Origin of the sequence: Streptosporangium sp. NPDC023615 (assembly GCF_040640155.1) — a bacterium.
GTDB lineage: Bacteria > Actinomycetota > Actinomycetes > Streptosporangiales > Streptosporangiaceae > Streptosporangium.
The window spans coordinates 1-54630 of record NZ_JBFABE010000054.1 but is presented as its reverse complement, the minus strand read 5'-3'; the positions used below and the strand labels follow the sequence as shown (position 1 = coordinate 54630).

The window sequence follows — 54630 nt, the reverse complement described above, 5'->3', positions numbered from 1 at the left end:
CGGCCGGGCCGGGGGTCGAGTCCAGGACGGCCCGCGCGTGGTCCACGTGCGAGGCCGCGACCAGCACGTCGTAGCGACCGGCGACGATCGCGCTGCGCGAGGCGAAGTCCCGCTTGCCACCGGTGAACACGTGGTTGATGAACCCGAACGCGGCGCCCATCACGGCCCCCCACAGGGCCGCCCAGAGCACGAGCACCACGAACGACATCGTGGTCGACGTGAACAGGCCGAGGAACATGCCGACCACGGCGCCGAAGAGCACGCCGCTGCCCGCGCCGGTGAGGGCGGCCCGCCCGTTGGTCATCCGGCCGGTGACGGTCTCCTCGAGCTTGAGATCGCTGCCGACGATCGCCACGTTCTCGACGGGGAACCCCGCGTCGGACAGGGCGTCCACGGTCCGCTGCGCCGCCAGGTAGTTGTCGTATCCCGCGAGGACCCTGCGGTTCACGACGACCTGGTCGTTCAGGCCGGTGGGCGTCTCTTTCATGTCGCTCGCCTTTCGCGTGGGGGATGGAGCCACCGGCCGACTACCCTCCGTCCGCCCGACGATGCGCGCCTTTCGCCCCCTCCGGCCACGACGGCCCGCTCCGGCCACGACGGCCCGCTCCGGCCACGAGGGTCCGCTCCCGCCGGGACGGCACCGGGAAGGGTCACCAGCTCTGGTGCAGCGGCTTGCCCTCGCTGTAGCCGGAGGAGCTCTGCACGCCGACCACCGCGCGCTCGTGGAACTCCTCCAGGGTGGAGGCGCCCGCGTAGGTGCACGAGGAGCGCAGGCCCGCCACGATGGCGTCGATCTGGTCCTCCACACTGGGCATGGCCGGGTCGAGGTACATCCTGGAGGTGGAGATGCCCTCCTCGAACAACGCCTTGCGCGCGCGGTCGAAGGGCGAGTCCTCGGCCGTGCGCAGCCGCACCGCGCGGGCCGAGGCCATGCCGAAGTTCTCCTTGTACCTGCGTCCGTCCGCGGCGGTACGGGTGTCGCCCGGCGACTCGTAGGTGCCGGCGAACCACGAGCCGATCATCACGTTGGCCGCGCCGGCGGCCAGGGCCAGCGCCACGTCGCGGGGGTGGCGGACACCGCCGTCGGCCCAGACGTGGCGGCCCAGCCTGCGGGCCTCGGTCGAGCACTCCAGCACGGCGGAGAACTGCGGGCGGCCCACCCCGGTCATCATCCGGGTCGTGCACATCGCCCCCGGCCCGACGCCCACCTTCACGATGTCGGCCCCGGCCTCGACCAGGTCGCGGACGCCCGCGGCGGTGACGACGTTGCCCGCCGCGACCGGCACGCCCGGGTCCAGCGCGCGGACCGCCCTCAGGGCGGCGATCATCTTCTCCTGGTGACCGTGCGCGGTGTCCACCACCAGGCAGTCCACCCCGGCCTGGAGGATCTCCTTGGCCTTGGCGGCCACGTCCCCGTTGACGCCGACGGCCGCGGCGACGCGGAGCCGGCCCGAGGCGTCGACCGCGGGCCGGTACAGGGTGGCGCGCAGCGCGCCGGTCCTGGTCAGGATGCCCACCAGGCGCCCGTCGCCGTCCACCACCGGGGCCAGCCGGTGGCGGCCCTCGTGCAGGCGGTCGAAGGCCTGGCGCGGGTCGAGCCCGGCGGGCAGCGTGAGCAGGTGGTCGGACATCACCTGGGAGAGCTGCGTGTACATGTCCACGCCGGCGCAGTCGCCCTCGGTGACCACGCCGGCCGGGCGGTTGTCCCAGTCCACGATGATGATCGCGCCGTGCGCCCGCTTGGGCAGCAGGTTGAGGGCCTCGCCGACGGTGTCGTGCGGGGTGAGCGTCAGGGGCGTGTCGTGCACCAGGTCGCGCCGCTTGACCCAGTCGACGACGTCGGCGACGACCTCGATCGGGATGTCCTGCGGGATCACCGCGATCCCGCCCCGCCGCGCCACGGTCTCGGCCATCCGCCGTCCCGCCACCGCCGTCATGTTGGCCACCACGACGGGGATGGTGGTGCCGGTGCCGTCCCGGCCCGAGAGGTCGACGGCGAGCCGTGACCCGACGGAGGAGAGCGACGGCACCATGAACACGTCGCTGTAGGTCAGGTCGTAGGCCGGTGTCATCCCATTGAGAAATCTCACGTTGGTCCACCTTATCCGTGAATTACCGGAGAGAAGTGTTCCCCGTTCCCGCCCTCCCCAAGAGGGCCGAACCGTCGGACCGGAAGGCTAAGATCCCGTTTGCGTGCTTGATGAATGGCCAGGAGGAGGCGCTGTGATCGTCGTTGATCGGCCCGAGATGCTCGTCGTAGGCCATGCCGTACGGACGTCGAACGCCGACGAGATGGAGCCGGGCAGGGGCAGGCTCGGCGCGCTCTGGCGGCGGGCGGGGTCGCCGGGGGCGTTCGCGCACGTGCCGGGGCGGATCGACGAGAACATCTACGCCGTGCTCACCGACTACGAGAGCGACCACCACGGCGCCTACACCCAGATCGTGGGGGTCGCCGTGCGAAGCGCGGCCGCGCTCCCCGAGGGGATGGTGGCCGTCCGGGTGCCCGGCGTGCCGTCGCTGAGGCTGGAGGCCCGCGGGCCGATGCCGGAGGCGCTGCTGGAGTGCTGGCAGCGGTTGTGGAAGCACACCGAGTCGGGCGGCACCCCGCCGCGGGCCTTCACCACCGACGTGGAGATCCACCATCCCGGCGGGGTCGACCTCTACGCGGCGGTGCTGTCCCCGATGCGCTGAACCCGGACGTCCTCGGGCGTCGCCCTCGCGCGTCAGGCGTCGTCGTCGGGCGGCGGGTCGGGCAGCCGCCAGCCGGAGACGATCAGCGGCAGCACGAAGTGGGTCATGAAGAGCGCGATCGTCAGCAGGACCAGCGCCCCGCCCGGCATGAAGAACTCGCGCTTCTGGGGTATGCCCACCACGAGGACCACGACGAGGAGGGTGATCAGGACGCCCGTCATGATCCGGTGGGCGAGGGCGGTGGCCCGCAGGCGCTCGCCGACCTGGCGTTCGTCCAGGTCGCCTTCGGACAGCTCCACGACGCCGCGGGTGGCGACGTTGAGCAGGCTGACGGCCGGCAGGTAGACGATCAGTGAGATCGTCAGCAGCACGATGTTGACCAGGACGGGGCCGTCGCCGGGACCGCTGATCCAGGCCACGGCCGCGTCCACCCAGAACAGCGAGACGCCGAAGGCCGCGGCGGCGGCGAGCAGCCGCCTGCGGCGCCGGGTGGCGTACCAGCCGGGCAGGTAGTCGCCCTGCAGGGCCTCGACGCGGGTCCGGCGCCAGTTCTCTTTCCAACCGTTCACGATCTCATCTGCCTAACCACTGCCCAGCCGCGGGAACGGCCTGAGGGAGAACACGACTTCCAGGGGGACTTCGAAATGCTCGGCGATGCGAAGGGCCAGGAACAGGCTCGGGCTGTACTCGCCGCGCTCAAGGTAGCCGATCGTCTGGTAGTGGACCCCCAGCGCGGCGGCCAGTTCCTTGCGTGAGATGCCACGCTCGGCTCTCAGCACCGAGATCCGGTTGTACACGTCTTCGGCGGACATCCCAGCAGTCTCCCAGCACTCAGGAGGCCTGTGCGGCGAGCCTGCGCTCGGCGAGGCGCGAGCCGGACTCGCGCCGGGTGACCCGGCGGATCAGCGGCGGCGCCAGCAGCGTCCCGGCCACGGCCCAGACCGCCAGCACCGCGCCCACCATGGGCAGGCGCCAGCTCCGGCCGACCTCGGCGGCGAGCATCGTGTCGGGCAGGAAGGCGGCACGCAGGCCGAGCCCCTGCCAGTAGAGCGGGAAGACCTGGGAGACCCACTGGGCCACCTCGGGCAGGAAGGTCATCGGAAGCATCACCCCGGAGGTGACCATCAGCACCATCATCGGCAGCGCCAGGACCCCCGCGGCGGTCTTGGGGCCGGGCAGCATGCAGCCGAGGGCCGCGCCCAGCGGCACCACGGCGGCGGTGCCCAGCAGCATCACCCAGGCCAGGGTGGCCCAGTCACGGGGCGGTGCCACCCCGCCCAGAGCCATGCCGATGGCCAGGATCAGCGCGCTCTGCACGACGATCTGGCCCAGGACGGTCACGCTCCGCCCCACGACGTAGGCGCCGACGCCGCCGGGGACGGTCCGCAGCCGCAGCAGCGTGCCCTCCTCGCGGTCGGCCGCGATGGCCATCGGCAGCGCCATCACGCCGTTGGAGAAGACGGTGAAGGCCAGGAAGCCCACCGTCATGAACGTCTTCATGGAGACCCCGGTCCCCTTGACCTCGTTGTCGCCGATCCACACGAGCAGGCCGGCGAAGATCACGACCGTGCCGAGCAGGGTGTTCAGCATCTCCCTGCGGTCCTTGAGCAGGTGCGTGTGCTCACTCCAGCCGCGTCGCAGCCCGATGCGCAGTGCCTTGACGTTCATGCCGCCCTCCCGATCAGTTCCAGATAGCTCTCCTCCAGCGACGGGCGCCGGATCTCCAGGCCGGGCACCGGTCCCTCGAACCTCCGGTGCAGCTCCCAGGCCACCCGCGAGGGGTCCTCGGTGCGCAGGACCTTCTCCCGGCCGTCCTCGATCCACCGGATGTGCGAGCCGTTCTGCACCTGCGTCGCCAGCTCGGACGGGGTGCCGCAGACGGCGATCTCGCCGTCCACCAGGATCGCGGTGCGGTGCGCCAGCTTCTCGGCCTCGGCCAGGTCGTGGGTGGTCAGCAGCACCGTGATGCCGTCGTCGGCCGCGAGCCGCTCGATCAGCAGGTGGAACTCGCGCCGGGCCTCGGGGTCGAACCCGGTCGTGGGCTCGTCCAGGAAGAGCAGTTCGGGACGGCCGACGATGCCCAGCGCCACGTCCAGCCGGCGGCGCTGCCCGCCGGACAGGCGGCTGACCCGCTGTTCGGCCTGGGCGGTGAGACCGAGATCGGCCAGCAACCGGTCCGGGTCGTGCGGGTCGTCGTAGAAGGATCCGATGTGACCGAGGAGCTCGCGCACGCCCCACCGGCCGTGGTCGCGCCAGCTCTGCAGGACGATGCCCAGCTTCGCCCGCCACGCCTCGGTGGCCTGCTCGGGGTCGGCCCCGAGCACGCTCACCTCGCCGGCCGAGCGGTTCCTGAAGCCCTCGAGGATCTCGATGGTGGTCGTCTTCCCGGCCCCGTTGGGACCGAGCAGGGTGAAGATCTCGCCGCGCCGGATCTGCAGGTCGATGCCTCGCAGGACCTCGGCGGAACCATAGGTCATCCGCAGCTCGCGGACGCTTACCGCAGTACTCATGTTCATGAATGTAGTACATCTACTACACTTGTGCCAACACCTGTGATGGACGGCGGTACACCTCCATTCAGGTGTACCGCCGGTACGACAGGAGGCGGGCGTGGGAACACCGGGGACCACCAGGGGCCGGGCGGCGCGGGCCGCCCGGCCGCCGCCGCCGCGGGGTCACCGGGGGCGCAGGGTCACCGGGAAGGAGGAGACGCCCCGGACGAAGGCGTTGGGAACGACGCGCGGCCCGGCCTCGTCGGCCCGCTCGGCCGAGCCGACCCGGCGGACGAACTCCTCGAAGAAGATCCGCAGCTCCAGCCGGGCCAGCGCGGCCCCCAGGCAGAAGTGGGTGCCCAGCCCGAAGGCGATGTGGCCGCCCGGGGGACGGGTCACGTCGAAGACGCCGGGGTCGGCGAAGACCGCGGGATCGCGGTTGGCGGAGCCGTACATCAGCAGGACCTGCGCGCCGGCCGGGATGCTCCGGCCGGCCAGCGCGGTGTCACGGGTGGCGGTCCGGCACATGTTGAGGATCGGGGTGGTCCAGCGGATGAACTCCTCGACCGCGTTCTCGATCAGCGCCGGGTCCTCGCGCAGCAGCCGCCACTGCTCCGGGTGGCCGATCAGCGCGTCGACGGCGGTGGCGATGACGGTCCTGGTGGTCTCGGCCCCGCCGTCCAGCAGCAGCAGCGCCTCGTTGGCCAGCCGCTCGTCGTCGTAGCGGGGCTCCCGGCTCCAGATCGACGTCAGGTCGTCGCGCGGGCAGCCGCGCCGCTCGGCGGCCAGCTCCAGCACGGCCGTGGCGAACTCCCCGGCCGCCACGGCGGCCTCGTGGGTGACGTAGCGCAGTCCGCCCCCGGCCACGACCGTCGTCTCCGACCAGTGGACCAGCTCCCGCCAGCGCTCGTCGGGGAAGCCCAGCAGCCAGCCGATCATCCTCCCCGGCAGGGGCGCGGCCAGCGCGGGCACCGCGTCCACCGTGCCTCGGTCGAGCGCGTCGTCGAGCAGTTCGGTGACCACCGAGCGCACCCGGCCGGCGTACCTCTCCGTCACGTGGCGGGGGGTGAAGCGCCGGTAGATCAGGCGGCGGCGCTCGGCGTGCTCGGGGTCGTCCACGCCGATCATGGAGGGGTCGCTGGGAAGCTGCGGCCGGTAGCCGGCCGCGTTGGACCAGAGCCTCGCGTCGCGCTCCACCGCGCAGATGTCGGCGTGCCGGGAGACGCCCCACAGGTCGTTGGCCGCGTCGCGGTAGACCGGGGCGTGCTCGCGCAGCCAGGCGTACACCGGCCAGGGGTCGCCCGCGTACAGGTCGCCGTCGAGAAGGTCGATCCCGGCGGTCTCGGGGGATCCGTGCGTCCCGGGCGCCGCCGCCGCGCGGCGCCCGACCTCCCGGTCCACCTCGGAGAACGGGGCGCCCGCCGGGCCGCCCGCCGGACGTTGGACGTGATCATGCATGGTCAGCTCCGGAACATCGGGGTGATCGCACCGAGCCGCCCGATCGGTCGCGCCAACGCGTCCGGGCGAGAGTTGTTCTGCCGTCTCTCGTCGCCGTGCTGCTCAGCCCTCCGGTCTCCACAGGGGCTCGGGGATCTCGAATCCCACGTCCTGGCCCCACCGGTTGCGGTAGCTCACCTCGTGGGCGGGGCGGCGGGGCGCGACGCCCCAGCGCCCGGTCGGGTAGCCGAAGGTGACCGCGCAGGCCATCGTCCAGCCCTTGTCCTCGGGAACGCCGAGGACCCGCATGGTCTCCTCGGCGTGGAAGATGCCGAGCACGCTGGTCAGCGCGCTGCCCACGCCGTGGGCGCGGGCCGCCAGTTGCGCGCTCCACACCGAGGGGAAGATGGAGCCGCCGGACGGGTCGTTACGGACGAACGCGAACAGCAGCAGCGGGTAGTTCTCGAAGTGGTCGGCCAGGTGCTTGGCCGAGTTCAGCACGCTGAGCGTGCGGGTGTCACCCTCGGCCTCGGCCTTCTCGCGCATCGGCCGGTAGTGGCCCTCGAAGAGCTTCCCGAGCGCGTCCCGGTAGAGCGGGCCGAGCCGCTCCTTCACCCCGGGGTCGTCGACGAGCAGGAAGCGCCAGCTCTGCACGTTGCCGCCGCTGGGCGCGCGGACCGCGGCGTCCAGGATGCCGCGCTGGACCTCCTCGGGGATGGGGTCCGGCTTGACCCTGCGCATCGCCCTGGTCGTGTAGAGGGCCTCGAAGACGTCCATCCCCGCCGATCCCGCCGATCCCGCCGATCCCGCCGTGTCCGCCGTCGTGTTCGCCGTGCTCATCGCGCCCGCCGTGCCTTCCCTGTGTTCCGTGTGTTCCGTGTCCTCCGGTTCCGGCGCGCGTTCCGCGCCCCGGACGTCCTGAACGTCCCGCGTGCCCGCCGTGCCCGCCGTGCCCGCCGTGCCCGCCGTGCCCGCCGTGCCCGCCGTGCCCGCCGTGCTCCGCCGGTCGTCCGGGTCGCACGCGCCCGTCACGCCAGCACCCCCGCCGCGCGCAGCCGGGCCGCGGTCTCCTCCGGCAGGCCCCAGGAGGTCAGGTCCGCCAGCCGGGTCGCGGGGGAGAGGTCCTGCTCGGCCACGCCCAGCAGGCGCGGCGCCGGGGCGGGCTGCCGGACCCCGCCGACCTCCACGAACGTGCCCCGGGCCTTGTTGTGCGGGTGGTCGGCGGCCTCGCCCATCTCCAGCACCGGGGAGACGCAGGCGTCCGAGCCGTCGAACACCGCCTCCCACTCGGCGCGGGTCCTGGACCTGAACGTCTCGGCCAGCCGTTCGCGCAGCGCCGGCCACTGCGACCGGTCCTCGCGGTCGGGCAGCTCGGCGGCGGACAGCCCCATCCGGGTGAGCATCTCCGTCCAGAACTGCGGCTCCAGCGGGCCGACGGCCAGGTACCCGCCGTCCGAGGTCTCGTAGGTGTCGTACATCGGCGCGCCGGTGTCGAGCAGGTTCGTGCCGCGAGGTCCCCAGAAGCCGCTCTGCACGCCGTGGTAGAACATCGCGAACAGCGTCGCCGCGCCGTCCACCATGGCCGCGTCGATCACCCGCCCCTCGCCGGTCCGCTCCCGCTCGATCAGTGCGAGCAGCACGCCGTACGCGAGCATGAGGCCGCCCCCGGCGAAGTCGCCGAGGATGTTGATCGGCGGCGTGGGGCGCTCGCCCGCGCGGCCCAGCATCGACAGCACGCCGGAGACGGCGATGTAGTCGATGTCGTGCCCGGCGGTCGCCGCGAGCGGGCCGTCCTGGCCCCAGCCGGTCATCCGTCCGTAGATCAGGCGCGGGTTGACCGCGTGCAGGTCGGCCGGGCCGATGCCGAGACGCTCGGCGACCCCGGGCCGGAACACCTCGACGACCACGTCGGCGTGCCGGGCGAGCTCCTTGAAGGCGGCCACGCCCTCGGGGGACTTCAGGTCCACGCCGACGGTCCGCTTGCCGCGGTCCATCACGTCGGCGCGCGGCCGGTCGCCGGCCTTGGCGACCGTGCTCGCCCGCTCGACGCGCAACACCTCGGCCCCGTGGTCGGCCAGCATCATCCCGGCGAACGGGCCGGGGGCCAGTCCCGCCAGTTCGAGCACGCGGACTCCGGCCAGGGGGCCCTTTCTGGTCACGCGCTCCATCGACATTCTCCTCGGCTGCGACATCGACTCTAGTCCGGCACGGCTCGCACAAGCAAACGCTTGGTAGATAACTCGGCGACCCATCCCGCCCAAGTAGAACAACATTCGGCTTTCCGTGGCAAGACACATCGCCAGGAGTCGCGTGGCGCCCGCGCGCGTATGGGAAACTTGCGCCCTCTCCGAACGGGACCTAGGGGTTTTGCGATGACGTATCCGCACAGTGAACGGGTGGTCGCTGGGCGCTATCGATTGCTGCGAGAGCTCGGCAGGGGCGGGATGGGGGTCGTGTGGGAAGGCCACGACACCCTCCTCAACCGTGCCGTGGCCGTCAAGGAGGTCCTGCTCCCGCCCCATCTCTCCCCGGCCGAGCACCGTCTCCAGCTCACCCGCACCTCCCGCGAGGCCAGGACCGCGGCGCGGCTCAACCACCGCGGCATCGTGGCGATCTACGACGTGGCCGAGCAGGACGGCCGCCCCTGGATCATCATGGAGCTGGTCAGGGCCCGCGGGCTCGACGAGGTCGGACGGCTGCCGGTGGACGTGGTCGCCGACATCGGCCGCCAGGTGCTCTCGGCCCTGCGCGCGGCCCACGAGGCCGGGATCCTGCACCGCGACGTCAAGCCCAGCAACATCCTGCTGGAGCCCGACGGCCGCGCCGTCCTGTCCGACTTCGGCATCGCCACGATCGAGGGCGACACCTCGCTGACCCAGACCGGCATGGTGACGGGCTCACCGAGCTTCCTGCCGCCCGAACGCGCCACCGGCGCCGACGCGGGCCCCTGGTCGGACCTGTGGGCGCTCGGCGCCACCCTGTACGCGGCCCTGGTCGGCCAGGCCCCCTTCGAGCGCCGCGACGCCATCGCCACGCTCGGCGCGCTCATCAGCGAGGAGCCCGACTTCACCAGGGTCCCGCCGGAGATGCGCGCGGTGCTCACCGGCATGCTCCAGCGCGAGCCCGCGCACCGGCTGAGCGCGCATCAGGCCGACGCGCTGCTGGCGGAGGTGCTCAGCGACCCGTCGGCCGCGATCCGCCGCACCGGCGAGAACACGATCCAGCAGGACCGGCAGGACCGGCAGAGCCGGCAGGCCGCCTCACGCCGTACCGGGGAGAGCACGGTCCACCGCACCACGGGCACGTCCCGCCGGGCGGGCGCGCGGGACGGAGGCGAGGGCGGGGACCCCCAGGGGGCCGGCCGGCGCCGCCGGCGGCGCGGCGGACGGGTCCCGCTGATCGTGGCCTCCGTGCTGGTGCTGGCGGCCGGCGGCGCGGTGGCCGCCGTCGCGATGTCCCAGCCCGACCAGCGGACCGTGGCGCGCTCCGGTCTCGCCACCGCGACCACGGCGCCCGAGCCGGTGAAGGAGACCCCCTCCCCCACCCCGACCCCCACGCCCACGCCCACCCCGACCCCCACGCCGACCGCGACCAGGACGGCCGCCCCGGGCCAGGCGCTGCGGACCTGGCGTGCCCGCCCCCCGGAGAACTGGTCCATCACCTACCCGGCGGGCTGGAGGGGCGACTGGGCCGCCGAGACGGGCTACACCCAGTGGCTCCGCCGCGACGGGCGCGCCCACCTGGCCGTGGAGCCGCTGGAGCAGTCCTTCGACGGCCTGGAGGCGCTCCAGCGGATCGTCAGGGAGAGCGCCGTCCTGCAGAGCGAGATCCACTCCGAGGACGTGCGAAAGGTCCCGTCGGCCTACGGCGCCGGGCTGGAGTGGGAGTTCACCTGGACCGCGAAGGACAACGGCGGGATCCCCTGGGCCGCGCCCGGCGTGACCTACCACGAGCTGCGGCGGTTCATCGAGGTCGGCGACACCGTCATGGTGCTGGCCTGGACCGTCCACGACGGGGAGTGGGATGCTCAGCGTCCCCTGATGAACCGGGTGTTCGCCGGTTTCCACCCCCGCGGAGGCGAGTGACATGACCTGGAAGGTGCTCGCGCTGCCGCCCCTCCCCGAGGCGGCGGTGCGCAACCTGCTCGGATCGCTGGGCGACCGGATCGAGGTCTCGGTCCCGGCCGCCCGCGACCGCGAGGCGCTGCTGGCGGCCCTCGGCCCGGCCGAGATCGTGGTCGGCGACTGGAGCGGAGGGCTCACCCTGGACGCCGAGGCCGTCCGGGCCGCGCCGGACCTGGCGTTCGTGCAGCAGCCCTCCGTCGGCGTGGACGGCCACGACCTCGCCGCGCTCGCCGCGGCCGGCGTGCCGCTGGCCAACACCGCAGGGGTGAGCGCGATCGGGGTGGCCGAGTGGTGCTTCGCGGCCGCGCTCGCGCTGTCGCGGCGGCTGCCCGAGGCCGACGCCGCGGTCCGCGCCGGCCGCTGGCCGCAACTGGACCTCGGGCCCGCCGAGCTGTACGGCTCGGCCGTCGGCATCGTCGGCTTCGGCCCGATCGGCGAGGCGGCCGCGCGGATGTTCGCCGCCCACGGGTGCGAGGTCTCCTACTGGACCCGTACGCCGCGCGAGGTGCCCTACGCCTACCGGGAGATCGGCGAGCTGGTGGCGTCCTCCCGGGTGCTCGTCGTGGTCGTCCCGCTCACCGAGGAGACCAGGGGGATGATCGACCCCTCGGCGATGCCCGCCGGTTCGCTGCTGGTCAACGCGGCGCGCGGGCAGGTGGTGAACTCGGCGGCCCTCCTGGCGGCGCTGGAGTCGGGGCACCTGGGCGGCGCCGCGCTCGACGTGTTCGACACCGAGCCGCTGCCGCCCGGCGACCCGCTGCGGAGCAGCCCCCGGGTGCTGCTCTCCCCGCACGTGGCCGGGGTCACCCCGCAGTCCACCGGCCGCCTGATCCGGTGCGTGCTGGACAACCTGGAGGCGGCGCTCGACGGCCGCCCGGTGAGCAACGTGGTGAACGGGGTCGACCCGGTGGTCGGCCGCAGGTCCCGGTCGGCGCTCTCGTAGAGTTTTCTCGCGTTTAACGCGCCCCGCCTGGCTCCGGAGAGATCCGAGATATAACGTGCCTAGGGGCGATCTTTCCAACGACGGTCAGTGGGGGTGATCACCGTGCGACGGATGACGGCGATGTCGGCGCACCGGCAAGCGGTGGAGCAGATCAGGGAGTCCTACGCCGCCATCCCGGACGACGCGGTGCCTCGGCTCTCCAAGGCCACCACGAACCTGTTCCGCTTCAGGGACGGCGCCCGGTCGGCGAAGCTCTCGGCCAGGGACCTGGACCAGGTCATCGAGGTCGATCCGGTGACGATGACCGCCGAGGTCCAGGGGATGACCACCTACGAGCACCTGGTGGACGCCACGCTCGCCCACGGGCTCATGCCGTACGTGGTGCCGCAGCTGAAGACGATCACGCTGGGCGGGGCGGTGACCGGGCTCGGCATCGAGTCCACCAGCTTCAGGGACGGGCTGCCGCACGAGTCCGTGGAGGAGCTGGAGATCCTCACCGGCGACGGCCGGATCGTGGTGGCCCGCGACGACAACGAGCACCGCGACCTGTTCCGGGCCTTCCCCAACTCCTACGGCACGCTCGGCTACGCGCTCCGCGTCCGGATCAAGCTCAAGCCCGTCCGGCCCTACGTCAGGCTGACCCACATCCCGTTCGGCGACCCCGACAAGTGCATGCTCGCGATGCGCGACATCTGCGAGAGCGGCGAGTACGAGGGCGAGCCCGTCGACTTCGTGGACGGCACGTTCTTCGGCCCCGGCGAGCTGTACGTGACCGTGGGACGCTTCGCCGAGCGGGCACCGTACCTGTCCGACTACACCGGGATGCGCATCTACTACCGGTCGATCCAGAGCAGGACCCGCGACTGGCTGACCGTCCGCGACTACCTCTGGCGCTGGGACACCGACTGGTTCTGGTGCTCGCGCGCCTTCGGCGTGCAGAGCGCGCTGGTGCGCTCGCTGATGCCGCGCAAGTGGATGCGCTCGGACGTCTACCGCAGGCTCGTCGGCCTCGAGCGCAAGTACGGTGTGATCGCCCGGGTGGACCGCTGGCGCGGCCTGCCCGTGCAGGAGTCGGTCATCCAGGACATCGAGGTGCCCGTCGAGCGCGGCGCCGAGTTCCTGGAGTTCTTCCACGACAGGATCGGGATGACGCCGGTCTGGATGTGCCCGCTGCGCTCCACCGGCGAGTGGCCGCTCTACCCGCTGGACGCCGGGCGGTTGTACGTCAACTTCGGCTTCTGGGGAACGGTCCCGCTGCCCCGGGGGCAGTTCGACGGCTACCACAACCGCCTCATCGAGAACCGGGTCCACGAGCTGGAGGGGCATAAATCGCTGTACTCCACCTCGTTCTATTCGGAAGATGAGTTCTGGCGGCTCTATAACGGAACCGCCTACTGGCCGCTCAAGCGGGCATACGACGCGGGTGGCCGGTTGCTCGATCTCTACGACAAGTGTGTTCGGGGGCGTTAGGAGAGGTTGATTCTGTGTTGCTCGCAGAGATCTTCGAAAAGGTCATGGGCCCGGAGGCGGACGTACGCTTCATCGCCTACGACGGAAGCAAGGCCGGGCCGGACGGGGCCGACATCACCGTCGAGGTGAAGACCCCGGCGGCCGTCGCCTATCTGGCGCAGGCACCCGGAGAGCTGGGCCTGGCCAGGGCCTACGTCTCCGGTCACCTCGACGTCCACGGCGACATGTACACGCTGTTGTCGCGGATGTGGGCGCTCACCGTCAACGACATCCCGGCCAAGGAGAAACTCGCCGCCATCCGGGCGCTCGGCGTGCGCCCGCTGCTCACGCGGATGCCGCCTCCCCCGCAGGAGGTGCGCAGCAGCGTGCTCGCCCGGATGGGCAGCAGGCACGCCAAGCGCCGCGACGCCGAGGCGATCCACCACCACTACGACGTCTCCAACAGGTTCTACTCCTGGGTGCTCGGCCCGTCCATGGCCTACACCTGCGCGGTCTTCCCCGAGCCGGACGCCACGCTGGAGGAGGCGCAGCTCACCAAGTTCGAGCTCATCGCCCGCAAGCTCGACCTCAAGCCCGGCATGAGGCTGCTGGACGTCGGCTGCGGCTGGGGCGGCATGGTCGTCCACGCCGCCCGCGAGTACGGGGTGAAGGCGCTGGGCGTCACGCTCTCGCGCCAGCAGGCCGAGTGGGGCCAGAAGGCCATCGCCGAGGCCGGGCTCGGCGAGCTCGCCGAGGTCCGCCACATGGACTACCGCGACGTGCCGGAGACGGGTTTCGACGTGGTCAGCTCGATCGGCCTGACCGAGCACATCGGCAAGGACCAGCTCCCCTTCTACTTCCGCTTCCTGTACGACAAGCTGCTCCCCGGCGGGCGGCTGCTCAACCACTGCATCACCCGGCCGACGGGCACGGAGAGGACCTTCAACGCGGGCGGGTTCATCAACCGCTACGTCTTCCCCGACGGGGAGCTGGAGTCGGTCGGCTACCTGGCCCGCCAGATCGAGGACACCGGCTTCGAGATCCGCCACGAGGAGAACCTGCGCGAGCACTACGCGCAGACGCTGCGCCACTGGTGCGCCAACCTCGACGAGCACTGGGACGAGGCGGTCAGGGAGGTCGGCGAGGCCACGGCGCGGGTCTGGCGGCTCTACATGGCGGCCTGCGTGGTCGGTTTCGAGCGCAACAAGGTCCAGCTCCACCAGATCCTCGCGGTGAAGCTGGACGCCCAGGGCTCGGCGCGCGTCCCGCTCCGCCCCTCACGCGACTGGCCCTGACCCTCCGGGGGCCGTCCGCCCGGGGCACGCGGCCCGCCCCGGGCGGACGCGCCGGCGCCGGACGCCCGGGGCCCCGGGGGTTCCGGCGCTCCCGGGGCTTCGGCGCTCGGGCACCGGCGCTCCCGGGGCTCCGGTGTTCGGGGGTCCCGGCGCTCCTCCGCTCCGGCGTCCGGGCCTGAGCGGAGGAGGACCGCCGTCAGCGCAGCTCGCGCTTGAGGATCTTGCCCGTGGCGGTCATCGGCAGCGCGTCACGGAACTCGACGATCCGCGGGTACTTGTACGCCGCCATGTTCTCCCTGGCCCAGGCGATGAGCTCGTCCTCGGTGACCGTCGCGCCGGGGGTGCGGATGACGTACGCCTTGACCTCCTCGCCGTGCGAGTCGTGGGCGACGCCGACCACCGCCGCGAGCGAGACCTCCGGGTGGGTGATGAGCACCTCCTCGAGCTCGCGCGGGTAGACGTTGAAGCCACCCCGGATGATCATGTCCTTGGCGCGGTCGATGATGGAGTAGTAGCCGTCGGCGTCGCGGGTGGCGATGTCGCCGGTGCGGAACCAGCCGTCCCGCATGACCTCGGCGGTCGCCTCGGGACGGTTGTGGTAGCCCTTCATCACGTTGTGGCCGCGGATCGCGATCTCGCCGGGCCCCTCGCCCTCGATCGTCTTCCAGTCGTCGTCGATCAGCCGCATCTCCACGCCCCAGATCGGCGTGCCGACCGTACCGGGCTTGCTGGGCTTGCCCACCTGGTTGAAGCTGGCCACCGGGGAGGTCTCCGACAGGCCGTAGCCCTCGTAGATGCCGACCCCGAAGGTCTCCTCGAAGTCCCGCAGCACCTCGACCGGGGAGGAGGCGCCTCCGGCCACCGCGATCCTCAGCGAGGTGGGCACCTCGTCCCCGTCCGCGTGGATCTTCGTCAGCATGGCCCAGTACATGGTCGGCACGCCCGCGAACAGCGTGACGTTCTCCGTCCGCATCAGCTCCAGGGCCGGGCCCGGCTCGAAGCGCGGCATCAGCACGATGGTGCCCCGCCGCCGGAATCCGGCGTTCATGATGACGGTCTGCCCGAAGGAGTGGAAGAGCGGCAGCACCGCCAGGTAGGCGTCACCGCCCTCGGTGCGGGGGAACATCTCGTCCGAGACCATGGCGTTGAGCAGCATGTTCTGGTGGCTGAGCTCGGCGCCCTTGGGCTGGCCCGTGGTGCCGCTGGTGTACAGGATCACCGCGGTGTCGTCGGGCGCGGTCGCCACGGTCTCGAACTCGCCGGAGACGCCGTCCAGCGCCGCCCAGATCGTCTCCCCGTACTCGGACTCGGTGGCCAGGGCGGTGGCGGGCAGCACGAAGAGGTGCTCGGCCGAGGACGCCTCGAAGCCCGCCCGTCCCCGCTCGCCCAGCGGCAGCTCGGGCGTGCCCTCGAAGCAGAACAGCGCCTTGGCCTGGGAGTCCTCCAGGTGGTAGGTGATCTCCCTGGTCTGCAGCAGCACGTTGAGCGGCACGACCGTGGCGCCGGCCTTGAGGATCCCGTAGTAGACGAACGGGAAGTAGGGCAGGTTGGGGCAGGCCAGCGCGACCTTGTCGCCGCGGCCGATGCCGCGCGAGACCAGCAGGTTGGCAACCTGGTTCGCGATCGTGTTGACAAAGGAGTACGGCAGCCTCAGATCGCCGAAGACCAGTGCGGTGCGGTCCGGGTTCTCCCTGGCGCTGTCCTCCAGCGCGATCGACAGGTTGAGCATGGTGCGTCCTCCTCCGAGCAGCTCTTACCCGCTCATCCTCGCAGTCGAAGATACTGACCGGTAGGTAATGAGGGTCACAAATTGACGGGCAAACCGGGAGGGAGTAAGCAGGTAGGAGCCCGCTCACGGGGAGGCGAGCTGACCGTCTGTGCGAGGAGGGGTCAGTGAGCGCGGAGTACGACTACGTCATCGTGGGCGCGGGATCGGCGGGGTGCGTGCTGGCCGCCCGCCTGTCCGAGGACCCCGGCACGACGGTCGCCCTGATCGAGGCGGGCGGGTCCGACCGGATGCTCCAGGTGCGGATGCCGGCCGGGTTCGCCCGGCTGTTCAAGACCGAGCACGACTGGAACTTCACCACCGCCCGGCAGGGCGGGCTGTCGGGCCGGGAGCTGTACTGGCCGCGCGGCCGGATGCTCGGCGGCTCCTCCTCGATGAACGCGCAGATGTGGGTCCGCGGGCACCGCGCCGACTACGACGGGTGGGGCGTGCCTGGTTGGTCATACGAGGAGGTCCTGCCGTACTTCCGCAGGGCCGAGCGGCGCTCGGGCTCCAACCACGGCGGCGTGTACGGCACCGAAGGCCCGATCCACGTCTCGGAGCTGCGCTCCCCGAACCCCGCCACCGCACTCTTCCTGCGCGCCTGCGAGGAGGTGGGCATCGGCCGGCTGGACGAGCTCAACGGGCCCTCCAACGAGGGGTGCTCGCCGACGCCGGTCACCCAGCACCGGGGCCGCCGGTGCAGCTCGGCCGACGCCTATCTCGGGCCTGCGGCCGGACGACCCAACCTCACCGTGCTGACCTCCTCGCACGTGCGCCGGGTGCTCGTCGAGGGCGGCCGCGCCACCGGCGTGGAGTACACCGGCGGTCCGGGCGACGGCCGGCGTGGTGGGGGCCGCGGCGGGGTCCGGGGCGGAGTCGCGGGCGGGCGCCGGGGCGGACGCCGCGCGGGCGGCGCGGGCACCGGCGGGGGGGACGGTGCCGTCACGGTGGTGCGGGCGCGCCGGGAGGTGCTGCTCTCGGCCGGGGCGATCGGCTCCCCGCATCTGCTCATGCTCTCCGGCGTCGGCCCCGCCGACGAGCTGCTGGCGGCGGGCGTCGAGCCGGTCCACGAGCTGCCGGAGGTCGGCGCCGGCCTTCAGGACCACCTCGCCTCGGGCGTCTTCCTGCACTGCCCCGAGCCGATCACGCTCGCCGGCGCCGAGACGACCGCCAACCTGCTCCGCTTCCTGGTGGGCCGGCGGGGCATGCTCACCTCCAACGTCGGCGAGGCCGTGGCGTTCATCCGTACCTCGCCCGCCGAGCCCGCCCCCGACATCGAGCTGATCTTCGCCCCGGGCCCCTTCATCGACCACGGCCTCACCCCGCCCCCCGGTCACGGCCTGACCATCGCCTCGATCCTGCTCCGGCCCGAGAGCCGGGGCCGTGTCTCGCTGGACGGTCGCGACGTCGTGATCGACCCTCGCTACCTGACGGCCGAGGCGGACCTGCGGCGCCAGGTGGCAGGGCTGCGCAGGGCCGGGGAGCTGTTCGCCACCGAGGCGCTCCGGCCGCTCGCCGGGCCGCCGATGGCTCCGTACTGGGGTGCCAGGACCGAGGAGGAGCTGACCCGCTGGATCCGCGAGCGGAGCGAGACCCTCTACCACCCGGTGGGCACCTGCCGGATGGGGGAGGACCCCGGCTCGGTGGTGGACCCCCGCCTGCGGGTCCGGGGGATCGCCGGCCTGCGGGTGGTGGACGCGTCGGTGATGCCGTTCATCAACCGGGGACACACCCACGCGCCCACCGTCATGATCGCCGAGAAGGCGGCCGACCTCATCGCCGCCCGCACCGGTCCTGCCTGAGCGGTCCCGTCCGTCGGACCTTCTCCGGACCTCGCCGGACCTCCTCCGGGCCTCGCCGGATCTTCTCCGGACCTCCGTCGGATGCCCGACGCCGTCAACGGCGCGGGGGCACGTGTGCCTTACCAAGCGGATGCTAGGTTTCGTTCCATGGAGACCAGCACCGTCACCGCCAACGGCGTCGAGTTCACCTACCTGGCGGAGGGCGAGGGACCGCTCGCGCTCTGCCTGCACGGATTCCCCGACACCGCCCACACCTGGCGGCACCTGCTGCCCGAGCTCGCCGGGCGCGGCTACCGGGCCGTCGCGCCGTTCATGCGCGGCTACGCGCCCACCGCGATCCCCGCCGACGGCGCCTACGAGGGCGGCGCGCTGATCGCCGACGCCTGCGCGCTGCACGAGGCGCTCGGCGGGGACGGCGACGCCGTGCTCATCGGGCACGACTGGGGCGCCTTCCCCGTCTACGGCGCCACCGCCTCCGCCCCCGAACGCTGGCGGAAGGCGGTCGCCATGGCGGTGCCGCCCGCGGGGTCGATGTCGGAGGTCTTCCTCGACTACGAGCAGCTCAAGCGGTCGTTCTACATCTTCCTCTTCCAGACGTGGGCGGCCGAGGCCGCCGCGTCGCGGGACGGGTTCGTCGAGGGACTGTGGCGCGACTGGTCGCCCGGGTACGACGCGACCGAGGACGTCGCCCTGGTGCGGCGCAGCCTGGGCGACCCGGCGAACCTCGCCGCGGCGATCGGCTACTACCGGGTGATGCTCGGCTCCGTGCCGCCCACCGGCCGTTACGCCGCCGAGCAGGCCGCGACCGGGGGGCGGGTGCCGATCCTCTACCTGCACGGGGTGCGCGACGGCGCGCTGGGGATCGGCCTCACCGAGCGGGCGGCGGCCTTCCTCCCGCCGGGCTCCAGGGTGGAACACGTCGCCGAGGCCGGGCACTTCCTGCACCTGGAACGGCCCCGGGAGGTCAACGACCTCGTCCTGGACTGGCTGAGCCGAGGATACTGTGGCAGGATCCGTTGAACAGAACGTGGTTCTAGTGGAGGCTGGCGTGACGGTTTCACTCGCGGACATCGACCTGTCGGACATCGCCTTCTGGGAGCGTCCGATGGCCGATCGGGAAGCCGCCTTCGCGGTGCTCCGCGCCCAGCCGGGACCGATCCTGTTCGCCGAGCCCGAGATCCCCTTCGCCCCGCGAGGCCCCGGCTACTACGCCCTGGTGCGGCACGCCGACATCGTCGAGGCCAGCCGCAACCCCGACGTCTTCTCCTCGGAGCGCGGGGCGACGTCCATCCAGGACCTCGGTCCCGACTTCAGCGAGTACTTCGGCTCGATGATCAACATGGACGACCCCCGGCACGCCAGGCTCCGCCGGATCGTCTCCCGGGCGTTCACCCCGAAGATGATCAAGCAGTTCGAGGCCGACGTCGAGGCCACGGCCGCGCGGACCGTGGACGAGCTGATCGCCACCGGCCCGGGCTGCGACTTCGTCACCGAGGTGGCCGCCAAGCTGCCCCTGAAGATCATCTGCGACATGATGGGCATCGGCCCCGAGCACTACCAGGCCGTCTTCGACGCCACCAGCATCATCCTGTCGGGCGGCGACCCGGAGTTCATCGCCGACGTCAGCCGCGCGGCCGAGCTCCTCCTCGGCGCCGGCGAGCGGCTCCGCGAGCTGGTCATCGCGCTGGCCGCCGAGGGCGGCGACAATCTCACCACGGCCCTGACCAGCGCCAACATCGACGGCGAGAAGCTGACGATGCAGGAGCTCGGGTCGTTCTTCATCCTGCTGGTGGTGGCGGGCAACGAGACCACCCGCAACGCCATCTCCCACGGCCTGCACCTGTTCACCGAGAACCCCGACCAGCGCGCCCTGCTGCTGGAGGACCTCGACGGGAACCTGCCGGGGGCCGTGGAGGAGATCGTCCGTCTCGCCTCGCCGGTGGCCTGGATGCGCCGGAGCCTCACCCGGGACCACGAGATGAACGGCCACCTCTACCGCGAGGGCGAGAAGGTGCTGCTCTACTACTGGGCCGCCAACCGCGACGAGGAGGTCTTCACCGACCCTCACCGCTTCGACATCCGCCGCACCGAGGGCCCGCACGTCGGCTTCGGAGGGCCTGGCCCGCACTTCTGCCTGGGCGCGCACCTGGCCCGGCGGGAGATCACCGTGATGTTCCGCGAGCTGTTCACCCGCCTGCCCCAGATCGGCTCGGTCGGCGAGCCCGACCGGCTCCGCTCCAGCTTCATCAACGGCATCAAGCACATGGAGTGCACCTTCTGAGCCCCCGGGCCCGCACGGCCGGCCTTCTCCCCTGACCGGGCCCGTCCCCCGAGCGGGCCCGTCCCCCGAGCGGGCCCGTCCCCGAGCGGGCCCGTTCCTCTGACCGGGCCCGTCCCCGAATCGGCCGGGTCTCCCGGCCGGATGCGTTCCCCGGAACGGATCCGTCTGCCGCGGACCCCTCCACCTCACGTCCGGCGAACCCCGGCGGCCTCGCGGGCCGCCGGGGTCGTCACTGTCCTACGGGGCGGATCGACTTGAAGACGGCGTTGACGTCGGGAAGCAGTTCCTTCTTGCTGTCCGGAACCGACATGTAGACGATCGCGGGCAGGTCCGCGCCGGTGTTCACGGCCGCCACGACCATCGTCGTCTTCGAGTCACCGGAGGTGATCTCGTACGCCGAGAGCTGACCGGACATGCCGTTCACCTTCAGGGTCTGCTGGGCGGTCTTGCGGGCGGTGTTGTCCTCGGGGAAGAACCTCTTGCGGCCGATGGACGCGACCGCGTTGAGCACCGGCGAGAGCTTGTCCGGCGAGGTGTACCTGCTCTTCAGACGCTGTGAGAGCGGACCCGACATGACCTGCGCGAACTGGGCCTTGCCGGTGGAGTCCGTGCCCGCCGGGAGGTACTGGCGGGTCGTGAAGCCGTAGGCGGTCGGCACGCTCGGCCGCTGGTCCTGCCGCCACGGAGCGCCGAGCTTGGCCAGCGTGATCCCCGCGGGCTGGTCGGTGATCCTGCCCTCGACCGGCGAGGGCGTGCCGGGGAAGCGCGGCAGGCGTCCGATCGCCGCGGGCTTGGCCTTCTTGGTGGTGGACGCCGAGGGGTTGGGCTCGGCGGTGACGTTCTCCTCGCCCGAGGAGAGCGGCCCGGCCAGGAAGGCCCAGAGCAACGCGCCGATCAGGGCGAGGGCCACGGAGCCGGCCAACGCGAACATCCAGACCGGCCTGCCCTGGCCCTCGCTCTCCTCCGCGTCCTCGATGGCCTGGTAGTTCTCACCGAAGACCGTGTTCCACAACTCCTGCTGACGCGCCGGCGGGGGCGTCTTGGGGCCGCTGATCTGGCCCGCGGTGACGAACGGCCTGTTCGGGTCGGAGGGGTCACGGCTCAGATGGTGACCCGCCTGACCCGCCTGAACGGGCTGGCCTGGCTGACTCGTCTGGCCCGGATGAGCCGCCTGGCCGGGCTGACCGGGCCATCCCGGCTGACCGGGCCGATCGGGTCGGACCTGCTGACCGGGCTGCCCCGGGTGGCCTGGCTGACCCGGCTGGAAAGGGCCGCTCCCCGGGAAGGCGGGAGCCTCGGCGGGAGAGGACGTGCTGGTGGCGGCCGCCGCGTTCGCGGCGGCCATGGCCCACATGGCCGGGTTGTCCGGCACCCCGTAGCTACGTCGCGTGTTCCCGGCACCCGTACCCGTACCGGCACCCGTGCGGGCACTGTTCTCCTCGAACCGGGGGCGGTTCACGTCACCGAGGGGAGCGTCACCGCGCGCGGGAGGGGCCGATCCCCCGGCCGGGGGATCGGTCCAGGAGAGCGCGAACGTGGAGGTCTGCGCCTCCGCGGGACCGGGATTCTCCACGGAGGGGACGGGAGGCCAGACTTCTCCGCCCGCCGGTGGCGCCGGAGGCCAGGAGGCGCCTTCGACGGGGGGCGGCCATCCGCTGTTCTCCGCCGGCCGCGATCCGGCCCCGCCGGAGGCGTCACGCGGGGCCGCGGCGGCCTGCCAGGTCTCACCCGCGCCACCGGGCGCCTGTCGCCCCGGAGCCCCGCCGGTGTCCGGCGTCTGCGTCCAGCCGGCGTCCGGCGCCTGCGCCCTGCCGGTGTCCGGCGTCTGCGTCCAGCCGCCGTGCTGCGGACCACCGGAGTGGGGACCACCGTGCTGCGAGGCGTCGTGCTGCGGGCCACTCGATCGGGGACCGCCGTGCTGGGGACCGCCGTGCTGGGGAGCGCCGTGCTGCGGGGCGCCGTGCCGGGAGCCGGGATCGCGTGACGGGTCGTCGTACCGCGGGCCGGAGGCGTGCGCCCAGCCCGGACCGTCGGGTGCGGTGGCCTGTGCCCACGCGTTGTCACCCGGGAGGGCGTGGCCCGCGGGGGTGGAACCGGGGAGGTTCTGGCCCCGCGGGTCGGTCGGGGCGGGAGCGTAGGCGGGGGAGCCGCCCTGCGTGGAGACGGCGGGCGGCCAGGCGTTGTTCGGCGAGGAGAGGTGACGGTCCTCGCCGTCGGGTCGCGGTCCCTGTCCCGGGCCGCCCGGCCCGAACGGGTCCGATGCCCGGGGGGTCGACCCGTGAGGGGGCGGTCCGTGAGGGGGCGACGGCCGCGGATCCGACGCCGGGGGGGTTCCGAGCGGGCCTGATCCGAGCGGGTCCGATCCGAGCGGGTCCGACGGCCAGGAGCCCGGCCCCTGCGACGGGCCGTCCTCGCGGGGGGTGGGGTGCGGCCGGCCGTCGCCGGGTGAGGTGCCGGGAGAGGTCGGGTAGAACTCGCCGCTGCCGGAAGAGGCCGGGTACGCGTCACCGCCTCCGGAGGAGGCCGGATACGACACGCCGCCCTGCGGGCCGGCGGCGTGCCCCCGGCCGTCCCACGGGGCCGCCGCATCCCCTGGCCGGCCGCCGGAAGGACCGGAGGTCTGTCCCCAGCCCCCCGAGGAGTCCGCCGCCTGCGGCAGGCGGTCGCTCTGCGGGCTGAAGGCGTCCGCCCAGCTCTCGCCCGGCGAGCCGGGGGCCTGCCGTGCGGCGTCCTGCGCGGCGGGCCGTGCCGGACCGCCGTCCTGCCGGGCCTGCTCCCATCCGTCGTACCTCGGGCCGTGCGCCTGACCGGCGCCCTGCGGGGCCGGGGGGCGTCCGCCGTCTCCGCCCGGCGCGTCGCCGGGGGAGGTCTGCCAGGAGCCGTCACCATCTCGCGGGTCGTCCTGCGGGCGAGGCAGCCGAGGCCCGGTGCCGAGGGACTCCTGCGCCCACGGGGGCGCCGGCTCGGCTGTCTCCGGCCATGCCGGAGGCAGGTGGGACTGGCTGGACTGCTCCGAGGCCATGCTTTCCTTACCTCCCGCGCGGGTGCCCGAATTAGGCGTATTGGGCATGGTCTCACGTGAGACGGGGGGGCTCGCAGGGAAACCGGAGAACGCCCCCCTGAACTGGAGCCCGGTGGGATCGGTCGGAGGATCCTGCATGGGCAGGCCGACCTCCAACGGGTCCGGGCCCCCCGGCTCTACTGAATATGCCACGGTTGAAAGAGTAAACGGGGGAGACATAGGAGGTCACAACAGGCGCACGGCCATCAGGTCCCGTCCGGCCCGCGACAGGGCGGAAACCCCTGTCCCGCCGGTCGGCACGGACCGCCGCCCGCTCCCCGACGCCATCGGACCGGTTTTCATCGGGCCACGAATATGCCTTGCGGGCTGCGATAGTCTTGGTCTATGCGTGCCGCGACCCTGCTTATCGGGCCGCATCGGCTTTCCCGTCCCTGAGCGCCCTGCCGATGCGGCTGCCCTCCGCGTGAGCGGAGGGTTTTTGTATTGGGCCGGACGGGTCGGGCCATCCACGCGGACACACCCCAAGGGAAGATTGACGTGAACGAACGAGCCGACATGCACAGCGACGATCAGCACTACGACCCGCAGGCCCTGCAGGTCAAGTGGCAGCGACGGTGGGAGGAGCTGGACCCCTTCCGGTCCTCCGACGACCCCGCCGACCCGCGTGAACGGCGCTACATGCTCGACATGTTCTCCTACCCCTCCGGCGACCTGCACATGGGACACGCCGAGGCGTTCGCCATCGGCGACGTCGTCTCCCGCTACTGGGTCCAGCGTGGTTACAACGTGCTGCATCCCGTCGGCTGGGACTCCTTCGGCCTGCCCGCCGAGAACGCCGCGATCAAGAACAACGCGCACCCGACGGAGTGGACCTACGCCAACATCGAGACGCAGGCCGGCTCCTACCGGCGCTACGCGATCTCCTTCGACTGGTCGAGCCGCCTGCACACCAGCGACGAGACGTACTACAGGTGGACGCAGTGGCTGTTCATCCGCTTCTTCGAGCGCGGCCTGGCCTACCGCAAGGGCGGCCTGGTCAACTGGTGTCCCAAGGACCAGACCGTGCTGGCCAACGAGCAGGTCAAGGACGGCAGGTGCGAGCGTTGCGGGGCCGAGGTCGTCCGCCGCGAGCTGACCCAGTGGTACTTCAAGATCACTGACTACGCCGACCGGCTGCTGGACGACATGGCCCAGCTGGAGGGCAACTGGCCCGAGCGCGTGCTGGCCATGCAGCGCAACTGGATCGGCCGCTCCGAGGGCGCCGACGTCGACTTCGTGATCGAGGGCCGGGACGAGCCGGTCACCGTCTACACGACCCGCCCCGACACCCTGTACGGGGCGACCTTCTTCGTGGTCGCCCCGGACGCGGCGCTGGCCGAGGAGATCGTCACCGACGAGCGGCGCGAGGCCTTCGAGGCGTACCGGGCCGCCGTGTCGAAGCTGTCGGACATCGACCGGCTGTCCACCGACAAGGAGAAGACCGGCGTCTTCCTGGGCCGGTACGCGATCAACCCGGTCAGCGGCGAGCGCATGCCGGTCTGGGCGGCCGACTACGTGCTGTCCGACTACGGCCACGGCGCCATCATGGCCGTGCCCGCGCACGACCAGCGTGACCTGGACTTCGCCCGCGCCTTCGACCTGCCGGTACGGGTGGTCGTGCACACCGGCCTGGCCGACCCGGGCGAGACCGGCCTGGCCACCGCCGGTGACGGCGCCATGGTCAACTCCGGCCCGCTGGACGGCCTGGCCAAGGCCGACGCGATCCGGAAGATCATCGAGGTGCTGGGCGAGCGCGGCACCGGCCGGTCGACGGTCAACTTCCGGCTGCGTGACTGGCTGCTGTCCCGTCAGCGCTTCTGGGGCTGTCCGATCCCGATCATCCACTGCGGTGACTGCGGTGAGGTCCCCGTCCCCGACGACCAGCTGCCGGTCACCCTGCCCGACCTGCGCGGCGAGGCCCTGGCGCCCAAGGGCGTCTCCCCGCTGGCCTCGGCGGAGGACTGGGTCAACGTCTCCTGCCCCAAGTGCGGGGGCGCGGCCAAGCGCGACACCGACACGATGGACACCTTCGTCGACTCCTCGTGGTACTTCCTGCGCTACGTCAACCCGTCCTACGAGGACGGCCCGTTCGACGTCGAGGGCGTGCGCAGGTGGGGCCCGGTCGACCAGTACGTCGGCGGCGTGGAGCACGCCGTGCTGCACCTGCTGTACTCCAGGTTCTTCACCAAGGTCCTGCACGACATGGGCATGGTCGACTTCGTCGAGCCGTTCACCCGCCTGCTGAACCAGGGGCAGGTCATCAACGAGGGCAAGGCGATGTCCAAGTCACTGGGCAACGGCGTCGACCTGGGCCGGCAGATCGACGCCTATGGTGTCGACGCGGTCCGGCTGACCGTCCTGTTCGCCGGTCCGCCCGAGGAGGACATCGACTGGGCCGACGTCTCCGCGGCGGCGTCGCAGAAGTTCCTGGCCCGCGCGTTCCGCGTCATGGCCGAGGCGGGTGCGGCGTCCGCCCCCGGCACCGACGTCACGGCCGGGGACGTGAACCTGCGCAGGACGGTCCACCGCACCGTCGACGAGGTCACCAGGCTGGTCGAGTCCCACCGCTTCAACGTCGCGGTGGCGCGCATGATGGAACTGACCAGCGCGGCCCGCAGGGCCATCGACTCCGGGCCCGGCGCCGCCGACCCGGCCGTCAGGGAGGCGGCCGAGGCCCTGGCGGTCATGCTCTCGCTGGTCGCGCCGTACGCGGCCGAGGAGGGCTGGGAGCGGCTGGGGCACACCGGCTCGGTCGCGCTGGCGGGCTGGCCGGTGGCCGACCCGGCGCTGCTGGTCCAGGACTCCGTCACCTGTGTCGTCCAGGTCGCGGGCAAGGTGCGCGACAGACTGGAGGTCTCCCCGGGGATCTCCGAGACCGACCTGGAGGAGCTGGCCCTGAACTCGGAGAAGATCAGGGCGTTCCTGTCGGGCACGCCGCGCAAGGTCATCGTCCGCGCGCCCAAGCTGGTCAACATCGTCCCCTGAGGCGGGACGTCCCCGAAGCGGGACGGCGCGCCCACGTCGGGTGTGCGCGCCGGTCACGGCCGAGACCGCGCCCCCGGCGGGGCGTGTCTCGGCCTCGACGCGACGTGTCCCGGCCTCAGGGCCACGTGTCCCGGCTCAGGGCCGCGTGTCTCCGTCCCCGGGGGGCGCCCTGTCCCGGGGGGTGCGCGCCGCCGGACCCGATGGGACCGGCCGAGAGGCCGGACAACGCCGATGGGCGGCATCCCCGGGGATGCCGCCCATCGGCGCGTGGTCTTCTCCACGGCGTGTCGTACTCCGTCGGCGCGTCCGCGTCCGCGTTCGCCCTCGTGTCCGTGCCGGCGTTCGTGCTCGGGTCCGCGTCCATGCCTGCGTCCATGCCTGCGTCCATGTTCACGCCCGGGGACGCGCTCGTGCCGACGCCGGACGATCGCTCGCCCGGCGTGTCGCGCGTGGACACGGGAGGAGCTTGGACACGGGAGGAGCGTGGTTCAGAGCTTGCGCAGAACCGCCACAACCTTGCCCAGCACGGTGGCCTCGTCACCGGGGATCGGGTCGTAGTTGGGGTTGTGCGGGACCAGCCAGACATGGCCGTCCCTGCGCTTGAAGGTCTTGACGGTGGCCTCTCCGTCGATCATCGCCGCGACCACGTCACCGTTGTCGGCCACGGGCTGCTGACGCACGACCACCCAGTCGCCGTTGGCGATGGCCGCCTCGATCATCGAGTCACCGGTCACCTGGAGCAGGAAGAGCGTGCCCTCGCCGACGAGCTGCTTGGGCAGGGCGAAGACGTCCTCGATGCTCTCCTCGGCGAGGATCGGGCCACCGGCGGCGATGCGGCCGACGAGCGGAACGTACGCGGCGGTCGGGCGGCTGACCGGCGTCTCGTCCTGGTCGGAGTCGGGGTCCACCCAGAGCACGGGCTCACCGGGAAGGCGAACCTCCAGGGCACGGGGACGGTGCGGGTCACGACGCAGATAGCCCTTGCGCTGCAAAGCCGTCAACTGGTGCGACACGCTGGAGGTGCTGGTGAGCTGCACGGCCTCACCGATCTCCCGCATGGACGGCGGGTAGCCGCGCTGCTGCACGGAGTCACGGATCACCTCGAGGATCTTCCGCTGCCTGGGGGTGAGGCCAAGGGAGTCACGCCTTCGCACCGCCAGGTCGCTGACGGCCGAACCGTTCTCGTCGTGCTGGCTCATACGAACTCCTCGCCTCCCGATCTGTGTCGAACACGTCGCTCACAGCGACCATATCTCGACCCAAGATCATACTCAAACAATTGTTCGAATGTCCTCGATATCGGCCACGCCGTGGTGTACAACATCGTACGGGAGTTCGATCGACATCGTGTTCGATTCGCCGATCTTTCTTCGACACGTGTTCGGCCAGGTCGAGGGGATGGGGGTCACCATGAAACCGACCACGACGACACCGCGATCCACGTCCGCGCCACAACCCCGGACGGCTCGGCGGTCCCCGGGTGCCCCGGGTGCCCCGGGTGCCCCGCGCCTGCGGCTCGTGCCGCCGCCGAGGCCGGAGCCGGATCCCGGCCGGGAGGCGGGGCCGGTCCCGGGGATCGGCCCGGCCCCGAAGATCGGGCCGGGCCGGGACGCCGGGCCGGCGCGAAGGGCGCGGCCCGGCCGGGAGGCGGGGCCGGTGCGCGAGCCGGGCCGCGGCGGAGCTCGCCGGGAAGCCGGCCGGGCCGACGGGTCCCGGTCGGCGGAGGCCCCCCGGCCCGGTTCCTCCCGTTCGGACGTCTCCCGTTCGGACGTCTCCCGTTCGGGCGTTCCCCGGCAGGGTGCTCCCCGGCAGGGTGCTCCCCGGCAGGGCGCTCCCCGGCAGGGTGCCCGGCGGCCGGGAGCCTCCCGGTCGGGCGTCCCCGGGGCGACGGCTCGGGGGGCCGCCCCGGTCCGGTCCGGAGCGCCCCGGCCCGTCCCGTCCCGGTCGGGCACCCCGGCGTCCGTCCCGCCCCGGCCCGCCTCTTCCCGGCCCGCCTCTTCGCGGTCCGGCGGATCTCGGTCCGGTGGGCCCCGCCCCGGCGCGTCCGGAAGCGGCGCTCTCCGGCGGGGCGCCCCCCGCTCCGGGGCGGTCCGGCGGCCGCTCCGGCTCACCCGGCGGGGCAGGATCGTGGCGGCGGTGGCGCTGGTGTTGTTCGCCCTGGGGATGCTCTGGATCGGCGGTCGCATCGACGTGGCCTCGGCGGGCGAGCGGGCCGCCGAGCGCGCCGGAGGGCAGGTTCACTCCCGGATCACGGCGTACGCCGGTGACACGCCGTGGCGGCCCGTGCGGCCGCCCAGGTAGACGGGCCCCCGACGGGCCCCGGCGGGCCCTTCGGCTCGGCTTCCGGTCCGGCGCCGGGCTCGATCTTCTCCGGAGCCCGCTGCCGCGGGGGAGCGCCGCCGGGCGCGCGGTCTCACCGCGCGCCCGGGACGCGGGTGAGGCGAGTGACGCGCGAGGCGGGGGCGCTTCCGGCCGACCGGCGACACGCCGGGGAATAACGGCTGATCAGCGACTTCGCGCCGCAAGGTCCTTTCAACTTGCGTTCATGGTCGCGCACTTCTACGGTTGGAACCACAACATCTAGTGGCTGCACCTCAACACTTCACCATAGATTGTGTTTCCATTACCGCCTCTCGACTGATCGGGAGGTGTGCGCGAGCGTATTCCCGCGCGTGTCATGGGGCGGGTGAGGTGAGTGAGCCGCTTCGGCAGGTCAGGAAGGCGGCACACGTGCACTGTCCGTTCTGTCGTCATCCTGACACCCGGGTCATCGACAGCCGTTCCACCGAGGACGGCGGCGCGATCCGCCGCAGGCGCACCTGCCCGGAGTGCGGGCGCAGGTTCACCACGCAGGAGACCGTACTGCTCATGGTGAGCAAGCGCAGCGGCGTGACCGAACCGTTCTTCAGGGACAAGGTGATCGCCGGGGTCCGGCGGGCGTGCCAGGGGCGGTCCGTCGGCGAGGACGCCCTGGCGCAGCTGGGCCAGCGCGTCGAGGAGAGCATCCGGGCCACCGGGTGCGCCGAGATCGCGGCCCACGAGGTCGGGCTGGCCATCCTGGGCCCGCTCCGCGAACTGGACGAGGTGGCGTACCTGCGATTCGCCTCCGTCTACCGCGGATTCGAGACCCTGGCCGACTTCGAGGCCGAGATCGAGCAGCTCCGGGCGGAGCGCTCCGCCGAACAGAAGTGAGACAGACCCCGGCGCCGGGGGTTGGGACGGCGCGTTGGTGTGGTCCGATTCGCGGGCTCTGCGGAGCCCCAGGAGGGGGAAAGTCATGACGGAGACCGTCAGCGGCACAGTGGCACGCGGGGGTAAGCGTCCGCGCAAGGGCCTGAAGATGAAGCGGATCTTCACCACCCCGGGCGTGCATCCCTACGACGAGCTGACCTGGGAGCGCCGCGACGTCGTCATGACCAACTGGCGCGACGGCTCGGTCAACTTCGAGCAGCGCGACGTCGAGTTCCCCCGTTCCTGGTCGGTCAACGCCGCCAACATCGTGACCACCAAGTACTTCCGCGGCGCGGTCGGCACCCCGCAGCGCGAGTGGAGCCTCAAGCAGCTCGTCGACCGGGTGGTCGGCGTCTACACCAGGACGGCGGTCGAGCACGGCTACTTCGCCACCGACGAGGACGCCGAGATCTTCGACCACGAGCTCAAGCACGCCCTGGTCAACCAGGTCTTCAGCTTCAACTCGCCGGTCTGGTTCAACGTCGGCACCGCCTCGCCCCAGCAGGTGAGCGCCTGCTTCATCCTGGCCGTCGACGACCAGATGGAGTCCATCCTCGACTGGTACAAGGAAGAGGGTGTGATCTTCAAGGGCGGTTCGGGCTCCGGCGTGAACCTCTCCCGGATCCGCTCCTCCAAGGAACTGCTCTCCAGCGGCGGCACCGCCAGCGGCCCGGTCTCCTTCATGCGCGGCGCGGACGCCTCCGCGGGCACCATCAAGTCCGGGGGCGCGACCCGCCGGGCCGCCAAGATGGTCGTCCTCGACGTCGACCACCCCGACATCGAGGAGTTCGTCGAGACCAAGGCCCGCGAGGAGGACAAGGTCCGCGCCCTGCGCGACGCCGGGTTCGACATGGACCTGGGCGGCAAGGACATCGTCTCCGTCCAGTACCAGAACGCCAACAACTCCGTGCGCGTCTCCGACGAGTTCATGCGCGCGGTGGAGAAGGGCGAGGAGTTCGGCCTGCGCGCCCGCCTCACCGGCGAGGTCATCGAGACCGTCGACGCCCGGGACCTGTTCCGCAAGATGGCCAAGGCCGCCTGGGAGTGCGCCGACCCCGGCGTCCAGTACGACGACACGATCAACGACTGGCACACCAGCCCCGAGACGGGCCGCATCACCGCCAGCAACCCCTGCTCGGAGTACCTGCACCTGGACAACTCCTCGTGCAACCTGGCCAGCATCAACCTGCTGAAGTTCCTGAAGGACGACGACACCTTCGACATCGAGAACTTCGTGAAGGTCACCGAGCTGATCATCACCGCGATGGACGTCTCCATCACCTTCGCCGACTTCCCCACCGAGAAGATCGACCAGACCACCCGGGCCTACCGCCAGCTCGGCATCGGCTACGCCAACCTCGGCGCGCTGCTCATGGCCACCGGCCACGCCTACGACTCCGACGGCGGCCGCGCCGTGGCCGGGGCCATCACCTCGCTGATGACCGGCGCCTCCTACCGCCGCAGCGCCGAGCTGGCCGCGGCCGTGGGCCCGTACGACGGCTACGCCCGCAACGCCGAGGCGCACAAGCGGGTCATGCGCAAGCACAACGAGGCCAACGACGCGCTGCGCACCTTCGAGGAGATGGACGGTTCCATCCACCGCGAGGCCTCCCGGCAGTGGGCCGAGTGCCTCAGGCTCGGTGAGCGCAACGGTTACCGCAACGCGCAGGCCTCGCTGCTCGCCCCCACCGGCACCATCGGCCTGATGATGGACTGCGACACCACCGGCATCGAGCCCGACCTGGCCCTGGTCAAGTTCAAGAAGCTCGTCGGCGGCGGCTCCATGCAGATCGTCAACCAGACGATCCCGCGCGCCCTCCGGCAGCTCGGCTACCAGGAGGAGCAGGTCGAGGCGATCGTCGAGTACATCGCCGAGCACGGCCACGTGGTCGACGCCCCAGGCCTGCGCCGCGAGCACTACGAGGTGTTCGACTGCGCCATGGGCGAGCGCGCGATCGCCCCCATGGGCCACGTCCGGATGATGGCCGCGGCCCAGCCGTTCCTGTCCGGCGCCATCTCCAAGACCGTCAACCTGCCCGAGACCGCGACGATCGAGGACATCGAGCAGGTCTACATGCAGGGCTGGAAGCTCGGCCTCAAGGCCCTGGCGGTCTACCGCGACAACTGCAAGGTCGGCCAGCCGCTGTCGGCCTCGGGCCGCAAGACCGAGGACAGGAAGGCCGAGGAGAAGGCGGCCGTCGCGGCCGAGCCGGAGATCAAGGTCGTGGAGATCAGCCGGCCGACCCGCCGCCGGATGCCGAACCAGCGCCCCAGCACCACCACCCGCTTCACCGTGGGCGGGGCCAAGGGGTACATGACCGCCTCCTCCTACCCCGACGACGGCCTCGGCGAGGTCTTCCTGAAGATGTCCAAGCAGGGCTCGACCCTCGCCGGCGTCATGGACGCCTTCTCGGTGGCGATCTCCATCGGCCTGCAGTACGGGGTGCCGCTGGAGACGTACGTGGGCAAGTTCGTCAACATGCGCTTCGACCCGGCCGGCATGACCGACGACCCGGACGTGCGCATCGCGGCCTCGGTGATGGACTACATCTTCCGCCGCCTGGCCCTGGACCACCTGCCCTACGACGACCGCGCCGCGCTCGGCATCTTCTCCGCCTCCGAGCGCGCCGCCCAGCAGCGCGGTGAGGACCCGGCGCCGATCCAGACCGAGGCGGTCATCGCCGAGCTCGCCACGTCGGCCCCGATCGAGGAGCCGCAGGTCCGTCCCGAGACCGAGGCGGTGCCCGTGGAGACCCCGCGCCGGGGCGGCTCCCTGGAGTCGCACGAGGGCCGCACCGCCGACGCGCCGCTCTGCATGACCTGCGGCACCACGATGCGCCCCGCCGGAAGCTGCTACGTCTGCGAGGGCTGCGGCTCCACCAGCGGCTGCAGCTGATCCCGAACGGGACGAACGGGCGAGCAGGTGCGCGAGACCTGCTCGCCCCCATCGATGCGACTCGGGCACGCACCCCCTGGAGCGGTCGTGTCCCGGCCGGCATGAGGCTGATCGACTGGATATGTCGGATGTGCCTTGCCTTGCGGGTTTTCGATTGCGGGCCGCCGACCGGGGTAGTCGGCCCGAGGCCGTCGTACCGCCGACCGGGACGACGGGCGCCGGGCCTTGGGCCGGGCGTCCGCCGTGACGCGGGCAATGAGGTCACGCGGGTGCGGGAGCCCGCGTGACACCACCGCCGCCGCGGTACGAACACGCTTCGAGGAAAGGTGAGAACGTGTCAAGCAACTCTGGACAGACCGGTTCCCAGGCGGCGTCGGCCGCCGCCGAGACGCTGAACGACTCCGACTCGACGAAGAAGGAGAAGTCGGCCGCGGCCAGCGCGCTGTCGCAGGCTCCGCAGAGCCAGGGGGAGACCGGTTCCGAGGCGGCGTCGGCCGCCGCGAAGACGCTGAACGACTCCGGCTCGACCAAGAAGGAGAAGTCGGCCGCGGCCAGCGCGCTGTCACAGACGCCGTCGGACTCCGACGACAAGTAGACGTCCGCGGTCTCCGGCCGGGAACGGACATCGGCGGCCCCGGTCGCGAGTGGAGGTCCGTGGCTCCGGCGAGGAGACGTCGGCGGAGAGGCGACGGCGGGCCGTCCGGGATCACCCCCCGGCCGGCCCGCCGTTCATGTGGGTGGTGACACTCTCCGAGGCGCACACCGGCGGGCGGGAAAAGGGCCGCGAGAACCCGCGGCCGGTCCGCCGGGCTCACCGGGTGCGTCGGATCCGTCCGGCCCGGTCAGGTCCGCCGGGTCCGCCGCGGTCAGGGGTCAGGGGCAGGGGTCAGCGGGCGGGCAGCCGGTTGACGGCGTGGTCGCCGCTGCCCCACAGGTACTGGACGGCGTACGAGCGCCAGGGCCGCCAGGCGGCGGCGCGGCCGGTGAGCGCGGCCGGGGTGACGGGAAGGCCCGCCCGATGGGCGGCGGCGCGGACCCCCAGGTCGGTGGGGAGGAAGGCGTCCGGATCGCCGAGGGCGCGCATCGCGATGGTCTCGACGGTCCACGGCCCGAATCCCGGGAGCGCGCAGAGCCGCGCGCGGGCCCGGTGGCGGTCGCAGCCGGGGCCGAGGTCGAGCTCGCCGGAGGCCAGGGCGGAGATCAGCCCGACGAGCGTGGCGCGGCGGGCCCGGGGAAGGGCGAGGGCGGCGGGGTCCAGCGAGGACAGCGCCGCCGGTGTGGGGAAGAGATGGGTGAGGCCTCCGGCGTCGTCCGAGATCGGTTCGCCGTGGGCGGCGACCAGCCGGGCGGCGTGCGTGCGGGCGGCGGCGGTGGAGACCTGCTGGCCGAGCACCGCGCGTACCGCCAGTTCCGCCGGGTCGACCGTGCGGGGCACCCGGCGCCCGGGGGCGCCGGCCACGAGGGGGGCCAGTGCCGGGTCCTCCCCGAGGTGGCCGTCCACGGTGGCGGGGTCGGCGTCCAGGTCGAGCAGGTCGCGGCACAGGCCGATCGCGGTGGGCAGGTCGCGGGGGTCGGTGAGGTTCAGCAGGCAGCCGACGTGCCCGCTCATCGGCCGCAGCGCGACGATGCCGTGCCCGTGCGGGAGCCGCAGGGTGCGGCGGTAGGCGCCGTCCCGCCACTCCTCCACCCCGGGTACGGCGGTCGCGGCCAGGTGCCCGAACAGGCCCTCCGCGCAGAGCGGCGCGCGGAACGGCAACCGCAGTGACAGGGCGCCGGAGCCGTCGTCGTCACGCATGCCACCAGCATCGCCGGTGCCCGTCCGGGCAGGGACACCGCCCCCGAGGGTCCCGGCCGATCCGCCCTGGGGCGGGTCCGGAAACGCAGAAAGACCCGCGCGTGGGCGGGTCTTCTTCGTGGTGGGATCTAGGCGGCGGAGGTGGGGCCGCTCGTCCGTGGGAAGCGCAGCACGTTGCGGCCGGTGTAGGCACCCAGGTCGATGACCTTGGCGTCACCGGGCGCCCTGCGGCGCGACGCGGAACGGATATCCCTGATCTTGAGCCGTGCGACGTACGGTGGCACGACGACCAGTCTCCTCATTGAGCCCCCCGGCGTGATGGTTCCGTTATGGGAAGTGTCTACAGGCTTGTCCGTAAAACTGCTGTAAAGACCGGATCAGTAGGGGAGCGGGCGGCCCGAGGGAGTCCGCAGGTCCAGGCCGGAGACGTGGTTCCGGCGTGCCCTCCGTCGCCGGAGGATCCTGACGCGTCGCATGATCTGCTCCCTTCCCGGGCCTGTTGCGCTCCGTCTGGTTCGACGGCGCCTGCCCGGCCTGCCCGGAGGCCGTGCGGAGCAAACCTAGCCCGCCCCACTGTTTGGATCAACCGCTTTGACCACGAGGGGCGTTCGCCCGCGTACACGGTGTGACGAAGCGATCGGCGCGCGGATGAGCCCTCTGTTTCTCGTGCGGAACGCGCGCCGTACGGATACCGCCGGTGCGCGCACGGATACTGTGGCCACGTCCGGTGCCCGGCGTCCCCGACTACTCCGAACGTCCCGCCCCGTCATACCGGGAGCGGGCATCCTGGAGCACGTCCCCGGGGTCGCCTTCCGGCGGCCGTGACCTGCCGGCGACCCGACGGCGACCGACCGGCCGGAAGGATGCGCGCACGGTCCAGGGAGGGAGGACGCGTCATGTCCCGGGTGGGAGAACACCCCGCGAACGTCCCGCAGCGTCCCACAACGTCCCGCAACGTCCCGCGAGCACCCCGCGAACGTCCCGAGAGCACCTGGCGAACGTCCCGCGGGTGCTCACGAGCGCCCGCGAACCTTTCCCCCCTCCCCGGCGTCCAAAATCACCGTTGAACGGAGTGTGAGTTGAGCACGACACTTATTGACGGTGACCCGCAACGCCTGGGCGACTACTGGCTCGCCGGCCGGCTGGGCGCGGGCGGCCAGGGCGTGGTCTACGAGGCCTACGACGCCGAGGGCCGCCGGGTCGCCCTGAAGGTCCTGCACGGTGACGCCGGGACCGACCCGGAACTGCGCGAACGGTTCGGCCGCGAGGCCGCGGCGGCCCGCCGCGTCTCCTCGTTCTGCACGGCGGCGGTGCTGGACGCCGACCTCCAAGGACCCAGGCCGTACATCGTCAGCGAGTACGTCGAGGGTCCCAGCCTGCGCAGGGCGGTGGCCGAGGGGCGCCGCTTCACCGGGGGCGACCTGCACCGCCTGGCGACCGCGATCGCCACCGCCCTGACGGCCGTGCACGAGGCCGGGGTCATCCACCGCGACCTCAAGCCCGACAACGTCCTGCTGGGACCGGACGGTCCCCGTGTGATCGACTTCGGTGTCGCCCGGACGATCGACATGTCGATGACCGCGACCGGCATGGTGGCGGGCACCCCGACCTACATGGCCCCCGAGATCTTCATGGGCCAGCGCGCCACCACCGCGGTGGACGTCTTCGCCTGGGGCGGGATCATGGTCTTCGCCGCGACGGGCGCCGACCCGTTCCGGGCGGAGAGCCTGGGCGGGGTCATGCACCGCGTGCTGTCGGTCCAGCCCCAGCTCGACATCCTGCCCGAGCACCTGCGGCCGTTCGTGGCCGCCTCGCTGGCCAAGGACCCCGCCTCCAGGCCCACCGCCAGGGACCTGCTGCTGGCCCTGGTCAGCGGGGACGGGGCCATCGACACGCCGCGGCTCCTGGCGGCGGGCAGCGACGCCGGGGCCCGGATCCGCGCGACCTCGGCCGACCCCGCGCTCGGCACCCTCGCCGAGGACGCCTACGCCGGGCTCGGCCCGGCCGAGCGGGAGCTGGCCCCCGAGGTCTTCCTGCGGCTGGTCACCGTCGACGACGACGGCCGCCTGGTCGTACGGCGGGCGCAGTGGGGCGAGCTCCTCGACGGACGCCAGGAGGCCGAGACGGCCGCGGTCCACCGCCTGCTGAAGGTCTTCGCCTACCTGGTCACCCACGACGATCGGGAGGTCTGGCTCTCGCGTCCGGCGCTGCCACAGGCCTGGCCCCGGCTGCGCATGTGGGTCCAGGCCAACCGGGACGGCCTGGCCGTGCACCGGGGGATCCTCGCCGCCGCGCGCCGCTGGCAGACCCAGGGACGCAGGGACGGGGACCTGTTCCAGGGCAGCAGCCTGGAGAACGCCATGCACTGGGCCGCCACCGGCCGCCGCAACATCACGCTCAGCCCGATGGAACGCGACTTCCTGGAGGCGGGCGCCGCCCTCACCCGGCGCCGCGCCCGCCGCAACCGGGTGCTGTCGGCGACGCTGGCCGTGCTGCTGGTGGTCGCGCTGGCCGCCGGTGCGCTGGCCGTGCAGCAGGGCAGGGTGGCCGACGCGCGCAGCGTCGTCATCGCCTCCCAGCGCGACGAGGCCACGGCCGCCCGGCTGGCGGCGACGGCCGACACGCTGCGGGTCGCCGACCCGGTCAGGGCCATGCTGCTCAGCGTGGCCGCCTGGCGGCTGGCACCGGTGACCGAGGCCAGGGCGAGCCTGGCCGGCTCGCTGGTCCAGCGCGAGACGGCCACCTTCCGCGACCCCGACGCGGGGATACAGACCCTCAGGGCGCTGAGCGCCGACGGGCGCACGCTCGTCAGCGCGAGCGGCGGCGAGGCACGCTTCTGGGACGTGCGGACCGGCCGGCGCGTCGGCCGCGTCACCGGCGTCGGCGACGACCTGCGGGAGATCGCGCTGAGCCCGGGCGGCAGGCTGCTCGCCGTGGTCAGCGGCGTGAGACTGAGGATCTGGAACACGCGGACCGGCAGGCCGACCGGCGCCGTCCACACCGTCGACGCACCCGGCGCCGGCGGCGACACCGGCGTGCGGTTCGGGCGCTCCGACAAATGGCTCGTGATCACCCAGGGGGAGGCCAACACCGTCTGGAACCTCACCACCGGCGAGAAGCGGTCCGTGCCCGTCGCGGGTGTCAACTTCGACGTCTCCCCCGACGGAACCCGGATCGTCACCGGCGACCTGGAGCGCACGGCGACGCAGTTCACCCTGAGCGACCTGAGCAGGATCCCGCTGGGAGGCCGCTGCGCCTGCCTGCCGAACGTGGCCTACAGCCCGGACGGCGCGACCGTCGCGGTCTCCCGGGGAAAGAGGATCGAGCTGCGCGACGCGTCCACCGGCGCCAAGCTGGATCGCTCCTTCGAGTTCGAGGAGGACGTCGCCGAGAGCCACCTCGTCTTCAGCCCGGACGGGCGCTTCATGGCCCTGGCGACCCAGACGGCCCTGCGCGTCTGGAGGGTCCGGGACGCCCAGCCGCTGCTCACCCAGAAGATCGACGCCTACCTGCCCGTCCTCGCCTTCGACCCGGACGGGCGCACCCTGCGGTACTTCACCGAGGACGCGGTGACCGGCCTCGACATCTCCGGGCTGACCGATCCGGCCACGCTCAAGGGCTCCGGCACGTACTGGGCGGAGCTGAGCCCCGACGGGCGGCTGCTCGCCTCCAGGGCCGAGGGGGCGGACGAGATCGTGATCCGGGACGTCCGGTCGCGCGCCCGGACGGGCTCGCTGCCGATCGAGCCGGAGGGCGCCACCGGCGCCTTCGAGATGGCCTTCAGCGGCGACGGCCGGCGGCTGACGGCCGTCACCGGCGTCGACGACTCGGGGCTGGCCGTCTGGGACACCGCCACCTTCAAGAGGATCGCCTCCTTCGGCGTCACCCGTGACGGTACGGCGTCGGCCCTGGCGATCAGCGCCGACGGCACCGCCGTGGCCGCCTACACCCTGTACCACGACGCGGACGTCGAACCGGACGGGGAGATCCACGTCTGGGACGTGCCCAGCGGGCGGCTTCGCTGGTCGCGGGCACAGACGATCGTCGAGCGGCTGGTGTTCAGCCCGGACGGCAGGACGCTCGCGGTCGCCGGCGGCGACCACCGGCTGCTGGACGCGAGGACCGGCAAGCCCTTCGGCCAGACCTACGGCTCGCCCAGCATCGGCATCCTGACGACGGCGCTGGCCTTCTCCGCGGACGGCTCCCGCTTCGCCACGGCCGACCAGGCCATGCGGATGTCGGTGTTCGAGACCCGCGGCCGGCAGCGGGTGGGCACCCTGATCCGCGGCGGGCCGGGCACGGGGGCGGGGCTGGCGTACTCCCCTCGCGGGGACGTCGTCGCCGCGGCGGCGGGCGAGCAGTCGGTGGGGATCTGGGACGTCGAGACCGGGCGCCGTCTCGGCCCGCCGATCGCGGTGCAGCCCGGTGACCTCCGATCCCTGGCGTTCGGCCCGGGCGGGGACCGGCTGGTCCTCGTCGACTCGGACGGCACCCTGAGCGAGCATCCGGTCGATCCGGACGCGGTGGCCGAGGCCGTCTGCGCGCGGGCGGGACGCACCCTGTCGCGCGAGGAGTGGCGTACCTATCTGAAGGACCTGCCCTACCGCGACGTCTGTTCCGGGTGAGGAGAACTTTTACCCCCCGGGCCGCATCGAATCCCCCATGAGAACGGCGCGGGAACTCAGCGCGGGCGATCCGTGGCGGCTCGGCGGCTACCGCCTGGCCGGGCGGCTGGGGGCGGGTGCCCGGGGCGTGGTCTACGAGGGCTACGACGCCGCCGGGCGGCGGGTGACGGTGAACGTCGTGCACGGCCGCCCGGCGATCGACCCGGGACTGCGCGCCCGGCTCGTCCGCGAGGCCGAGGCCGCCCGCGGGGTCGCCCCGTTCTGCGTGGCGGGCGTGCTGGACGCCGACTTCGACGGGCCCAGACCCTACCTGGTCAGCGAGTACGTGGAGGGACCCAGCCTGCGCCGGGCCGGGAGGGTCCTCGGCGGTGAGGACCTGCGCGCCCTGGCCGTCGCGGTCGCCACCGCCCTGACGGCCCTGCACGACGCCGGCGTGATCCACCGCGACCTCACGCCCGACACCGTGATCGTCGGGCCGGACGGCCCTCGCGTCACCGGTTTCGGGGTGGCCCCCGGCCTGGAGGCGGCGCTGGCCGCCCCGGCACTGAAGTCGTACGAGCCGTCCTACCTGGCGCCCGAGGTGTTCACCGCCGGCCCGCCGGGACCGGCGGCCGACGTGTTCGCCTGGGGTGCGGTCGTGCTGTACGCCGCGACCGGGCAGGACGCCTTCGCGGCGGGCAGCCTGGGCGCCGTGATGCACCGCGTCCTGTCCCTCGACCCCGACCTGGACCCGCTGCCCCCCTCGCTGCGCCCCCTGGCCTCAGCCGCGCTCTCCAAGGAACCCGGCGCCCGCCCGTCCGCCCGCGAACTGCTGCGCGAACTGCTCGACCTGCCCGGCGGCCCATCCGGCCCACCCGGCCCACCCGGTTCACCCGGTGGTGTCCCGCGGGTCACCGGGGCGGACCGGGCGCCGGTGCCCGAGGGCGTCGCGCTGCTCAGGGCGGGCGCCGAGACGGCGGCGAGGGTCCGTACGGCCTGTGACGACCCGTCGCTGGGCGAGCTCGCCGAGGCCGCCTACGCCGCGCTCGATCCGGCGGTCAGGGGGCGCGCGCCCGCGGTGTTCCTCCGGCTGGTGACCGTCGCCGCCGACGGGGAGGCGGTCGCCCGCGAGGTCCGGGCCTCCCCGGCGGCCGAGTCCGTGCTCGGCGGTTTCACCGGGACGCTCGTCCGGCGGCGGGCGGGGACGTACGTCCTCTCCCCGGCGCTGCCGTACGCCTGGCCCCGGCTGCGCGGGTGGATCGACGCCGGTCGTGGCCGCCTGGTGGCCCGCGACCGGCTCGCCCGGCTGCTGCCCCCGCTGCTCGCCGTCTCGGCGGTCCTGACGGTGGCGCTGGTCACGGCGGTGATCGTGGCCGGATGGACGGTCTGACCGGGCCGATGGCTGGGTAGGACCCTCACGGGAAACGGCCATGAGTTTTCGGGGGGAGACATGGCGAGCTGCGAGACGTGCGGCAACGACTACGACATGAGCTTCGAGGTGCACGCCCAGGGCGGGGTGCACGTCTTCGACAGCTTCGAGTGCGCGATCCAGAAGATGGCGCCCATCTGCGAGCACTGCGGGGTCCGGATCGTCGGGCACGGGGTCGAGGCCGACCGGCGCTGGTTCTGCTGCGCCCACTGCGCCCGCATGGAGGGGGCGGACACCATCGTGGACCGGGCCGGCATGAAGGTCTGAGGCCGGCCCGGCCCCACGACGGCGGAACGCGCGGCAGGAGACGCCGCCGGGCCGGCGGCGAGAGGGCTGGAACCGAGGGCGGGTGGCCGAGGCTAGGACGAGGGGGCGGCGGCGACGAGGGCCGAGCGCCTTTCCACGACGATCACCACGACCGCCAGCGCCGTCAGCGCGGTGAGCTGCGCGAGGGCCGACCACAGGCCGGGCGCGACCGTCGCGAGCGCGACGAGCGCGCCCCAGGCCCGCGGGCCGTTGCCCGCCATGCCCAGGACGCGCCGGAACCAGGCGTCACCCGCCATGAACAGGGCGAAGCCCACGGCCAGGGTCAGGGCGGCGCTGAGCTTCAACGGGTCGGCCGGATGGCCGATCGCCTTCTTGACGCCCGCGGAGAGCGCGACGACGCCCAGCAGCATCGGGATGTGCGCGTAGAAGTAGGCGCCGAGGATCAGCCGGGTACGCCGCACGGGTTCGGCGTTCGCCAGGGCGTGTTCGGCGCGCGTCTCGTCGTCGCCGCCGAAGTAGAGCCACCACAGGCAGGCGGCCAGCGCGAGGCCGAGCACCGCAGCCAGGCCGAGGGCGAAGCTGACGTGGAGGCCTTTGGCGCCGATGCCGAGGGCCACGATCGACTCGCCGAGCACCACGATCACCAGCAGGCCGTGGCGCTCGACGATGTGCACGGCCCGCAGGTCGAAGCCCTTCTGCCCGATGTAGTACGGGCTCCCCCACAGGAGGGCCACCGCGGCGGCCCAGAGCAGGTAGTTGTAAGGGGCGGGGACCAGGGCGGCCGCACCGACCAGCGCCGTCCCGCCGAGGTTGAACGGGAGCACCCGGGCGATGGCCGAGGTGCCCTGCAGGTAGAGCCCGGAGTGCACGACGACCAGCAGCAGGTATCCGATCGTGAAGGCCAGGCCGTCCCCGTCGAACACGGAGGGGATCGACAGCGCCACGATCATGAATCCGGCCATGCCCAGCAGGATCAGCACCCTGCGGGCGGGCCGGGTGGGCGGGACGGCGTTGGTCAGCCAGGCGTACCCGGCGTACATCCACCAGATGACGCCGAAGACCAGCAGCACGCGCAGCGCGCCCTCGAGGGGACGGCCGTCCTGCAGGCCGTCCACCATGAGGCCGGTGAGCTGGGTGACGGTGAAGACGAAGACGAGGTCGAAGAAGAGTTCGAGCGTGGAGACACGGAGTTCGGTCTCCTGTGGTGCGGGCGCGGCCCGCTCCGCGAACCAGCCGGGGAGGCGCATTCGATCATTGTGTAGGTACGGCATCTCCCTGTGAGTCGGTTTATGTGACATCGAAGGGTTTTGTGTGACGTCGAAGGATGTCGCCGCGGAGGGGGACCGGGGCGTCCCGCGCGGGACGCCCCGGTCACGGGGGGAAGGGGCCGTCCGGCCGCCGTCTCCACGGTGATCCCGGAGCCCTCCGTCCGGGACCGCCCGCGCGGGCCGGGGTCAGCACTCGATGAAGATGCTCCGCCAGCCGACGGGCGTCCTCTGCTCGGCGTTGCGGTCGGAGGGGAGCCGGAAGTGCATCAGGCCGTGCGTGTCGGGCTGGTTGTACATGCGCCCGGACTGGCCGTCGCCGTACCACTTGTAGGAACCGTTGTAGGGGATGTTGGACGGTCCGCACGCGTCGATCACGGCGGATCTGCCGGTGAAGCCCGGGCCCTCGTAGGCGATGTACTGCGAGGCGTAGGCGGCACCGGCGGTGATCGCGACGATGCCGGCCGTCAGGGCGGACACGATGAGGGTTCTCTTCACTGTGCTCCTCGGGAACTGGGAACGAGGTGTCTCACCCGGCGATCCCGCCGGGTGTGACGACCAGGACCGGGGAAGCCCCCGCGTCCTGGCCGCCGCCCCTGCTGCGGGACGGAACCCATCATGCACAGTGAGTAATGATTTCGCTACTTACCGTGACGGAAGGATGGGGTCACCTCATTCCTCGCCCCGGCCGCCCCGGCCCTCCTCGCCCGTCTCCCTCCGCCGCTCGCCGCTCTGCGCCCACCGTCCGCAGGCCGTCGAAGAACAACACCGGGCCGCGCCGTCACGGCGGAGGGACACGGGGCCGTATCGGGGCGCCGCACGGCTCAGCCTCCGGGGGACTCGTCCTTCTTCCCGGCGACCAGGGTGTCGCCGGTCGCGTCCGGGACGGGCGGCGAGGGCGGCGAGGGCGGCGAGGCCGGGGCCGCCGCGGTCCCGGCGCCCACCGGAGGTCTGCGGGTGCGCGTGCGGGGACGGACGGCCGGGAACTCGGCCGTGTCGGGGCCGCCCTCGGAGGCCTCCTCCCCGGAGGAGGCGCCCCTTCCGGACGGAGCGGACCCGCCGGGGGAGACGGCAGGGCCGGTCCCCTCACCGGGCTTCTTCCCCGCGGCCGCGGCGGGGGGCGCGGACGGCGCGCCGGGCGCGGACGGCGCGGACGGCGTCACCGGCGTGAAGGACCGTGCGGGCGCCTCCGGCTCGCGCAGCGCGGCGATGACGTCGTCGGCCTCGGCCTCGGCGGCGAAGTCCTCGGCGGCCTCGGCCTCGCGACGTTTGATCACGACCATGTGGTCGACCGACAGGCGGCCCGCGCCACCGACCGCGAGCAGGATCGAGGCGGCCCCGAGAGCGACGATGAGCTTGGCGTCACCCCCGGTGAGCGGCAGGCCCGCATGGCCGCTGGCCAGGACGAAGACGGCGAGGGCCTCGGCGAACAGCAGCAGGCCGCAGGCGGGCACGGCGAGACCGGCCACCAGCAGTGCCCCGCCGATGAGCTCCATCAGCATGGTGACGGCGGCCCACACGTAGGGGCCGGGGGCCTCCAGGGTGGCGAACTGGGCGGCGGTGGCGTTCAGGCCCGCTTCGAGCTTGTGCCAGCCGTTGGCGAAGAAGATCCCGCCCACGCCCAGCCTGGCGGCCAGGGAGGCGAGATCATGGAGGGTTCGTCGCACGGTTCCTCATTCTGGGTAGATTCACCGTTCCTGCCCATGCCTGACCGATAGATGACCCGCGTGGGGTCGTCCAAACCCCGGCGGGGGACGTTCAGGGGTCGCGCGGCGTACGCCGTCGCCGAGGAGGGGGAGGGCTCCGGCGGGCCCCTGGCCCCTCACGGGGAGTCGTCCCGCCCCTCCCGCGACCGGCCGGGCACCAGGAACGCCACCGCCAGCGCGGTCGTGCCGAGCAGCAGGACGCTCACCACGATCGTCGAGTGCAGGCCCGAGACGAACGCCAGGCGGGCGGCGGCGAGCAGTGCTTTCCCGCCCGCGCCGCCGATCTCCTGCGCGACGTGGGCGGCGGAGGCGAGCGACTGGCGGGCCTGGTCCATCGCGCCGGGGCCGATCCCGGGGATCCGGGCCAGCGAGGGGGCGTACACGATCGTGGTGATCGTGCCGAGGACCGCGACGCCGAGGCCGGCGCCCAGCTCGTAGGCGGTCTCCTCGGTGGCGGCGGCGCTGCCGGCGAGCGCCTCCGGGGTGGACGACATGATCGTGTCGGAGGCGGCCAGCAGGGTGACCTGGATGCCGAAGCCGATGCCGACGAAGCAGAACGTCAGGGCGATGGGATGGCCCTCGGTGCCCCAGGCCAGGGTGGGGGTGAGGGAGAGCGCGGTCAGCGCCAGCCCGCCGCTCATGGTGGCGCGCAGGCCGAACCGGCGCAGCAGGCGTGCCCCGGTCAGCCCTCCCGCGATCGAGGCGATCATCAGCGGGAGCATCCGTACCGCCGCCTGGAGCGGGCTGTCGCCCAGGACGAGCTGGAGGTACTGGGCGAGCATGAGCTCCAGCCCGACCAGGGAGAAGACCGTGAGCAGCACCCCGCCCACCCCCGCGCAGAACGCGGGCCGCCGGAACAGGTCCAGGTCGAGCAGGGGGAAGGGCAGCCGCCGCTGCCGGTGGACGAACCACGCCAGCGTCCCGGCCCCGGCCAGGAACACCACCGCTCCCCCGGGGTGACCGGCCCCGGCCTCCTTCAGGCCGAAGGCCAGGCCGAGGATGCCCAGTACAGACAGCAGCGCGCTGAGCGCGTCCCACGGGCGGTCCGAGCGCGTCCGGCCTCCCGGCAGGAGCCTGGCCGCGGAGGGCAGCAGGACCACCAGGATGGGAACGTTGATCAGGAAGACGGCGCCCCACCAGAAGTGCTCGACCAGCACCCCTCCCACCAGGGGGCCGACCGCGGCCCCGGCGGCCGCCACCGCGCTCCAGATCCCCAGCGCGACCGCCCGCTCGTGCCGGTCGGTGAAGACCTGCCGGATGATGGAGAGGGTGGCGGGCATGATCATCGCCCCGCCCACCCCGAGCAGCGCGCGGGCGGAGATCAGCGCGGACGGGGTCGGCGCGAACGCGGCCGCCGCCGAGGCGACGCCGAAGACCAGGTATCCGGCCAGCACGAGGCGTTTGCGTCCGTAGCGGTCACCGAGCGTGCCGAAGGTCAGCAGCAGTGGCGCGACCACCAGCGAGTAGACGTCGATGATCCACAACAGCTCGACCGAGCTCGGCTCCAGCGCCGCGGTCAGCGCCGGGACGGCGATGTGCAGCACCGTGGCGTCCACGGCGATCAGCAGCAGGCTGAAGCAGAGCAGGGCGAGGATCGACCACCGGCCGGCCCCGGGTGCCCGCGGGTCGCCGTCCGCGTGCCTGCCTCGGGTCACGACGCTTGTCATGGGCGGCTCAGGAATTGTCGGCCTGGACGAACATGCGTCGCAGCTTAGGCGAAGTCCGGCAGTGCCCGGGTGGGCATTCGGTGATGCATCTATAGATATGTCCGTCTTGCAGTGGTCTCGCCGGACCTCTCTAGAGAGATACAGGGCTGTACCGTCGTCTAGGCAAACGGTGATCCCGCACCGACCATGGCGGTCGTGGGGGATCAGCGTGAGGCTCGTGAGCCGTCGTGGTGAGCGGGCTCGGCGATCCGGGCGGTCCCGGCCCCGTCCCGCCGCCCCGGGACGACGCCGACCCCCGCCAGTGGTGCGCGGTGGCCGTCTCCTGGCTGGCCCGGGGCCGGCCGGAGGCCGCTCTGGAGGCCGCCCGGCGTGCCCTGGACCTCGGTCCCGCCGCCGGGAGCGACGCGGGGACCAGCACCGGAACCGGAGCGGGAACCGGCCCGCCGTCCGGGGCGGGGGCGGGCGCCGACTGGGGCTACCGCCTGGCCAGCCTGGCGTTCGAGCGGCTCGGCCGGGACGCCGAGGCCGTGGCCGCCGCGGAGGAGGCCGTACGCCTCGCGCCGGGCTCCTGGGCCGCGCGGACGCGCCTGGGCGCGGCACTGCGCCGGGTGCCCGGACGCTGGTGCGAAGCGCGGGCACAGGCCGCCAGGGCCGTCCGCTACGCCCCGGAGGAGCCCGACCCGCACGTCCTGACCGGTGACCTCGCGCTGTTGCGCGGCGAGTACCGCCGCGCCGAGGACTCCTACCGGACCGCGCTGCGCCTGCTGCCGGATCACACCGGTGCCCGGATCAACCTCGGCCTGGCCCTGCTGCGCTGGCAGCGCCCGCGCGCGCACCACGACCCGGCCTGGCCGGTCGACCCCCGGGAGACGGGCCGCGCCCGGCACGCCCTGGAGACATGGTCGCGCCGGACCAGGCTGCTGCTGGCCGTCGCGCTCGTCGCCGTCTGCGCGACCGAGATCGGGCTCGGCCCCACCGGGATCGCGAGGGTCGGCGGCGCCCTGGTACCGCTCGCCGTCCTGGCGATCACCCTGCGGCAGGCGCGACGGGTGAGGCTCTGGCCGTACGTCCCGGGGATGCTCGCCCGCGATCCCTGGCTCGGCGTGTCCCTCCTGCTCACCCTCGTCGCGGTGGCCGCCTACGTCGCGATCACGGCCGGCCTGCTCTTCCCGCCGCCCTCGCCAGGGCTGTCGCCCTCACCGTCCCTGCCGGGCGTGCCGGGAGATCCGTGGGCGGTCCTCGCGGAACTGGCGCTCCTGTCCGGCGCGGTACCGCTCGTCCTGCGCGTCCTGGCCGGGGTCTGGCGCGGCCGGCCGGTCAGGGCACTGGCCGAGTTCGCGGCGGCCGGCGGCGACCGTACCGCCCGGCGCGACATCGACGTGACCCTCTGGCTGGTGGCGGGCCGGGCCTGGTCGGGGACGACGGCGGCCGCGCTGGTGGCCGTCGCCGCGGACCGCCGGCTCTGGGCCGCCGACGTGCTCGTCGTACCGGCCGTGCCGGCCCTGCTCACCGCGCTGACCGTGCTCGCCGTGCTCACCGTGCTCGCCGTGCTCGCCGTGCTGACCGCCCTGGCCGTGCCGGTGGCTCTCGCCCGGCTGCGTGCCCGGCCCGGCCTCGCGCGCCACCTGGGCCGGGCGGCGGCCGCGGACCGCGGGCTGGCGGCCGCCCTGCTCCTGCCCGCCGTGGCCGCACCGCTGCTCGGGGTGGCCGTCGTGGCGCCGGGGCCGGGAGCGGCGGGCGAGTGGGCCCGGCGTGCCGCCCTGGTGCTGCTGGCCGTGCCGGTGGCGGTGTACGCCGCCGGGGCGGTACGGGCGTGGTGGCGAGGGGCGCCGGGGCCGGGGCGGTCCTCCCTGGTCATGTGCGACGGCTGCGCCGACCGCCTCCCCGGCGACACCGGTCCCTCGGTGGGGCTCAGCGGCGAGGTGCGCGACGCGTTCACCCACGCGCGGGAGGTGGTGCTCGCCTGTACCGGCCCCGGGGGGCCGCGCACGCTGGCCGTCGGCGCGGTCAGCTCGGTCGGGCCCGGCGGCGAGCTGCGCCTGATCGCGACGTCCGAGGCCTGGGACGCCGCCGAACACGACCCCCGGGTGGCGGTCTTCGTCGCGGACCCCCTCGACCGCCGCTTCTGGGCGGAGGTACGAGGGATCGCGATCGGCGACACCGAGAGCGCCCTGCTGAGGATCACCCCCAAGGAGGTGACGGTCGCCGACTACCCGGGACGCCACCAGGGCCGGCCCGGCCGCGGCTGACCCGTGCCACGACGCCGGCACATCGGCTTGCCGGGCGGTGACACTTCCCTGCCCGCTCCCGGACCTCCCCGTACGGTGACCGGCGGCCTCGGGCCCGCGCCCCGCGCGTGGCCGCCGCCCGTGACCGGGTCGTCACGCCCGGCGGCGGCCCGGTCACCGCCCGCCACGCGCGGGGCGCGGGAGCGGAACCGGTGACCGTGGGGCGGGCGGGACGGCGCCGGCCGGGACACGCCGCGCCGGACGACGTTTTCATCCGCTCTCATCTGATATCTGATCGTGCTCGACCGGCGGCGTGGCGCGACGCTCAGGCACGCGCAAACGTCCCTTCGTTGCGGTATAACCGGGGGCGGACCGGGGAGGCGTGATGCGGGAATCCAGCAGGGCCCGGCCGGCGGGGCGCGCGGCCGCACGGGATCTGTTCGAGCAGGTGCGGTCGGGCTACTTCCGGCTCTCGCCCCCGCTGCGCAGGCTGATCTACGCCGCGGTGCTCGTCGGAGCGGTCGCCCTGGCGTTCGGCGTCGGCTGGTCGGTCCTGAACACGATCCTCGTCACGCTGACGCTGCTCGGCTTCGCCGCCCTGACCCTGAGCTTCCCGCGCGCCGCCGCCACCCTGCTGGTGATCCTCCTCTGGCTGGCGGCACTGACGATCATCCGCGGCGGGTACGGCTGGGACTCGCCGGTCTCGACGGCGCTGATCCTGCTCGCCCCTCTGGCGGGCGGCGCCGCCCACCTCATCCGCTGGGTCACGCCGTGGGTGACCGCGGCGGCCGCACTGGCCGCGGCCGGGCTGGTCGCGCTCGTGTTCGGCACCCTGCTCACCGCCCTGGTGCCCGCCGTCGCGATCTGGGCCGCGTACGCCGCGGCGGGCGGGGTGCTGGTCCACCGGCTCCTCCAGGCGCGCCGGGCGCGGGCCGCGGCGACGGCGGAGCAGCCCCAGGACCGGCTCAGGGTCCGCGAGGGCGGGCACGCCGCCCACGTCGCGCCGGGCGAGCGGGACGTGCCGCCGCCGATCTCGGTGGAGGAGGCCCTCGGCGAGCTGGACGCCATGATCGGCCTGGCCCCGGTGAAGGAGCAGGTCCGTTCCATCGCCGCCTCGATCGAGGCCGCCAGGCTCCGCAAGGAGGCGGGATACGCCACCGAGCCGCCGATGCGGCACTTCGTCTTCGTCGGCCCGCCCGGCACCGGCAAGACCAGCGTGGCCAGGACCGTCGCCAAGATCTTCTACGCCTTCGGCCTGCTGGAGACCCCCTACGTGGTGGAGGCCCAGCGGGCCGACCTGGTGGGCGAGTTCCTCGGGGCCACCGCGATCAAGACGAACGAGCTCGTCGACCGGGCGCTCGGCGGGGTGCTCTTCGTCGACGAGGCCTACAGCCTGATCAACTCCGGCGACGGCCAGCCCGACAGGTTCGGCTCGGAGGCCGTGCAGACGCTGCTCAAGCGGGCCGAGGACGACCGCGACAGGCTGATCGTCATCCTGGCCGGGTACGAGAAGGAGATGACCGCCTTCCTGTCGTCCAACCCGGGGCTGTCCAGTCGCTTCTCCAGCCGGGTCCGCTTCCCCAGCTACGCCCCCGACGAGCTGCTGCGGATCACCGAGCTGCTGCAGCGGCGCCGGGGCGACCGGATGGCGCCGGAGGCGATGCCCGCCCTGCTCGCCCGCTTCGAGGACGTCCACCGGCGGGCGATCGTCGACGAGCTGGGCAACGCCCGGTTCGTCCGCAGCCTGGTGGAGGCCGCCGCGCAGGCCAGGGACGTGCGGGTGGTCGGGGCCGGTGGCGCGCCGACCACCGAGGACCTCGTCACCACCGCCGAGGGCGACGTCGTCAAGGCCTTCGACGAGCTCACCGCCCGCTACCGGAGCTACCAGGCGGCCCCCTCGCTGGAGGAGGCGCTCGCCGACCTCGACCGGATGGCGGGCCTGGAGCCCGTCAAACGGCAGGTGCACGCGATCGCCGCGCAGCTCAGGGTCGCCAGGATGCGCGAGGAACGCGGCCTGCCCACCCCGCCGCAGATGCGGCACTTCGTCTTCGCGGGCCCTCCGGGCACCGGCAAGACCACCGTGGCCCGCATCCTGGGCCGCATCTTCGCCGCGCTGGGGCTGCTCTCCCAGCCCGACGTGGTGGAGGCCCAGCGGGCCGACCTGGTCGGCCAGCACCTGGGGGCCACCTCGATCAAGACGAACGAGCTGGTCGACCGGGCGCTCGGCGGGGTGCTCTTCATCGACGAGGCCTACGGCCTGGTCAACTCCGGCTACAGCGGGGGCGACGCCTTCGGCACCGAGGCCGTGCAGACGCTGCTCAAGCGGGCCGAGGACGACCGCGACAGGCTGGTGGTCATCCTCGCCGGGTACGAGCGGGAGATGAGCGCCTTCCTCGCCTCCAACCCCGGCCTGGCCAGCAGGTTCAGCCAGAGGGTGCTGTTCCCCTCCTACTCCCCGCGGGAGCTCGCCGAGATCGCGGTGCTGCTCGCCGACGCGTCGGGCGACAGGTTCGACGACGCCGCCCGGCGCGACCTGGCCGAGGTCTTCACCTGGGTCTGCGACGAGGGCCTGATCGACGGCCTGGGCAACGGAAGGTTCGCCCGCTCGCTCTTCGAACGCGCCGCCATGCGCAGGGACGTCCGCCTGGCCGCGCTCGGCGACGTCACCGCGAGCGCCGCCGACCTCACCACCATCACCAGCGCCGACCTGCGCGCCGCCGTGGACGAGCTCGCCGGGAAGTGACCGCCGGCGGGTGAGCGCCGGGCCCGCCGGGCCCGCCGGCGCCATCGTTCACCGAGATGCCTCCGATTCGGTACGCTATGCATCCTGTCGGTCGCAGAGTGTAGCAAGATGGTGCCGACAGCGGCGGGCCACGGAGGAGGAACGATGGCGGGATTCCTGGCCCGCAGGCTGCTCAACTACCTGGCGTTGATCGTCGTGGCCACCAGCCTGGCCTACATGCTGGCCGCCTCGGCGCTCGACCCGCGCTCCAACTACGAGGGCCGCAACCCCCCGATCCCCGCCGGGGTCGTCGACGCGCGCCTGTCCGACCTCAACCTCAACGACCGTGTCCCGCTCCTCGAGCGCTACCTGGCCTGGGGCGGCGCCGTCGTCCGGGGCGACTTCGGGCGCACCGTCACCGGCGGTCCGGTGGGCGAGGACCTCGGGCGCCGGATCGGCGTCACCCTGCGCCTGGTCACGATCGGGCTGGTCCTCGGCAGCGTCACCGGCGTCGCGGTCGGCGCCTACGCCGCGGTCAGGCAGTACGGCGCCTTCGACCGGCTGGCGACCGGCCTGTCCTTCGGCGTGCTGGCCATCCCCACCGTGGTGCTCGCCAACATCCTGATCATCGCCGCCGTCCGGTTCAACGAGCTGGTCGGCGCCCAGGTCTTCCTGGTCAGCGGGGAGGCGACCCCCGGCCTGCAGGGAGGTCCGGCCGCCGCCCTGCTCGACCGGGCGCAGCACCTGGTGCTTCCCACCCTGTCGCTCTCGCTGAGCCTGGTCGCGGTCTACAGCCGCTACCAGCGCAACATGATGCTCGACGTGCTCGGCGCCGACTTCGTCCGCACGGCCATGGCCAAGGGGCTCAGCCGCCGCGCCGCGCTGACCCGGCACGCGCTGCGCACCGCGCTGATCCCGGCGGTCACCTACTTCGCCTTCACCTTCGGGGCGCTGCTGGTCGGCACCACCTTCACCGAGAAGATCTTCGGTTGGCACGGCATGGGGGAGCGGCTGGTCGACTCGATCTCCACCAACGACGTCAACACCGTCGCCGCGATCGGCTGCTTCGCCGCGCTGGCCGTGCTGCTGGCCTCGCTGGCCTCCGACGTGCTGCACGCCGTCCTCGACCCGCGCGTCCGGACGGGGTGAGCCGCCGATGACCATCGCCGACGAGGAGCTGGCCGGGCAACGGGCCTGTGACGACGTCCGGGCACCCGCGACGAGGCTGCGCCAGGTCGCCGGCCGCATGCTGGCGAAGGGCCGGGGCCGGGCGGGCTGCGCGCTGCTCGCGCTGATCTTCCTGCTGGCCTTCGCCGGCCCGTACCTCACCCCGTGGACCTATACCGCCAGGGACTTCACGGCCTTCCTCGCCCCGCCGTCGGCCGAGCACTGGTGGGGCACCCTGCAGACCGGCGCCGACGTGTACGCGGTCACGCTCCGCGGCATGCGGAGGTCACTGGTCGTCGGCCTGCTCGCCGCGGTGGTCGGTACCGCGCTCGCCGCGGTGGTCGGCGCCTTCGCCGGCTACTTCGGCGGCTGGACCGACCGCTCGCTGACCTGGCTGACCGACCTGCTGCTGGTGCTGCCGGCCTTCCTGGTGCTGGCGATCATGTCGCCGCTCTTCGCCGGGGGGCAGTGGCCGGTGTTCGTGCTGGTGCTCGCGCTCTTCCTGTGGATGGTCACCTCCAAGGTCGTCCGGAGCATGACCGTCTCGCTCAGGGAGCGGGAGTTCGTCCAGGCGGCCAGGTTCATGGGCGTGCCGCCGACGACGATCATCTTCCGGCACGTCCTGCCGAACATGTCCTCGCTGCTGGTCGTCGACGCCACGCTGAACGTCAGCGCCGCGATCCTCACCGAGACCTCCCTGTCCTACTTCGGCTTCGGCATCCAGGCTCCCGACGTCTCGCTGGGCGGCCTCATCGCCGACGGCGCCCGCACGGCCGTCTACGCGCCCTGGACGTTCTGGTTCTGCGCGGGCCTGCTGATCCTCACGGTGCTCGCGGTGAACCTGGTCGGCGACGCCCTGCGGGACGCGCTGGACCCCACCTCGCACCGGGGAGGGAGGGCGGGATGACGGCCGATCGATCCAGGAGTTCCGCGGGCTCCGCGGGCTCCGCGGGCTCCGCGGACGCCGCGAGCTCAGTGAGCTCAGTGAGCTCCGCGGGTTCCGGGGGCGCGGCGGCTCCCGCGGGCGCGCGGCCGTGGACCGGCCCGGCCGGCCGGCCAGGTCCCGGCCCGCCGCCGGGGCACCCCGGTCCGGCGCCGGGCCACGGCGATCCCGCTCCGGTGCAGGGCCACGGCGACCCGCGGCGGGACGGGCCCGCCCCCGTGCTGGAGGTGCGGGACCTGCACGTCACCTTCGGCACCGGCCCGGCCGCGGTGCGCGCCGTGAGAGGAATGGGGTACGCGGTCCGCCCCGGCGAGGTGCTGGGCATCGTGGGAGAGTCCGGCTCCGGCAAGTCGGTCACCTCACTGGCCGTGATGGGCCTGCTCCCCGGGCACGCCCGCGTCACCGGCTCGGTGCGCCTGCACGGCCGGGAGATCCTGGGCGCCCCCGAGCGGACGCTCACCGCCGTCCGGGGCCGGACGGTCTCGATGGTCTTCCAGGACCCGCTCTCCGCCCTCACCCCGGTCCACCGGGTCGGCGACCAGATCGCCGAGGCGATCCGCGTGCACCGGCGGGTCGGCGCCGCTCAGGCCGCCGGGCGCGCCGTCGAACTGCTGGACCTGGTCGGCGTCCCCGACGCCGCGCGGCGCGCCAGGGCGTTCCCGCACGAGTTCTCCGGCGGCATGCGCCAGCGCGTGATGATCGCGATGGCGATCGCCAACGACCCCGACGTGATCCTCTGCGACGAGCCCACCACCGCGCTCGACGTCACCATCCAGGCACAGGTGCTCCAGGTCCTCCAGACGGCGCGGCGGGAGACCGGCGCGGCGATCGTCGTCATCACCCACGACCTGGGGGTGGTGGCCGGGTTCGCCGACCGGGTCCTGGTGATGTACGCCGGGCGCCCGGTCGAGGTCGGCCCCGTGCGGGAGGTCTACCACCGCCCCCGCATGCCGTACACCATGGGCCTGCTCGGGTCGGTGCCGCGTCCGGACCGCGGCCGGGAGCGGCCGCTGGTGCCCATCGCGGGCAGCCCTCCGTCACCGGCGGCGCTGCCCCCGGGCTGCCCGTTCGAGCCGCGCTGCCCGATAGCCGTGGCGGCCTGCGCCGAGGCCGAGCCCGAGCCGGCGCCGGTCGGCTCCCACGGCCACCTCGCCGCCTGCCTGCGCGCCGGCGAGATCGAGAAGGCCGGCTGGACCCCCGCCCAGGTGTACGGCGTGCGCGCGTCCGCCGAGGCCGGTGCCGAACGGCCGCTTCCGCGTGGCGGGCGCGAGGTGGTCCTGGCCGTCGAGGACCTGGTCAGGCACTACCCGCTGACCAAGGGGACGTTCCTGCGGCGCAGGGTCGGCACGGTCCGCGCGGTGGACGGCGTCGGCTTCGACGTCCGCGAGGGCGAGACCCTCGGCCTGGTCGGGGAGTCCGGCTGCGGCAAGACGACCACCCTGATGGAGATCCTGGAACTGGCCGCCCCCCAGCGGGGCCGGATCACGGTGCTGGGCCACGACGTCTCCCGGATGAGCGCCCGCGACCGGATGTCGGTCCGGCGCGACATGCAGGTGGTCTTCCAGGACCCGATGGCCTCCCTCGACCCCAGGATGACCGTGTACGACATCCTCGCCGAGCCGTTGCGCGCCCACGGCGGCCGGAACCCGGGGCCGAGGATCCGCGAGCTGCTCGGCCTGGTCGGCCTGGAGCCCGGCCACGCCGCCCGTCACCCGCAGGACCTGTCCGGAGGGCAGCGCCAGCGGGTGGGCATCGCCCGCGCCCTCGCGCTGGAGCCCCGGCTGGTCGTGCTGGACGAGCCGGTCTCGGCGCTCGACGTCTCCATCCAGGCCGGGGTGCTCAACCTGCTGGAGGAGCTGAGGGCCCGGCTGGGCCTGGCGTACCTGTTCGTGGCGCACGACCTGGCCGTGGTGCGCCACATCGCGGACCGGGTCGCGGTCATGTACCTGGGCACGATCGTCGAGATCGGGGCGGTGGAGCGGGTCTACGACACGCCGCTGCACCCCTACACGCGGGCGCTGCTCTCGGCGATCCCGCTCCCGGACCCGGATCTGGAACGTTCCAGGAGGCGGATCCTGCTGGACGGCGACCTCCCCGGCCCGGCGGACCCGCTCTCGGGCTGCCGCTTCCGCGCCCGCTGCCCCCTCTTCCGGACCCTCGACGAGCCCGGCCGGGAACGCTGCGCGGGGGAGGAGCCGCGGATACGGGAGCTGGGGGACGACCACGGCGTCGCCTGCCACTTCGCCGAGAGGTTCGGTGCTCCGTCCGGGGCCCCGGCCTTCCCCGGCCGGGCCGGACGCCCCTCACCCGGCGGGCCATCCCCCGGGCCGCGGCGACAGAGCCGGCCCTCACGCAACTCTGATCGGGATTCGCGAATGCCAG

40 protein-coding genes are annotated in these 54630 nt (G+C 73.0%); 22 read left to right on the top strand and 18 right to left on the bottom strand.

Annotation, left to right across the window (positions count from 1 at the left end):
• Positions 1-487 (bottom strand): general stress protein (locus tag AB0G16_RS28975; protein ID WP_362811723.1); only part of this gene is annotated, 487 nt, incomplete at its 3' end.
• A 163-nt stretch (positions 488-650) separates the two neighbouring features.
• Positions 651-2090, bottom strand: coding sequence for a GuaB1 family IMP dehydrogenase-related protein (locus AB0G16_RS28970; protein ID WP_362811720.1), 1440 nt, complete (start codon positions 2088-2090; stop codon positions 651-653).
• A 133-nt stretch (positions 2091-2223) separates the two neighbouring features.
• Between AB0G16_RS28970 and AB0G16_RS28965 the strand changes: the two genes are divergently transcribed.
• A complete protein-coding gene (locus AB0G16_RS28965) occupies positions 2224-2691 on the top strand; it encodes a GyrI-like domain-containing protein (protein ID WP_362811717.1) in 468 nt (155 codons plus the stop codon).
• A gap of 32 nt (positions 2692-2723) precedes the next feature.
• Here AB0G16_RS28965 and AB0G16_RS28960 read toward each other — a convergent pair whose 3' ends face one another.
• The 7 genes from AB0G16_RS28960 to AB0G16_RS28930 all read right to left on the bottom strand — a co-directional run bounded on the left by AB0G16_RS28960 (position 2724) and on the right by AB0G16_RS28930 (position 8788).
• On the bottom strand, positions 2724-3260 hold the full coding sequence (locus AB0G16_RS28960; protein ID WP_362811714.1) for a hypothetical protein: 537 nt from the start codon (positions 3258-3260) through the stop codon (positions 2724-2726).
• A 12-nt stretch (positions 3261-3272) separates the two neighbouring features.
• Positions 3273-3503, bottom strand: coding sequence for a helix-turn-helix transcriptional regulator (locus AB0G16_RS28955; protein ID WP_344896321.1), 231 nt, complete (start codon positions 3501-3503; stop codon positions 3273-3275).
• Between the two features lie 19 nt (positions 3504-3522).
• Positions 3523-4359, bottom strand: a complete 837-nt coding sequence (locus tag AB0G16_RS28950) for an ABC transporter permease (protein WP_362811711.1) — start codon at positions 4357-4359, stop codon at positions 3523-3525.
• On the bottom strand, positions 4356-5201 hold the full coding sequence (locus tag AB0G16_RS28945) for an ABC transporter ATP-binding protein (protein WP_362811708.1): 846 nt from the start codon (positions 5199-5201) through the stop codon (positions 4356-4358). The genes AB0G16_RS28950 and AB0G16_RS28945 overlap by 4 nt, the downstream gene beginning before the upstream one ends.
• A 165-nt stretch (positions 5202-5366) precedes the next feature.
• Entirely contained in the window at positions 5367-6641 is a 1275-nt protein-coding gene (locus AB0G16_RS28940) for a cytochrome P450 (RefSeq protein WP_362811705.1), read from the bottom strand.
• A 102-nt stretch (positions 6642-6743) separates the two neighbouring features.
• Positions 6744-7460, bottom strand: coding sequence for a nitroreductase family protein (locus tag AB0G16_RS28935; protein ID WP_362811702.1), 717 nt, complete (start codon positions 7458-7460; stop codon positions 6744-6746).
• A gap of 188 nt (positions 7461-7648) precedes the next feature.
• Positions 7649-8788, bottom strand: coding sequence for a CaiB/BaiF CoA-transferase family protein (locus AB0G16_RS28930; protein WP_362811700.1), 1140 nt, complete (start codon positions 8786-8788; stop codon positions 7649-7651).
• A 204-nt stretch (positions 8789-8992) separates the two neighbouring features.
• Here AB0G16_RS28930 and AB0G16_RS28925 point away from each other — a divergent pair, with 204 nt between their 5' ends.
• The 4 genes from AB0G16_RS28925 (at position 8993) to AB0G16_RS28910 (ending at position 14431) form a co-directional block, all read left to right on the top strand.
• Positions 8993-10705: a serine/threonine-protein kinase gene (locus tag AB0G16_RS28925; RefSeq protein ID WP_362811697.1), complete on the top strand. Its 1713-nt coding sequence runs from the start codon at positions 8993-8995 to the stop codon at positions 10703-10705.
• A 1-nt stretch (position 10706) separates the two neighbouring features.
• Entirely contained in the window at positions 10707-11687 is a 981-nt protein-coding gene (locus AB0G16_RS28920) for an NAD(P)-dependent oxidoreductase (RefSeq protein WP_362811694.1), read from the top strand.
• Positions 11688-11798: 111 nt separating this feature from the next.
• Complete coding sequence (locus AB0G16_RS28915; protein WP_362811691.1) at positions 11799-13157, top strand: FAD-binding oxidoreductase; 1359 nt, start codon at positions 11799-11801, stop codon at positions 13155-13157.
• Positions 13158-13171: 14 nt separating this feature from the next.
• Positions 13172-14431 carry a class I SAM-dependent methyltransferase gene (locus AB0G16_RS28910; protein ID WP_362811688.1) on the top strand — a complete coding sequence of 420 codons (1260 nt, stop codon included), beginning with the start codon at positions 13172-13174 and terminating at the stop codon, positions 14429-14431.
• Positions 14432-14627: 196 nt separating this feature from the next.
• On the opposite strand, the gene AB0G16_RS28905 is transcribed toward AB0G16_RS28910, so the two are convergent.
• Positions 14628-16160 (bottom strand): long-chain fatty acid--CoA ligase, encoded by a 1533-nt coding sequence (locus tag AB0G16_RS28905; RefSeq protein ID WP_362811685.1) that lies wholly within the window; start codon positions 16158-16160, stop codon positions 14628-14630.
• A 164-nt stretch (positions 16161-16324) separates the two neighbouring features.
• Between AB0G16_RS28905 and AB0G16_RS28900 the strand changes: the two genes are divergently transcribed.
• The 3 genes from AB0G16_RS28900 (at position 16325) to AB0G16_RS28890 (ending at position 20282) form a co-directional block, all read left to right on the top strand.
• Positions 16325-18001 (top strand): GMC family oxidoreductase N-terminal domain-containing protein, encoded by a 1677-nt coding sequence (locus AB0G16_RS28900; RefSeq protein WP_362811682.1) that lies wholly within the window; start codon positions 16325-16327, stop codon positions 17999-18001.
• 147 nt (positions 18002-18148) lie between these two features.
• Positions 18149-19021: an alpha/beta hydrolase gene (locus tag AB0G16_RS28895; RefSeq protein WP_362811679.1), complete on the top strand. Its 873-nt coding sequence runs from the start codon at positions 18149-18151 to the stop codon at positions 19019-19021.
• An 85-nt stretch (positions 19022-19106) separates the two neighbouring features.
• Complete coding sequence (locus AB0G16_RS28890) at positions 19107-20282, top strand: cytochrome P450 (RefSeq protein WP_362811731.1); 1176 nt, start codon at positions 19107-19109, stop codon at positions 20280-20282.
• 229 nt (positions 20283-20511) lie between these two features.
• Here the strand turns inward: AB0G16_RS28890 and AB0G16_RS28885 are convergent, their stop codons facing one another.
• Positions 20512-21855 (bottom strand): hypothetical protein, encoded by a 1344-nt coding sequence (locus AB0G16_RS28885; protein ID WP_362811676.1) that lies wholly within the window; start codon positions 21853-21855, stop codon positions 20512-20514.
• A 267-nt stretch (positions 21856-22122) separates the two neighbouring features.
• Between AB0G16_RS28885 and AB0G16_RS28880 the strand changes: the two genes are divergently transcribed.
• Both AB0G16_RS28880 and leuS read left to right on the top strand, forming a co-directional pair.
• Complete coding sequence (locus AB0G16_RS28880) at positions 22123-22266, top strand: hypothetical protein (protein ID WP_362811673.1); 144 nt, start codon at positions 22123-22125, stop codon at positions 22264-22266.
• A 1593-nt stretch (positions 22267-23859) separates the two neighbouring features.
• On the top strand, positions 23860-26328 hold the full coding sequence (gene leuS, locus AB0G16_RS28875; protein WP_362811729.1) for a leucine--tRNA ligase: 2469 nt from the start codon (positions 23860-23862) through the stop codon (positions 26326-26328).
• A 488-nt stretch (positions 26329-26816) separates the two neighbouring features.
• On the opposite strand, the gene lexA is transcribed toward leuS, so the two are convergent.
• Positions 26817-27527, bottom strand: coding sequence for a transcriptional repressor LexA (gene lexA / locus AB0G16_RS28870; protein ID WP_362811670.1), 711 nt, complete (start codon positions 27525-27527; stop codon positions 26817-26819).
• Between the two features lie 937 nt (positions 27528-28464).
• On the opposite strand from lexA, the gene AB0G16_RS28865 reads away from it, so the two are divergent.
• From AB0G16_RS28865 to AB0G16_RS28850, 4 genes are all read left to right on the top strand, one after another.
• Complete coding sequence (locus AB0G16_RS28865; protein ID WP_362811667.1) at positions 28465-28629, top strand: hypothetical protein; 165 nt, start codon at positions 28465-28467, stop codon at positions 28627-28629.
• Between the two features lie 429 nt (positions 28630-29058).
• The gene (nrdR, locus tag AB0G16_RS28860) at positions 29059-29520 is read left to right on the top strand and encodes a transcriptional regulator NrdR (RefSeq protein WP_362811726.1); all 462 of its coding nucleotides are present in this window, start codon (positions 29059-29061) and stop codon (positions 29518-29520) included.
• 85 nt (positions 29521-29605) lie between these two features.
• Positions 29606-32455, top strand: a complete 2850-nt coding sequence (locus AB0G16_RS28855) for a vitamin B12-dependent ribonucleotide reductase (protein ID WP_362811664.1) — start codon at positions 29606-29608, stop codon at positions 32453-32455.
• Between the two features lie 334 nt (positions 32456-32789).
• Positions 32790-33050 carry a hypothetical protein gene (locus tag AB0G16_RS28850; RefSeq protein WP_362811661.1) on the top strand — a complete coding sequence of 87 codons (261 nt, stop codon included), beginning with the start codon at positions 32790-32792 and terminating at the stop codon, positions 33048-33050.
• Between the two features lie 291 nt (positions 33051-33341).
• Here AB0G16_RS28850 and AB0G16_RS28845 read toward each other — a convergent pair whose 3' ends face one another.
• Complete coding sequence (locus tag AB0G16_RS28845; protein WP_362811658.1) at positions 33342-34250, bottom strand: AlkA N-terminal domain-containing protein; 909 nt, start codon at positions 34248-34250, stop codon at positions 33342-33344.
• 128 nt (positions 34251-34378) lie between these two features.
• The gene (locus AB0G16_RS28840; protein WP_362811655.1) at positions 34379-34534 is read right to left on the bottom strand and encodes a hypothetical protein; all 156 of its coding nucleotides are present in this window, start codon (positions 34532-34534) and stop codon (positions 34379-34381) included.
• A 795-nt stretch (positions 34535-35329) separates the two neighbouring features.
• Here AB0G16_RS28840 and AB0G16_RS28835 point away from each other — a divergent pair.
• The 3 genes from AB0G16_RS28835 to AB0G16_RS28825 are packed head-to-tail and all read left to right on the top strand — an operon-like array spanning position 35330 to position 40550.
• Positions 35330-38875, top strand: a complete 3546-nt coding sequence (locus AB0G16_RS28835; RefSeq protein WP_362811652.1) for a serine/threonine-protein kinase — start codon at positions 35330-35332, stop codon at positions 38873-38875.
• Between the two features lie 37 nt (positions 38876-38912).
• Positions 38913-40244 (top strand): protein kinase, encoded by a 1332-nt coding sequence (locus AB0G16_RS28830; protein WP_362811649.1) that lies wholly within the window; start codon positions 38913-38915, stop codon positions 40242-40244.
• A gap of 60 nt (positions 40245-40304) precedes the next feature.
• Complete coding sequence (locus AB0G16_RS28825; RefSeq protein ID WP_362811646.1) at positions 40305-40550, top strand: hypothetical protein; 246 nt, start codon at positions 40305-40307, stop codon at positions 40548-40550.
• 92 nt (positions 40551-40642) lie between these two features.
• On the opposite strand, the gene AB0G16_RS28820 is transcribed toward AB0G16_RS28825, so the two are convergent.
• From AB0G16_RS28820 to AB0G16_RS28805, 4 genes are all read right to left on the bottom strand, one after another.
• Complete coding sequence (locus tag AB0G16_RS28820) at positions 40643-41797, bottom strand: low temperature requirement protein A (RefSeq protein WP_362811644.1); 1155 nt, start codon at positions 41795-41797, stop codon at positions 40643-40645.
• Positions 41798-42004: 207 nt separating this feature from the next.
• On the bottom strand, positions 42005-42313 hold the full coding sequence (locus AB0G16_RS28815) for a MiAMP1 family antimicrobial peptide (RefSeq protein WP_362811641.1): 309 nt from the start codon (positions 42311-42313) through the stop codon (positions 42005-42007).
• 326 nt (positions 42314-42639) lie between these two features.
• Positions 42640-43482 (bottom strand): DoxX family protein, encoded by an 843-nt coding sequence (locus AB0G16_RS28810; protein ID WP_362811639.1) that lies wholly within the window; start codon positions 43480-43482, stop codon positions 42640-42642.
• 155 nt (positions 43483-43637) lie between these two features.
• Complete coding sequence (locus AB0G16_RS28805; RefSeq protein WP_362811636.1) at positions 43638-45188, bottom strand: MFS transporter; 1551 nt, start codon at positions 45186-45188, stop codon at positions 43638-43640.
• A 227-nt stretch (positions 45189-45415) separates the two neighbouring features.
• Here AB0G16_RS28805 and AB0G16_RS28800 point away from each other — a divergent pair, with 227 nt between their 5' ends.
• The 5 genes from AB0G16_RS28800 to AB0G16_RS28780 all read left to right on the top strand — a co-directional run.
• On the top strand, positions 45416-47437 hold the full coding sequence (locus AB0G16_RS28800) for a hypothetical protein (protein WP_362811633.1): 2022 nt from the start codon (positions 45416-45418) through the stop codon (positions 47435-47437).
• A gap of 364 nt (positions 47438-47801) precedes the next feature.
• Complete coding sequence (locus AB0G16_RS28795) at positions 47802-50159, top strand: AAA family ATPase (protein ID WP_362811630.1); 2358 nt, start codon at positions 47802-47804, stop codon at positions 50157-50159.
• 144 nt (positions 50160-50303) lie between these two features.
• Positions 50304-51287, top strand: coding sequence for an ABC transporter permease (locus AB0G16_RS28790; protein WP_362811627.1), 984 nt, complete (start codon positions 50304-50306; stop codon positions 51285-51287).
• A gap of 7 nt (positions 51288-51294) precedes the next feature.
• Positions 51295-52212 carry an ABC transporter permease gene (locus AB0G16_RS28785; protein ID WP_362811624.1) on the top strand — a complete coding sequence of 306 codons (918 nt, stop codon included), beginning with the start codon at positions 51295-51297 and terminating at the stop codon, positions 52210-52212.
• A gap of 212 nt (positions 52213-52424) precedes the next feature.
• Positions 52425-54630 (top strand): ABC transporter ATP-binding protein (locus tag AB0G16_RS28780; protein ID WP_362811621.1); only part of this gene is annotated, 2206 nt, incomplete at its 3' end.

Bases quoted from the DNA above. Each gene is read 5' to 3' on its own strand.
- AB0G16_RS28955 (WP_344896321.1), bottom strand. From the start codon at position 3,503: ATGTCCGCCGAAGACGTGTACAACCGGATCTCGGTGCTGAGAGCCGAG.
- AB0G16_RS28950 (WP_362811711.1), bottom strand. From the start codon at position 4,359: ATGAACGTCAAGGCACTGCGCATCGGGCTGCGACGCGGCTGGAGTGAG.
- AB0G16_RS28945 (WP_362811708.1), bottom strand. From the start codon at position 5,201: ATGAGTACTGCGGTAAGCGTCCGCGAGCTGCGGATGACCTATGGTTCC.
- AB0G16_RS28940 (WP_362811705.1), bottom strand. From the start codon at position 6,641: ATGCATGATCACGTCCAACGTCCGGCGGGCGGCCCGGCGGGCGCCCCG.
- AB0G16_RS28935 (WP_362811702.1), bottom strand. From the start codon at position 7,460: ATGAGCACGGCGAACACGACGGCGGACACGGCGGGATCGGCGGGATCG.
- AB0G16_RS28930 (WP_362811700.1), bottom strand. From the start codon at position 8,788: ATGGAGCGCGTGACCAGAAAGGGCCCCCTGGCCGGAGTCCGCGTGCTC.
- AB0G16_RS28925 (WP_362811697.1), top strand. From the start codon at position 8,993: ATGACGTATCCGCACAGTGAACGGGTGGTCGCTGGGCGCTATCGATTG.
- AB0G16_RS28920 (WP_362811694.1), top strand. From the start codon at position 10,707: ATGACCTGGAAGGTGCTCGCGCTGCCGCCCCTCCCCGAGGCGGCGGTG.
- AB0G16_RS28915 (WP_362811691.1), top strand. From the start codon at position 11,799: ATGACGGCGATGTCGGCGCACCGGCAAGCGGTGGAGCAGATCAGGGAG.
- AB0G16_RS28905 (WP_362811685.1), bottom strand. From the start codon at position 16,160: ATGCTCAACCTGTCGATCGCGCTGGAGGACAGCGCCAGGGAGAACCCG.
- AB0G16_RS28895 (WP_362811679.1), top strand. From the start codon at position 18,149: ATGGAGACCAGCACCGTCACCGCCAACGGCGTCGAGTTCACCTACCTG.
- AB0G16_RS28890 (WP_362811731.1), top strand. From the start codon at position 19,107: ATGGCCGATCGGGAAGCCGCCTTCGCGGTGCTCCGCGCCCAGCCGGGA.
- leuS (WP_362811729.1), top strand. From the start codon at position 23,860: ATGCACAGCGACGATCAGCACTACGACCCGCAGGCCCTGCAGGTCAAG.
- lexA (WP_362811670.1), bottom strand. From the start codon at position 27,527: ATGAGCCAGCACGACGAGAACGGTTCGGCCGTCAGCGACCTGGCGGTG.
- AB0G16_RS28855 (WP_362811664.1), top strand. From the start codon at position 29,606: ATGACGGAGACCGTCAGCGGCACAGTGGCACGCGGGGGTAAGCGTCCG.
- AB0G16_RS28845 (WP_362811658.1), bottom strand. From the start codon at position 34,250: ATGCGTGACGACGACGGCTCCGGCGCCCTGTCACTGCGGTTGCCGTTC.
- AB0G16_RS28830 (WP_362811649.1), top strand. From the start codon at position 38,913: ATGAGAACGGCGCGGGAACTCAGCGCGGGCGATCCGTGGCGGCTCGGC.
- AB0G16_RS28825 (WP_362811646.1), top strand. From the start codon at position 40,305: ATGGCGAGCTGCGAGACGTGCGGCAACGACTACGACATGAGCTTCGAG.
- AB0G16_RS28820 (WP_362811644.1), bottom strand. From the start codon at position 41,797: ATGCGCCTCCCCGGCTGGTTCGCGGAGCGGGCCGCGCCCGCACCACAG.
- AB0G16_RS28805 (WP_362811636.1), bottom strand. From the start codon at position 45,188: ATGACAAGCGTCGTGACCCGAGGCAGGCACGCGGACGGCGACCCGCGG.
- AB0G16_RS28795 (WP_362811630.1), top strand. From the start codon at position 47,802: ATGCGGGAATCCAGCAGGGCCCGGCCGGCGGGGCGCGCGGCCGCACGG.
- AB0G16_RS28790 (WP_362811627.1), top strand. From the start codon at position 50,304: ATGGCGGGATTCCTGGCCCGCAGGCTGCTCAACTACCTGGCGTTGATC.
- AB0G16_RS28785 (WP_362811624.1), top strand. From the start codon at position 51,295: ATGACCATCGCCGACGAGGAGCTGGCCGGGCAACGGGCCTGTGACGAC.